At 41.0% G+C, this 57671-nt stretch carries 65 protein-coding genes (2 of these 65 running past the window's edge); 39 read left to right on the top strand and 26 right to left on the bottom strand.

Annotated elements, in window-relative coordinates; all coding sequences use genetic code 11:
- The 4 genes from esaA to MHI16_RS14825 form a co-directional block, all read left to right on the top strand.
- Positions 1 to 1424, top strand: partial view of a type VII secretion protein EsaA gene (esaA, locus tag MHI16_RS14840; protein ID WP_058013781.1) — the end only. The gene continues 1486 nt to the left of window position 1, outside the view; the window shows 1424 of its 2910 coding nt (coding positions 1487-2910); its start codon lies off the left edge, out of view; its stop codon occupies positions 1422 to 1424.
- The gene (essA, locus tag MHI16_RS14835) at positions 1405 to 1899 is read left to right on the top strand and encodes a type VII secretion protein EssA (RefSeq protein WP_058013782.1); all 495 of its coding nucleotides are present in this window, start codon (positions 1405 to 1407) and stop codon (positions 1897 to 1899) included. The genes esaA and essA overlap by 20 nt, the downstream gene beginning before the upstream one ends.
- 99 nt (positions 1900 to 1998) lie before the next feature.
- A complete protein-coding gene (locus tag MHI16_RS14830) occupies positions 1999 to 2742 on the top strand; it encodes a (S)-benzoin forming benzil reductase (protein ID WP_058013783.1) in 744 nt (247 codons plus the stop codon).
- A gap of 145 nt (positions 2743 to 2887) precedes the next feature.
- Positions 2888 to 3421, top strand: a complete 534-nt coding sequence (locus MHI16_RS14825; protein ID WP_003212819.1) for an HD domain-containing protein — start codon at positions 2888 to 2890, stop codon at positions 3419 to 3421.
- Here the strand turns inward: MHI16_RS14825 and MHI16_RS14820 are convergent.
- Positions 3418 to 4902, bottom strand: a complete 1485-nt coding sequence (locus tag MHI16_RS14820; protein ID WP_268466595.1) for an alpha/beta hydrolase — start codon at positions 4900 to 4902, stop codon at positions 3418 to 3420. The two genes, MHI16_RS14825 and MHI16_RS14820, sit on opposite strands and share 4 nt — an antisense overlap.
- Before the next feature lie 182 nt (positions 4903 to 5084).
- Between MHI16_RS14820 and MHI16_RS14815 the strand changes: the two genes are divergently transcribed.
- The 9 genes from MHI16_RS14815 to MHI16_RS14775 all read left to right on the top strand — a co-directional run bounded on the left by MHI16_RS14815 (position 5085) and on the right by MHI16_RS14775 (position 11465).
- Positions 5085 to 5321 carry a YuzF family protein gene (locus MHI16_RS14815; protein ID WP_003213721.1) on the top strand — a complete coding sequence of 79 codons (237 nt, stop codon included), beginning with the start codon at positions 5085 to 5087 and terminating at the stop codon, positions 5319 to 5321.
- A 185-nt stretch (positions 5322 to 5506) separates the two neighbouring features.
- Positions 5507 to 6610, top strand: a complete 1104-nt coding sequence (locus MHI16_RS14810; protein ID WP_058013785.1) for an AI-2E family transporter — start codon at positions 5507 to 5509, stop codon at positions 6608 to 6610.
- A 66-nt stretch (positions 6611 to 6676) separates the two neighbouring features.
- Complete coding sequence (locus MHI16_RS14805; RefSeq protein ID WP_003213446.1) at positions 6677 to 6898, top strand: spore germination protein; 222 nt, start codon at positions 6677 to 6679, stop codon at positions 6896 to 6898.
- A 100-nt stretch (positions 6899 to 6998) separates the two neighbouring features.
- On the top strand, positions 6999 to 7220 hold the full coding sequence (locus MHI16_RS14800) for a spore germination protein (RefSeq protein ID WP_034317131.1): 222 nt from the start codon (positions 6999 to 7001) through the stop codon (positions 7218 to 7220).
- 96 nt (positions 7221 to 7316) lie between these two features.
- Entirely contained in the window at positions 7317 to 7565 is a 249-nt protein-coding gene (locus tag MHI16_RS14795; protein WP_058013786.1) for a YueH family protein, read from the top strand.
- A 27-nt stretch (positions 7566 to 7592) separates the two neighbouring features.
- Complete coding sequence (locus MHI16_RS14790) at positions 7593 to 8000, top strand: YueI family protein (RefSeq protein WP_058013787.1); 408 nt, start codon at positions 7593 to 7595, stop codon at positions 7998 to 8000.
- 60 nt (positions 8001 to 8060) lie between these two features.
- Positions 8061 to 8612: an isochorismatase family cysteine hydrolase gene (locus MHI16_RS14785; RefSeq protein WP_058013788.1), complete on the top strand. Its 552-nt coding sequence runs from the start codon at positions 8061 to 8063 to the stop codon at positions 8610 to 8612.
- A gap of 17 nt (positions 8613 to 8629) precedes the next feature.
- Complete coding sequence (locus MHI16_RS14780) at positions 8630 to 10099, top strand: nicotinate phosphoribosyltransferase (protein ID WP_058013789.1); 1470 nt, start codon at positions 8630 to 8632, stop codon at positions 10097 to 10099.
- 139 nt (positions 10100 to 10238) lie between these two features.
- Entirely contained in the window at positions 10239 to 11465 is a 1227-nt protein-coding gene (locus MHI16_RS14775) for an HDOD domain-containing protein (RefSeq protein ID WP_012011110.1), read from the top strand.
- A gap of 31 nt (positions 11466 to 11496) precedes the next feature.
- On the opposite strand, the gene MHI16_RS14770 is transcribed toward MHI16_RS14775, so the two are convergent.
- Positions 11497 to 11850 carry a hypothetical protein gene (locus MHI16_RS14770; protein WP_058013790.1) on the bottom strand — a complete coding sequence of 118 codons (354 nt, stop codon included), beginning with the start codon at positions 11848 to 11850 and terminating at the stop codon, positions 11497 to 11499.
- 505 nt (positions 11851 to 12355) lie between these two features.
- On the opposite strand from MHI16_RS14770, the gene degQ reads away from it, so the two are divergent.
- From degQ to MHI16_RS14740, 6 genes are all read left to right on the top strand, one after another.
- Positions 12356 to 12496, top strand: coding sequence for a degradation enzyme regulation protein DegQ (degQ, locus tag MHI16_RS14765; protein WP_003213123.1), 141 nt, complete (start codon positions 12356 to 12358; stop codon positions 12494 to 12496).
- A gap of 151 nt (positions 12497 to 12647) precedes the next feature.
- Positions 12648 to 13562, top strand: a complete 915-nt coding sequence (locus MHI16_RS14760; RefSeq protein WP_061409480.1) for a polyprenyl synthetase family protein — start codon at positions 12648 to 12650, stop codon at positions 13560 to 13562.
- Positions 13559 to 13726: a competence pheromone ComX gene (comX, locus tag MHI16_RS14755; protein ID WP_081042274.1), complete on the top strand. Its 168-nt coding sequence runs from the start codon at positions 13559 to 13561 to the stop codon at positions 13724 to 13726. The genes MHI16_RS14760 and comX overlap by 4 nt, the downstream gene beginning before the upstream one ends.
- Before the next feature lie 57 nt (positions 13727 to 13783).
- Positions 13784 to 16099, top strand: a complete 2316-nt coding sequence (locus tag MHI16_RS14750) for an ATP-binding protein (RefSeq protein ID WP_144461870.1) — start codon at positions 13784 to 13786, stop codon at positions 16097 to 16099.
- Positions 16100 to 16179: 80 nt separating this feature from the next.
- Positions 16180 to 16821 carry a response regulator transcription factor gene (locus tag MHI16_RS14745; protein WP_058013793.1) on the top strand — a complete coding sequence of 214 codons (642 nt, stop codon included), beginning with the start codon at positions 16180 to 16182 and terminating at the stop codon, positions 16819 to 16821.
- Between the two features lie 23 nt (positions 16822 to 16844).
- Complete coding sequence (locus tag MHI16_RS14740; RefSeq protein ID WP_003213775.1) at positions 16845 to 17234, top strand: hotdog fold thioesterase; 390 nt, start codon at positions 16845 to 16847, stop codon at positions 17232 to 17234.
- A gap of 87 nt (positions 17235 to 17321) precedes the next feature.
- Here MHI16_RS14740 and mnhG read toward each other — a convergent pair whose 3' ends face one another.
- The 7 genes from mnhG to MHI16_RS14705 are packed head-to-tail and all read right to left on the bottom strand — an operon-like array spanning position 17322 to position 23092.
- Positions 17322 to 17696, bottom strand: coding sequence for a monovalent cation/H(+) antiporter subunit G (gene mnhG, locus MHI16_RS14735; protein ID WP_003213369.1), 375 nt, complete (start codon positions 17694 to 17696; stop codon positions 17322 to 17324).
- A complete protein-coding gene (locus MHI16_RS14730; RefSeq protein ID WP_012011105.1) occupies positions 17680 to 17961 on the bottom strand; it encodes a Na(+)/H(+) antiporter subunit F1 in 282 nt (93 codons plus the stop codon). The genes mnhG and MHI16_RS14730 overlap by 17 nt, the downstream gene beginning before the upstream one ends.
- Entirely contained in the window at positions 17961 to 18440 is a 480-nt protein-coding gene (locus MHI16_RS14725) for a Na+/H+ antiporter subunit E (protein ID WP_058013794.1), read from the bottom strand. Before MHI16_RS14725 ends, MHI16_RS14730 begins: the two co-directional genes overlap by 1 nt.
- 6 nt (positions 18441 to 18446) lie before the next feature.
- Positions 18447 to 19925, bottom strand: a complete 1479-nt coding sequence (locus MHI16_RS14720) for a Na+/H+ antiporter subunit D (protein WP_058013795.1) — start codon at positions 19923 to 19925, stop codon at positions 18447 to 18449.
- Positions 19918 to 20259 (bottom strand): Na(+)/H(+) antiporter subunit C, encoded by a 342-nt coding sequence (locus MHI16_RS14715; RefSeq protein WP_058013796.1) that lies wholly within the window; start codon positions 20257 to 20259, stop codon positions 19918 to 19920. Before MHI16_RS14715 ends, MHI16_RS14720 begins: the two co-directional genes overlap by 8 nt.
- Positions 20259 to 20690 (bottom strand): Na(+)/H(+) antiporter subunit B, encoded by a 432-nt coding sequence (locus tag MHI16_RS14710; RefSeq protein ID WP_034620105.1) that lies wholly within the window; start codon positions 20688 to 20690, stop codon positions 20259 to 20261. Before MHI16_RS14710 ends, MHI16_RS14715 begins: the two co-directional genes overlap by 1 nt.
- Complete coding sequence (locus MHI16_RS14705) at positions 20687 to 23092, bottom strand: Na+/H+ antiporter subunit A (protein ID WP_058013797.1); 2406 nt, start codon at positions 23090 to 23092, stop codon at positions 20687 to 20689. The genes MHI16_RS14710 and MHI16_RS14705 overlap by 4 nt, the downstream gene beginning before the upstream one ends.
- Before the next feature lie 219 nt (positions 23093 to 23311).
- On the opposite strand from MHI16_RS14705, the gene MHI16_RS14700 reads away from it, so the two are divergent.
- Positions 23312 to 23521: a hypothetical protein gene (locus MHI16_RS14700; RefSeq protein ID WP_012011099.1), complete on the top strand. Its 210-nt coding sequence runs from the start codon at positions 23312 to 23314 to the stop codon at positions 23519 to 23521.
- A 71-nt stretch (positions 23522 to 23592) separates the two neighbouring features.
- Here MHI16_RS14700 and MHI16_RS14695 read toward each other — a convergent pair whose 3' ends face one another.
- From MHI16_RS14695 to malK, 7 genes are all read right to left on the bottom strand, one after another.
- The gene (locus MHI16_RS14695) at positions 23593 to 24930 is read right to left on the bottom strand and encodes a 2-hydroxycarboxylate transporter family protein (protein ID WP_003213451.1); all 1338 of its coding nucleotides are present in this window, start codon (positions 24928 to 24930) and stop codon (positions 23593 to 23595) included.
- Between the two features lie 175 nt (positions 24931 to 25105).
- Positions 25106 to 26065, bottom strand: coding sequence for an ABC transporter permease (locus tag MHI16_RS14690; protein WP_058013798.1), 960 nt, complete (start codon positions 26063 to 26065; stop codon positions 25106 to 25108).
- Positions 26066 to 27112, bottom strand: a complete 1047-nt coding sequence (locus tag MHI16_RS14685; RefSeq protein WP_058013799.1) for an ABC transporter permease — start codon at positions 27110 to 27112, stop codon at positions 26066 to 26068. It abuts the gene before it with no gap.
- Positions 27105 to 28640, bottom strand: coding sequence for an ABC transporter ATP-binding protein (locus tag MHI16_RS14680; RefSeq protein WP_058013800.1), 1536 nt, complete (start codon positions 28638 to 28640; stop codon positions 27105 to 27107). The genes MHI16_RS14685 and MHI16_RS14680 overlap by 8 nt, the downstream gene beginning before the upstream one ends.
- Positions 28641 to 28799: 159 nt before the next feature.
- Entirely contained in the window at positions 28800 to 29882 is a 1083-nt protein-coding gene (locus MHI16_RS14675) for a BMP family protein (RefSeq protein ID WP_058013801.1), read from the bottom strand.
- Positions 29883 to 30276: 394 nt separating this feature from the next.
- The gene (locus tag MHI16_RS14670; RefSeq protein WP_058013802.1) at positions 30277 to 30984 is read right to left on the bottom strand and encodes a response regulator; all 708 of its coding nucleotides are present in this window, start codon (positions 30982 to 30984) and stop codon (positions 30277 to 30279) included.
- On the bottom strand, positions 30977 to 32578 hold the full coding sequence (gene malK, locus MHI16_RS14665; RefSeq protein WP_058013803.1) for a malate sensor histidine kinase MalK: 1602 nt from the start codon (positions 32576 to 32578) through the stop codon (positions 30977 to 30979). Before malK ends, MHI16_RS14670 begins: the two co-directional genes overlap by 8 nt.
- 184 nt (positions 32579 to 32762) lie before the next feature.
- On the opposite strand from malK, the gene MHI16_RS14660 reads away from it, so the two are divergent.
- On the top strand, positions 32763 to 33320 hold the full coding sequence (locus MHI16_RS14660) for a YufK family protein (protein ID WP_044140810.1): 558 nt from the start codon (positions 32763 to 32765) through the stop codon (positions 33318 to 33320).
- 42 nt (positions 33321 to 33362) lie between these two features.
- Here the strand turns inward: MHI16_RS14660 and MHI16_RS14655 are convergent, their stop codons facing one another.
- The 3 genes from MHI16_RS14655 to MHI16_RS14645 form a co-directional block, all read right to left on the bottom strand.
- A complete protein-coding gene (locus MHI16_RS14655; protein WP_058013804.1) occupies positions 33363 to 33773 on the bottom strand; it encodes a thiol-disulfide oxidoreductase DCC family protein in 411 nt (136 codons plus the stop codon).
- 18 nt (positions 33774 to 33791) lie between these two features.
- Positions 33792 to 35693 carry a transglycosylase domain-containing protein gene (locus MHI16_RS14650; RefSeq protein WP_058013805.1) on the bottom strand — a complete coding sequence of 634 codons (1902 nt, stop codon included), beginning with the start codon at positions 35691 to 35693 and terminating at the stop codon, positions 33792 to 33794.
- A 108-nt stretch (positions 35694 to 35801) separates the two neighbouring features.
- Positions 35802 to 36980 carry an MFS transporter gene (locus MHI16_RS14645; RefSeq protein ID WP_180310175.1) on the bottom strand — a complete coding sequence of 393 codons (1179 nt, stop codon included), beginning with the start codon at positions 36978 to 36980 and terminating at the stop codon, positions 35802 to 35804.
- Positions 36981 to 37198: 218 nt separating this feature from the next.
- On the opposite strand from MHI16_RS14645, the gene kapD reads away from it, so the two are divergent.
- Positions 37199 to 37816: a 3'-5' exonuclease KapD gene (gene kapD, locus MHI16_RS14640; RefSeq protein WP_058013807.1), complete on the top strand. Its 618-nt coding sequence runs from the start codon at positions 37199 to 37201 to the stop codon at positions 37814 to 37816.
- On the opposite strand, the gene MHI16_RS14635 is transcribed toward kapD, so the two are convergent.
- Positions 37813 to 38205, bottom strand: a complete 393-nt coding sequence (locus MHI16_RS14635) for a kinase-associated lipoprotein B (protein ID WP_058013808.1) — start codon at positions 38203 to 38205, stop codon at positions 37813 to 37815. The genes kapD and MHI16_RS14635 overlap by 4 nt on opposite strands.
- A 90-nt stretch (positions 38206 to 38295) precedes the next feature.
- Between MHI16_RS14635 and MHI16_RS14630 the strand changes: the two genes are divergently transcribed.
- Positions 38296 to 38475: a hypothetical protein gene (locus MHI16_RS14630; RefSeq protein WP_058013809.1), complete on the top strand. Its 180-nt coding sequence runs from the start codon at positions 38296 to 38298 to the stop codon at positions 38473 to 38475.
- Here the strand turns inward: MHI16_RS14630 and MHI16_RS14625 are convergent, their stop codons facing one another.
- Together MHI16_RS14625 and MHI16_RS14620 are read right to left on the bottom strand one after the other, a co-directional pair.
- Positions 38476 to 39768 (bottom strand): sensor histidine kinase, encoded by a 1293-nt coding sequence (locus MHI16_RS14625; protein WP_058013810.1) that lies wholly within the window; start codon positions 39766 to 39768, stop codon positions 38476 to 38478.
- A 133-nt stretch (positions 39769 to 39901) separates the two neighbouring features.
- On the bottom strand, positions 39902 to 41077 hold the full coding sequence (locus MHI16_RS14620; protein ID WP_058013811.1) for a MalY/PatB family protein: 1176 nt from the start codon (positions 41075 to 41077) through the stop codon (positions 39902 to 39904).
- Positions 41078 to 41160: 83 nt separating this feature from the next.
- On the opposite strand from MHI16_RS14620, the gene MHI16_RS14615 reads away from it, so the two are divergent.
- Positions 41161 to 41421: a YugE family protein gene (locus MHI16_RS14615; protein WP_058013812.1), complete on the top strand. Its 261-nt coding sequence runs from the start codon at positions 41161 to 41163 to the stop codon at positions 41419 to 41421.
- Here the strand turns inward: MHI16_RS14615 and MHI16_RS14610 are convergent.
- A complete protein-coding gene (locus tag MHI16_RS14610; protein WP_058013813.1) occupies positions 41418 to 42242 on the bottom strand; it encodes an alpha/beta hydrolase in 825 nt (274 codons plus the stop codon). The genes MHI16_RS14615 and MHI16_RS14610 overlap by 4 nt on opposite strands.
- Before the next feature lie 176 nt (positions 42243 to 42418).
- Here MHI16_RS14610 and MHI16_RS14605 point away from each other — a divergent pair, with 176 nt between their 5' ends.
- The 3 genes from MHI16_RS14605 to yugI all read left to right on the top strand — a co-directional run bounded on the left by MHI16_RS14605 (position 42419) and on the right by yugI (position 44704).
- On the top strand, positions 42419 to 42919 hold the full coding sequence (locus MHI16_RS14605) for an Lrp/AsnC family transcriptional regulator (protein ID WP_003213765.1): 501 nt from the start codon (positions 42419 to 42421) through the stop codon (positions 42917 to 42919).
- Complete coding sequence (locus MHI16_RS14600; protein WP_061409467.1) at positions 42920 to 44113, top strand: aminotransferase; 1194 nt, start codon at positions 42920 to 42922, stop codon at positions 44111 to 44113.
- 198 nt (positions 44114 to 44311) lie between these two features.
- Positions 44312 to 44704, top strand: coding sequence for a S1 domain-containing post-transcriptional regulator GSP13 (gene yugI, locus MHI16_RS14595; protein WP_024719717.1), 393 nt, complete (start codon positions 44312 to 44314; stop codon positions 44702 to 44704).
- 67 nt (positions 44705 to 44771) lie between these two features.
- On the opposite strand, the gene MHI16_RS14590 is transcribed toward yugI, so the two are convergent.
- Entirely contained in the window at positions 44772 to 45008 is a 237-nt protein-coding gene (locus MHI16_RS14590) for a DUF378 domain-containing protein (protein WP_003212952.1), read from the bottom strand.
- Positions 45009 to 45152: 144 nt separating this feature from the next.
- Between MHI16_RS14590 and MHI16_RS14585 the strand changes: the two genes are divergently transcribed.
- From MHI16_RS14585 to MHI16_RS14565, 5 genes are all read left to right on the top strand, one after another.
- The gene (locus MHI16_RS14585; RefSeq protein ID WP_058013815.1) at positions 45153 to 46316 is read left to right on the top strand and encodes an iron-containing alcohol dehydrogenase; all 1164 of its coding nucleotides are present in this window, start codon (positions 45153 to 45155) and stop codon (positions 46314 to 46316) included.
- A 120-nt stretch (positions 46317 to 46436) separates the two neighbouring features.
- A complete protein-coding gene (locus MHI16_RS14580; protein ID WP_058013816.1) occupies positions 46437 to 47609 on the top strand; it encodes an iron-containing alcohol dehydrogenase in 1173 nt (390 codons plus the stop codon).
- 126 nt (positions 47610 to 47735) lie between these two features.
- Positions 47736 to 49091 (top strand): glucose-6-phosphate isomerase, encoded by a 1356-nt coding sequence (locus MHI16_RS14575; RefSeq protein WP_012011080.1) that lies wholly within the window; start codon positions 47736 to 47738, stop codon positions 49089 to 49091.
- Between the two features lie 116 nt (positions 49092 to 49207).
- Positions 49208 to 49426 carry a spore germination protein gene (locus MHI16_RS14570; RefSeq protein WP_058013817.1) on the top strand — a complete coding sequence of 73 codons (219 nt, stop codon included), beginning with the start codon at positions 49208 to 49210 and terminating at the stop codon, positions 49424 to 49426.
- A gap of 29 nt (positions 49427 to 49455) precedes the next feature.
- Positions 49456 to 49857 (top strand): YugN-like family protein, encoded by a 402-nt coding sequence (locus MHI16_RS14565; protein WP_012011078.1) that lies wholly within the window; start codon positions 49456 to 49458, stop codon positions 49855 to 49857.
- On the opposite strand, the gene MHI16_RS14560 is transcribed toward MHI16_RS14565, so the two are convergent.
- Entirely contained in the window at positions 49854 to 50840 is a 987-nt protein-coding gene (locus tag MHI16_RS14560; protein ID WP_058013818.1) for a potassium channel family protein, read from the bottom strand. The two genes, MHI16_RS14565 and MHI16_RS14560, sit on opposite strands and share 4 nt — an antisense overlap.
- 118 nt (positions 50841 to 50958) lie before the next feature.
- Between MHI16_RS14560 and MHI16_RS14555 the strand changes: the two genes are divergently transcribed.
- The 6 genes from MHI16_RS14555 (at position 50959) to MHI16_RS14530 (ending at position 55138) form a co-directional block, all read left to right on the top strand.
- Positions 50959 to 51183, top strand: coding sequence for a hypothetical protein (locus MHI16_RS14555; protein ID WP_058013819.1), 225 nt, complete (start codon positions 50959 to 50961; stop codon positions 51181 to 51183).
- Positions 51184 to 51264: 81 nt separating this feature from the next.
- Positions 51265 to 51939 carry a zinc metallopeptidase gene (locus tag MHI16_RS14550; protein ID WP_041816317.1) on the top strand — a complete coding sequence of 225 codons (675 nt, stop codon included), beginning with the start codon at positions 51265 to 51267 and terminating at the stop codon, positions 51937 to 51939.
- Positions 51940 to 51987: 48 nt separating this feature from the next.
- Positions 51988 to 53280, top strand: coding sequence for a hemolysin family protein (locus MHI16_RS14545; protein ID WP_058013820.1), 1293 nt, complete (start codon positions 51988 to 51990; stop codon positions 53278 to 53280).
- A 135-nt stretch (positions 53281 to 53415) separates the two neighbouring features.
- A complete protein-coding gene (locus tag MHI16_RS14540) occupies positions 53416 to 53817 on the top strand; it encodes a secondary thiamine-phosphate synthase enzyme YjbQ (protein WP_058013821.1) in 402 nt (133 codons plus the stop codon).
- 16 nt (positions 53818 to 53833) lie between these two features.
- The gene (locus tag MHI16_RS14535; RefSeq protein ID WP_058013822.1) at positions 53834 to 54865 is read left to right on the top strand and encodes a nitronate monooxygenase; all 1032 of its coding nucleotides are present in this window, start codon (positions 53834 to 53836) and stop codon (positions 54863 to 54865) included.
- 24 nt (positions 54866 to 54889) lie between these two features.
- Positions 54890 to 55138, top strand: a complete 249-nt coding sequence (locus tag MHI16_RS14530) for a hypothetical protein (RefSeq protein WP_058013823.1) — start codon at positions 54890 to 54892, stop codon at positions 55136 to 55138.
- A gap of 21 nt (positions 55139 to 55159) precedes the next feature.
- On the opposite strand, the gene MHI16_RS14525 is transcribed toward MHI16_RS14530, so the two are convergent.
- A complete protein-coding gene (locus MHI16_RS14525) occupies positions 55160 to 55900 on the bottom strand; it encodes a protein-glutamine gamma-glutamyltransferase (RefSeq protein ID WP_058013824.1) in 741 nt (246 codons plus the stop codon).
- Positions 55901 to 56056: 156 nt separating this feature from the next.
- On the opposite strand from MHI16_RS14525, the gene MHI16_RS14520 reads away from it, so the two are divergent.
- Positions 56057 to 57671, top strand: the 5' portion of a protein-coding gene (locus MHI16_RS14520) for a methyl-accepting chemotaxis protein (RefSeq protein ID WP_058013825.1). It continues 377 nt past the right edge of the window; the window shows 1615 of its 1992 coding nt (coding positions 1-1615); its start codon is at positions 56057 to 56059; its stop codon lies off the right edge, out of view.

Below are 57671 nucleotides of genomic sequence, written 5' to 3'. Positions count from 1 at the left end.
TAACAGAAAAAATAGATAAACTAGAAGAAAAAATAATAAGAATAGAAACTAGCAACAATAAAAACATAAGTGATATAAAGAAATCCATCATCAAACAAGAATCTGCTATTACAAGAAAATTAGAACGAATAGAAACAACTCAATCTCCATTAAATCGATATACATCGAAAATGGATAAACTTAGAGATTTTAATACAAAATCAGAAAATGCATCAGAATTATTAAAGTATTCAAATGAATTAGTACATTATGAAGCATTACTTAACAGCTTCTATCAAGAGAAGGATCCTTCTTCTTTGGTCGACACCAAACCAGATGAAATCCAGTCCATCCTCTCCATCAAAAAAGAAGAAACAGAAAACTGGGATAAGCTCAAAAACCAGATGCTGACGTCAAACGAGGATGTGTCGACTTTTATTGATGAGATGCAGAAGTTTTCAGATGGCTATGCAGAATACATTTCGACTCAGCAGGCAAGCATGGAACAGGAATTAAACACAATTTCTGAAAGTGCGGACAATGTTGCGGAGCAAATGGCTGATCAAGGAGATGCAGTGTATACGGCAGACCTTGCAGGCAGTTCAATTGTTGTCAGTGCGCAGGATTCAATTGGTCAGGAAGTGCTTCGACTTTCTGAAAATATGAGTTCGTTAACCGACCGCCAAAAAGGGGTGGCGGATTATACGAATAACATTGAAGAGAGTGTGACGACGGTCCAAGAAAAAGCGGATACGCTGAATGAAAACTGGAGCAAGAATGTTCATTCCACGAAGCTTGTTCAGCAAGATTTAAAAGGTATTTTAGGAAACACATTAAGTGATCAAGGCAATAGCAACTATGTGTATAATCACTTAGCCAATCCGCTGAAAATCAGTGGTGATGTACCAGAAGAAAAAACGCAGACTGTACCGCCAGTGGTCATTTTGGTCATTGTGATGATCAGTAGTTTGTTAATTGGCTTTTTCAGCTCGTATTATGCGGCAGCTCCGATGCTGGTGAAAGGTGCACTATTTGGCATCTTAAATCTATTAGTCGGACTTATGATCAGCTTGTTCGGACTGAACATTTACAAGCTTGCAGATGATCAAGCGATTCAGTGGTCCATTTTCACGATTTTACTATTAGTGGCTTGTTCCGCCTTTATTCGCACGGCGTTCCTTTTCGGCTCCATTGCCGGCTGGATGGCAGCAACAGCGCTTATTTTCTTCTTTGTCGCACCATTAATTGATTTGGTGATGCCGAATTTCCATTTCACAAATCCAGTGACAGACGTGTACTTGTCCATCCAATATGGAAATGGAGATCACTTTGGAATGGGTGTGATAGGATTAGTGATTTTAACTGTCCTCTTCATGGTCATCCCTCTTGTGACAAAGCTATGGAAAGATAAAACAGAGGAACGTGATGTCACTCATGAGGCTTAATCTGTTCGTGAAAGGGATGGCTCTTGGTGTCATGTCCCTTTTTCTTCTCATTCCTGCTGCTTTCGCTGCTGGTGAAGATACGGATACAAATGTCAAGCCGAATGAATATCAAGAAAAAGAACTCAATATTAACTCAAGTATATTGAGGGATCAAACGAAATACGAACAAAGCAAAAAGACATCAACAGTTAAAACAGACATTCATTTTGCTGAACCGACTAAAACTCCGGGAGGGTCTCTTTCTCCGCAGCTTTTCAGTGATCTAAAAGAGAACCCGCCCAAAACATCAGTTCACATGATGGAAGAGATGAATATCTCTTTTCGAGATGCCGCTGTATCGGCACCTTCTGGCGATGATCACAAGAAGCAGTCATCCGCACTGCTTCCGATCATCTTTGGTTTCTTGATCGTCTTTGGCATCGTTGTGATGTTCATTCTGATTCCGAAGGTGAATGTGAAGGCTGAAAAGAAATAGCCTGTCTCTTTAAAAAGAGGCAGTTTTTTCTTTATGCAGATTGCTTGAAGTCATACCGTTTCACTACGTAAAATAAGGTTATCAAGGGAGGAGATTGTCATTCGAATTTCAATCGTTACAGGCGGATCAAAAGGATTTGGCCTAGCACTTGTGAACCGGCTGCTCTCACGCGGAGATCATGTGTACACAGCAGCAAGAAGCGCATCACCAATTTCTCATTCGAAGCTCACACATACACAGATCGACCTGACAGATGAGAAAGCAGCAGCCCAATGGCTTCAAGATTGTCTCACGCCGCAAACACTGACAGCAGCTGATGACATCTTATTCGTCAATAATGCTGGCATGGTGACACCAATCAAGCGTGTGGGGCAAGGCGGACAGGATACGCTTCATCAGCATTATACGCTGAATCTTGTGATTCCTGTTTTGCTGAGCCATGTGTTTGTTAAACAGACTCAATCATTTAATGGAAAGAAAACGATCGTTCATCTTTCTTCTGGAGCGGCGAAAAATCCTTATAAAGGCTGGAGTGCGTATTGCAGCTCAAAGGCAGGACTTGATATGTTTATGAGGACTTTGCATGAGGAACAGCAGGACGAGGCGTATCCAATCAACACGTTTTCATTTTCCCCAGGCACGATTGATACAGATATGCAGGGAGAGATTCGAAAATCTTCAAAACAGGACTTCGAACAAATTGATCGTTTTCAGCAATTATATGAAACAGGCACCCTGAAGAGTCCAGATGAAGTCGCATGTATTTTGCTCGATCTTATAGCGGATGATCCAGCTGGAGGCTGCGTATATGATGCACGAGAGTATGGAAAAAAGCAGTCATAACGACTGCTTTTTTCCGTCTTGTACAAGCAAAACCGGCTGATTTGACATAAGCTAATCTTGAGACTCATAGAAAATATAACAGAACATTTGAGTTTCTTTTCAGAATATGTTAGGATGCTAAAAATATAGATAAGGAGGGGTTTCCATGAGAAAGGTTACATTAATGGATGTTTACACCCATCCAGTTGCTCAAAAATATTTAAATCGTTCAGGAAAAGCCCATGCGATTGCTTGTGCTTATCACGCATTTAAACTGGCAATGAAGGCTGGAATTAACCCAGATCTCGCTGTGAAAGCAGCACTCTTGCATGACATCGGCCACTATGAATGGTATACAGCCGGCGGAGAATGGGATTACGAGACATATAGACGAAATGATATTCATGCCATTAAAGGTGCAGAGCGGGCACATAAACTGCTCATACGGCTCGGGGAGGAACCAAAAGCAGCTAAAGATATTGCACTTGCGATTCTGCTTCATACAGATTCATATTTGCCAGAGGGCGACCTTCATAAGGACACACTCCAACAAATTGTGAAGAAAGCAGATGAAATGGATGAAGAGCCGGGCGGGCACCACCATTACAGACAAATTGACGAATCACTGGCAATGAAGAAAATTGCCGATTTGGATCAGAAAGTGCAGCAGGCACTTCAGCCCATGAAACGCTCTGTTTAATATGGAATGTCTCCATGAATCGTTCCGTGCTGATCAACATACAATGTGCGAATAACGGTACGGTTAAACGCAGATGTCCCTGACGTAGTGAGTCCAGTGTATTGTACCGTGACGGAATAAGTACCTTCTTTTTTCAATTGAATAGCTGATGAGCTACTTGTTTTCACTGGATGATCCTTTTGTGCGTCTTTAAAGTAATTGGTTTCCACAGATTTGCTTAACCGTTTAATTAGACCGCTTGAATGGGTCGATGCACCTCCTGACTTCGAAGCAGCTTCTTTAATTTCTTCATTTAATGGTGAATCAAAAGATACAAGCAGCAGATAAGGAGCTCTTTTTCCAGAGTTCGATTGAATCGTCCATTTTCCAGGAACAGGTTTATTGATTTTCACATGGTGTGAATATGCGCCTTCATATGGGAAAGAAGCTTCCGATGTCTTAAGATTTGTTAAGACGTCTCCATTTGGGGCAATGATTTCGGGCTGCGACTCCTGCCTTTCATTTAACCACTGGATCGATAAGCCATTCGTTCCTTCCTCTACATAGAACGCTTCTGTTTTATCCTTTTCACTTTCTCCACCTGTCACATAAACATCTGTATTGAGCTCAGTAGAGACGGGCTCTTGTTCCTCTTTATGTTTATTTTCAGCGCTCGAGGCATTTGCCAGCAGCTGATGCTGGAACACAGGAAACATACTTGTTCCGTTTTTGATTGAATAGTGATCCCATTTTCCTGTTAAAATATTGTTTGCATAGGATAGTTTTGTGCTGTTTACTGTGACGGCACCATCATTTGTACCAAAGCTCTTTAAATACATGCCGCCTAAATACAGCGCACCGCCAAATGTTCCCCATTCCGAACCAGAGTAGGTGACATATTTATTGGGGAACGCCTCTAGCTGGTCGGTTTCACTTCGAAAAGCTGCCATCAGACCAGTTTGCAAAGAATAAAGCGCTTCGCTTTTTTGTCCAAGAATTTGCGCGAGCCAGCTCCCACCTTTGCTATATGCTAGATCCGCAAGCGGTGTCCCGTTATGAGGAGAGCCAAGAGTAATGACCTTTTCCACATAGGGATGCGCTTTGAAATACACTAGGGCGGCCTGTGTATCGACCCCTCCTTTACTATGACCAATCACTATTAGTTTTCTACCAAACGCGTCATAGATTTCTTTGAGCTTTTCTGCTAATAGTTTGCCGTTCTTTTTCATGTCCTGATCTGGGTGCAAATCTATGAATGCGCTTTCGTATCCGTTCTGAACAGCCTGCTTTGCCATATCGTTTCGGTTGGACCAAGTGTAGGAGGAGCTGTTAATACCATGAACAAAAACAAGTGGTGGTTTTGACCCGTCTTTTTGAATGGGCTCTTCTCCTTTAAACCACTTTCCTGGCGTCCCTGGGGGATCTCCAATTGTCCCTGCATACGCAAAGCTTGCAGAGGATAGAAAGAGCATGACAGCAACAATACAAATGAGTTTTTTCAAGAAAATTCACCTCTTCAAATGATTTAAATTGTTGGCAGCACCAATCTATTATACTTCTAAAAAATGTAAAAACGAACCAAATGTTAAAATATGGTATTAATGTTGTGGGGTTGCCATGAGTGACATTCACATGGGTTCATGCATACGCTGTGGGTAAATACACAAGTAAAGGGGCGGGTAGTATGGCACAACAAGGAAGTCCACAGCTTGTTTCATTAGTTGATCCATATGTTTATCAAACATTGCAGAAAGTGGTCGGTATGAGATTAATTGTGCAAACAGTGAAAGATACGGTCCGTGGGAAATTGAAGGAAGTCATGCCGGATCATATTGTCATAGAAGCGGGGGCGAAATCAGTTTTTTATGTGCGGATCCAGCAAATCGTGTCGGTGATGCCTGATCACAGTGAAAGAGTGTAACAAGCAGACGCATAGGTGTCTGCTTTTTTTCATGCTTATAGAATGTATATCTGGAAAAAGTGCATGATATACCAATTGTTCTTTTTTTTTCAAAAAATGAGGTTCTAAAAACAAGAAGCAGTTGACAGAAGGGGGGTTGAATAGTAGTTTTTTAATAAGATCAATACGTAACAGGAGGAGCATCTTTGTTAAAATCTAAAGTTCATTTTTGGACATTCCAAATATTACTTGTTTTACTCATTGTGTATGTATCAACAAAGGTTTCGTTTTTATTTCAGCCGATTATTTTATTTGCATCAACACTGTTTGTCCCCATTTTGCTGGCGGGTATTCTCTTTTTCATCTTTAATCCAATTGTTCAATTTTTGTCCAAGAAAATACCTAGAACTCTCGCTATCCTGATCATTTATCTCCTGTTCATTGGACTCATCACGTTTATCGTCAATGCTGCTGGACCGGTGATTATCTCGCAGGTTGGTGGACTTGTCAAAAGCTTCCCTGGTTATGTGACGGACATGCAGAAATTTATCAATGACTTTTCGCATTCTAAAACATTTACTTGGATGATGAGCCAAGATTATGTATCTGTCTCAAAGTTTGAACAGACGGTCGTTTCGACATTAAAGGCATTACCGGAAAACATTGCTTCAAGCATGTCTGCGGTTTTTGGCGTGATTGCGAATATTGCCTTAGCCGTCATCACAGTTCCATTTATTTTATTTTATATGCTGAAAGACGGGCATAAGTTTCCGGACAAGCTCGTACAGTTCTTGCCAATGCCTTACCGCAAGGAAGGGCTGAAGATCTTCAAAGAATTAAATGACACGCTCGCAGCTTACATCCAGGGCCAGATTATTGTCTGTTTGTTTGTCGGAGTCGCTTGTTTTATTGGATACTTATTAATAGGTGTAAAATATGCGCTTATTCTCGGTATTATCATTGCGGTCACAAATGTGATTCCATACCTTGGACCATATCTTGGAGCAGCACCAGCTGTGCTGATTGCTTTTCTTGATTCGCCTGGAAAAGCAGTGGTGACAGTGATTGTGATTCTTGTCGTGCAGCAAATTGACGGAAATGTCATTTCTCCATTGATCATTGGGAAACGCCTGAACACACATCCTTTGACCATTATCCTGTTATTAATTGGGGCAGGAAGCTTTGGCGGCATCCTTGGCATGATCTTTGCGGTTCCTGTCTATGCACTGCTCAAAGCCATCACTCTGAATATTGTCAGATTGGTTCAGCTACGTCAGCGCTCTCGCAAAGAGCAGCACTTAAACGTCTAGGGCAGATGCACAACTTTTCCCTTTTTGCATAAGATGATTGTCATAAGCAGATAGGGGGAGATTCTGATGCCTGCAATCGTTGGACCTATTCATATTGAGTCATTAGGAGGCAATGGTGCAGCTACTTTCGGTGATGTACTGGCCATTGCCCCATTAGCTGTAGACCACTCGACTGGCGGGGCAGGAGCCTTTAATTCAGGTGATTATATGTCGCTTACAAGTGATCCGAATGCGACGATGCTATGGGATTTCACATTGTTTGGCCAGCCTCAATCATTTAATGCATAGAAAGACAGCTGATGCTCACATATCAGCTGTCTTTTTTATATTGGATAGACACATATTTTCCTCATAGGCATATGATGAGGGGAGTAAAGGTGGTGGAAAGATGCCAGCGATTGTTGGGCCTATTCATATTGACCGTGTAATTGGAAATGGTTCTGCACATTTCGGTGATGTTTTTGCCATTTCGCCAAAAAGTGTCGATCACTCTGCCGGTGGATCAGGTACGTATAATGCAGGTGACTTCGTCCAATTTTTTAACAGTCCAAATGTCACATTTGTTTGGGATTCAAATCTTATTAGTCAGCAGAAGAGCTTCAATGCGTAGCCAGCTTTGAAAGGGAATTCCTTTTCTGAAGCTGTCTTTTTTTATGGTACAATGGATATGGAAGTAAGAAGGAAAAAGAGGTGTGAACAGAGCCAAATGAAAATTAGAAAAGCACACATCACAAGCGGACAACCAAAGACCTACAATGTATATTTACATGAAAATAAAAAAGAATATAAAACGCTTGTTGCCGTACCTGATATTGAATGGAGTATTTCCATTGCGTACGAGGACGAAAAAGAACAGCTGATCCATACACTCGAGCAATCCTTAATGGAAAGAGCAGAAACAGACGAAGCCCGTGAACTTGCACTAAAGATTGTGCACTGGGTCACAGAAATGTAAATATGAAAACCAGGAGTGAAAACAGCGATGAAAGAAGAATCCGTAGACTTTTATTTGCAGCAAGGGATATTTGGACATGCTGAAACAAAACCCGATGAACGAAGAATGTTTCTCGGTTCATTAAGAGAACGAGCGCTTCTTGCCCTGACAAAGGGACAGGTCTCACGAAATAAACCGTATCAAGAGGTCGAACAAGTATTAAAGGCCAACCGTCAGGCCACTGTTCTTTTAAATGGTGAGTTGTCCTATGCTTCTTATTCTCAATATGTGAAAATGGCTAATGCCGCGGGATGTTCCTTTAAAGTGGTGAATCATCATGAGGCACATTCTCCTTTTGGTCTTGTGATAGAGCTGCCAAATGCGGTCAATCAAGAGCACATCTATATAGAAGATGAGCTGTTTCAAAAGGCTTTTTCTCACGAATCTGTTGAATAGGTTTCCCTAGTGAAATGAATAAGCTATAATGAGTCAAAAGAGCATATGGGAGAGATGCGGATGGGCAAAGCATTGATTTGTATTGATTATACCGTTGATTTTGTTGCAGACGATGGAAAATTGACATGCGGAAAGCCTGGACAGGCGATTGAGCCTAAGATCACAGAGATCACTTCTTCGTTTATTGATGAAGGGCACTTTGTCGTCTTTGCAGTCGATCATCATGAGGAGCAAGACCTTTATCATCCAGAGACAAAGTTATTTCCGCCCCATAATATTCGCGGGACAAAGGGAATTGAACTTTATGGCAAACTAAGTTCACTATTTCACACGTCAAAGCATTTAAAACATGTCTACTATATGGAAAAAATAAGATACTCTGCTTTTGCAGGCACTCAATTAGAAATGAAACTGCGCGAGCGTGGCATCACTGAACTTCATTTAGCCGGCGTATGTACCGATATTTGTGTACTTCATACAGCTGTTGATGCGTACAATAAAGGCTTTGAAATTGTGATTCACGAGAATGCTGTAGCGAGTTTTAATGAAGCGGGGCACGAGTGGGCACTTTCTCACTTTGAGCAGTCGCTTGGTGCGAAAGTGGTTAAGTAAGGGAAGGAGAATGGAAGTTGGAGCATCGGTTTATTGACGACAGTTTATCACTACATACAGACCTTTATCAAATTAACATGGCAGAAACGTATTGGAGAGACGGCATTCATGAGAAGAAGGCAGTGTTTGAACTCTTCTTCAGAAAGCTTCCATTTGACAATGGCTTCGCTGTATTTGCTGGTTTAGAGAAAGCGATTGAATATTTATCGGACTTTTCCTTCACTGAAAGTGATCTAGCGTATTTAAAAGACGAACTCGGTTATAAAAGCGATTTCATTGATTATTTAAGCGGGTTGTCCTTTACAGGCTCCCTTCATTCAATGCGGGAAGGCGAAATTGTCTTTGCAAATGAGCCAATTATGCGTATCGAGGCAACGCTTGTAGAAGCGCAGCTCATTGAAACCGCCTTACTGAATATTGTGAACTTCCAGACGCTGATTGCAACAAAGGCAGCTCGGATTAAAGGAATCATTGAAGATGAGACAGCATTAGAATTTGGAACAAGACGTGCACATGAAATGGATGCTGCGATGTGGGGAGCAAGAGCGGCACTCATCGGCGGCTTTCAGGCGACAAGTAATGTTCGTGCTGGGAAGCGTTTCAACATCCCAGTGTCAGGAACACATGCTCACGCACTTGTACAAGCATACCGCGATGAATATACGGCATTTAAAAAATACGCTGAAACCCATACAGACTGTGTCTTTTTAGTCGATACGTATGATACCGTAAGATCCGGTATTCCAAATGCCATTAAGGTAGCGAAAGAATTTGGAGACAAGATCAACTTTATTGGTGTCAGACTTGATAGTGGTGACCTTGCCTACTTGTCTAAAAAAGCTAGAACGATGCTGGATGAAGCTGGATTCCATGACGCAAAAATCATTGCATCAAGTGATCTCGATGAACATACCATCATGAATTTAAAAGCACAGGGTGCCAAAATTGATGTGTGGGGTGTTGGGACAAAACTGATCACAGCATTTGACCAGCCAGCTCTCGGTGCAGTGTATAAGCTTGTGTCGATTGAAGAGAATGGTAAGATGAATGATACCATCAAAATTTCATCCAACCCAGAGAAAGTGACAACACCTGGACGTAAACGTGTGTACCGCATTATCAATCAATTGAATCATCACTCTGAGGGTGACTACATTGCGCTCGAAGAGGAAGATGTTCATAGTGAGGATAAGCTGAAAATGTTCCATCCTGTGCATACATTTATCAGCAAATTTGTCACAAACTTTGTGGCGAAGGATCTACATGTCCCGATTTTTGAACAAGGAAAACTTGTATATGACAATCCGGATATTCAAACGATTCAAGCCTATGTGCAGGAGAGCCTCGGACTTTTCTGGGAGGAATATAAACGAATCAGCAAACCAGAAGAATATCCAGTCGATTTGAGTCAAAAATGCTGGGATAACAAGATGCAGTTTATCCATGACGTGAAAAATAAAATTAAACTAGAGCTTTATGAAAGCTAATGTTGGAAGAAAGGAGATCATCAAGTCAGGTGATCTCTTTTTTTATTTTTTGACCGATTCAAAATGAACCATAAGCACAATCATTTGGTATACTGAAAGCACATCTTGTTTGTCATTGCATAAAGGAGGATTGGAGCAGTTGAGGGTGTTTGTTGCGAGACAGCCTATTTTTAACAGAAAAGAACAAGTCGTATCATACGAGCTGCTTTATAGAGATAGTGAAACCAATACATATAGCGCTGAAGATGGTGACCAAGCGACAACGGACCTCATTATTAACAGTTTTTTAAATATCGGCATCGAAACATTGACAGAAGGCAAAAGATGCTACATTAATTTCACCGAAAGCTTACTTTCGTCTGATCTGCTCACCTATTTTGATCCGCATCAGCTTGTGATCGAGATATTAGAAAATGTCCCGATTACCCCGGCACTTATTATGAGATGTAAGGAATTAAAAAAATGGGGATATACGATTGCACTTGATGATTTTTTTCTAAGCGGATCACATTTCAGTGACAAGTTGCTTGAGGAACTCCTCTATTGCATTGATATTTTAAAAATTGACTTTCTAAAGACCACATCGGAAGAACGTAGAAAAATTCTACATACCTATAAAAAATATCGACTTCGTTTCCTTGCAGAAAAGGTGGAAACGCGAAGAGAATATGAAGAAGCGCTAGAAGCCGGCTTCCATTTGTTTCAAGGGTATTTCTTTAGTGAGCCGCATGTTATATCAGGACGAGCATTATCGACCAGCTTCCATGCGTACCACCAGCTATTAAATGAGCTGAGCAAGGAACAGCCGAATATCCAGGTTGTGACCCATTTTATTGAAAGTGACCTTTCGCTATCATACCAATTATTAAAAATGCTCAATTCAGGCGGCATGAGACGTCTTTATCAAATCAAAAGTATCCGGCAGGCGATTATTCTGCTTGGTTTTAATGAAATTAGGCGGTGGATCTTTATTCTTTCATTTAAAGAATTGAATGTTCAAGCCAACTCAAGCCAAAAAGAAATTATTAAAATGTCCTTCATTCGGGCAAAAACGTGTGAACTGATTGCAAGTCGTACTGAACGAGAGCACCCAGCCTCTTATATGCTGACAGGCATGTTTTCTCTCATTGATACACTTGTCAGGGCAGATATCACAGAACTTGTAAAAGAGTTGCCACTTTCTGATGAAGTTGGTGAGGCACTGCTTGGCTATGAAAATGATTATTCATTTGTGCTAGATGTCGCCAAACGGATTGAACGAAATGAATGGGATCATGAGATGTTAGATGGGAATCTCCCGAAGCAAGAAGCCTACGGATGTTATATAGAAGCCATTGAATGGTGTCATAAAATGTTTGAATCATAAAAGCCGCCCACGCTGAGAGCGGCTTTTTTTGTTATGCCCACTGTAAAAGGAGAAAAAGTCTGCTAGAGGCAAGAGACAAGTAGATACGAATGCCTTCTGGACTAAAGCGGATGTCAATACCACTTTTCACACCGATTTGTTTCAGCATTCGGATGACACTTGTCGAATCAGAGCGCTCAGCAGCCTCCATCATCCGCTGTGCAAACGAAAGGGAGCTGGAAATCTGCTGTGTAATAAGTGAAGCATCAGCAACAAGTCGGGCTGATTCCTTTGCGGCTCGTTGAAATGAGTGGGCATCTACTGGAGGAAAAGTCATAGGCGTGCGCGGATATGCACGGCTCATTGCGGGACCCTGCAAAGCAGGATAAGGAACATAGTAAAACACATGGTCACCTCTTCTCTCATTGACGTGAAATTGGACGGATATCTGTTCTAAATGTATGTAGAAAATCAGAATAAAGAATCAAAGTCATCTTTCTATCTTTATAAATCCAACATAAAAATAGGTACTTTTGCGGTCAATTTCGGTGAATGTCGCCAAAAAATTGCGGTGTCCACAAAGGGGCCTGTCGTCTGACCTATAACACGCAAAACCGAGGTTACAAGAGGGATCGTATGTTCTGTTGTGAGAGAAGTGTGACGAATGATGCCTATTCTTGTCGCAAAAATGACGGAGTTCCTTTGAAATTAAGATAAAAGTATGATTTGAAAAGTCAGAAAATGATGAAAAAAGACCTATTGAATTTTGCGGTATCACGCACACATTTTGTGCATACTTTTCGGTGAAAAAATACTCAATTACATTTACACTGTTAGTAACAGATCAAATACTTATGACCCAATCACCATACACAAATACATTGATCTTCCAAAAAAGGAGAGTGGAATCGATGGAAAAGTATGAAATCGAAGAACTTAAACAATTATTATGGAAACTTGAAAACGAAATTAGAGAAACAACGGCTTCTCTTCATAACATTAACAAAAGCATTGATCAGTACGACAAATATGAATATGTGAAAATTTCTTAAAGACTTGATAATCATCAAGTCTTTTTTTTATCCAAATACATACAAAAAAAGGATATATTATTATATAATTGTTAAATAGTGATGTCAGTGGACATTTGCTCAAGTCTTTTTAGTAAAATAAAAGGCGGAAGGGTGAGGGACAAGACCGAGTATGCTAAACTATCTAGAGAATACAAAAATCAAGCAGAATATGTCTGATTTTATTCAACATGCAGTCAGGCAGAATGATTTACAAAAGCTGCTTCTAGAATTTACAGATATAAAGAATGAATTTCCCTTTGGGCAATTAGCTTACAAGCATTATGAGGCATTTGGCGGACAAGACAAGCAAGCGATTACACAATTGGCAGCAGGGATTGAACTTCTCATCTTATCAGCCGATATATTAGATGATATTGAAGATCAGGATAAAGATTCTTATCCTTGGATGAACGTCAACCAAGGAGTGGCCATCAATGCTTCTACGTATTTGTATACACTGAGTATCCAACTCATCACATCAATAGGTGAAAATGATTTTCAACTAATTGAGAAACTGTTCCAACTCATCAAACGGTCAATGGAAGGACAGCATGAGGATTTGCGTCATTTGCATGGAACAGAAGAAGAGTGTGTAGAGGTTTTAAGGAAAAAATCAGGATCTTTAACAGCTCTTGCTAGTGTACTGGGTGCTTATTTAGCGACGGGAAAAATCAACTCAACTGTGGAATCATATTCAATATGTTATGGTGTTGCTGAACAGATCAGTAACGATTTTTTTGCGTTATTTTCGAAAACAAACGGAGACTTTCTTAAAAAACAAACATTGGCATTTAGCTATTTACAAAGAGGCTTTAACGATGCCAGTCAAGAGATTCTTACGTTCTTTTCTAGTCGTTTAGATGAGTCAGAACAAAAGTCATTTCAGCTGAAGCAGAAATTACTTGAAGCAGGTTTGACTCAGTACATGGTATCAATGAGAGAGATTATGCTGTTAAAAATGAGGCAAGGGATTGACAAACTCGAATTGCCTAAAACAAAGAGGGAACAATTGTATGCATTTATGACAAAGGAGGGCAATGATTGAACATTCAAAATATCATTGCATATCTAATAAAAAACCCAGGTGTGGTCGATGAATTGATATCTGGAAATGCCAGCTTAATTCATGCTGACGCACAAACAACTGCTGCCATAATACAGGGGGTAAAAAAAGAATATATGAGTGCAAAATACATCTGGGAGTATTAATTTAAAGTTCAAACCAGTATGATGATTTAATGATCTTTCTTAAGGATGTTTTTAAACATGAAAAAGCTTACCTATACAAAATTGTCCACGTTTCTTGTATTTTTATCTTTTTTATTTGTGATCTATATTTCATATATCTATGTATTTGATATTTTTAATGGTGCACGTGTAGAAAAGAATGCTAATGGTCAAACGGAAGTTGTTGACGTTGAATATCTTTCTTTAGCTTATTCGTCGGGGTTAAAAGAAGGAGATATTATACTAAAGATAAACGGACAATCTAATTTAATTCAAGACCACATGATCAATGGTAAGCTTAGAAATGTACAAAGAATTGATATACAAAGAGGCAACCAAATTATATCACTTAAAAATAAGACATTGATTGGTCGCGAAAGTTTATTTGTCTATTTAATTCCTCTTCTTCTATATTCAATATGCTTATTCTGTATCTTTTTTATTATTAAAATTAACAAAGAACCGCAACGGAAATCTGCATTTTTATTAATTTTATTCTTACTGTCAATTTGTGTTGGATATCTAAGTGCAGGTACGTCAGGAATTGGTGATAGATTTAGCCATTATGTTCTACTATTGTGTTTATCAAGTGTGTCTATCTTATATATCCATTTTATCTATCAATATTTCAAGGAATTTGATGTGCATTTAACGAATCCAAAGCTCATCAGGTACTTATATTTGATCCCTATCTTTAACCTTGCCGTACATAGCTTGGTTTCGGTTTCATCTGAATTGAGAAAATATGTTCCTAGTATTAGTTTACTGTTTTTTTTCGGAACAGTTTTAATAGCTCTTTATTTAATAGTCAGAGGAATGAAGAAATATAAAAAAACAGCACATGGTTCTGTTTTAAAGTTTTTTGCCATTATGAATGTTTTGTCGTTCAGTCCATTCATTCTATTTTTTGTTATACCCTATGTGTTTTTTGATAAGTATTTGATTGATCCTTTTATTTTGACATCAATCGTTTTGTTAATTCCTTTTTCCCTTGTATACCAATTCATGACGAACAAACTTTACAATATGGATTTCTTGATTAGTAGACTGAGGTACTATGGCTTTCTAGCCATCACACCGACCATTTTTGTTGTTGTCACGTTTTACATTCTGCAAAAACCAGAAGATTTAAAGTACACTCTGAAGCTCGCATTAATCACCTATGCGCTTATGCTTGCTGTCTTTTATTTTAAAGAAATTCTAGATTTCCGCTTCCGGCTGAAACGTTTTTCAGAAAAGCATAATTATCAGGACAGTGTGTTTAAATTTACTCAGCTCATTCGTGAGGCGTCATCACTTCACCAAGTGTTATATCATTTGAAATACACCATTTTAGAAGTGCTGGTTGTGAATAAAGCCTTTGTGCTTGAAGTGAAGCCAGATGGACAGATTGAAGAGATTGATGAATCTTCAGGTGATAGCAATCTATGGAAAGAGTATGTGGATCAATTTCAGGATATTTTAGGGGAAGTCGGGAAAATCATTGAGCTTGATAAAGGGTTCATGATGAAAATTGGCGAGCGGGGCGGTCACTCATTTGTGATTTGCTGTTTATCCAATTTACAGACACCAAAATTGACGCGTGATGAGATTTCTTGGCTGAAAACATTGGCATTTTACACAAGTGTCAGTTTAGAAAATGTCGTCAAGATTGAAGAATTGATGGAGCATCTTGAAGATTTGAAGCAGCGTGAAGCGAACCCTGCTTGGCTGAAAAAAGTCATGTTTGCGATGGAGGAAAAACAGCGCTCCGATTTAGCGAGGGATCTTCATGATTCCGTGCTGCAGGATTTGATATCGCTGAAAAGACAGTCAGAGATGTTTTTAACGAATTTCCAAAACGATCAATGCCCAACGTCTATTGAACAATCGCTTATCTCATGGAATGAACAAATGTCTAAGGTGATTCAAACGACGAGAGAAACATGTCATGAACTTCGGCCGCAGCTGCTGTACGATTTAGGTTTAGTGAAGGCGATATCGAAGCTGACTTCTCAAATTCAGGAGGAAGCACCATTTCATATTCGGCTGAATACGACACGCTTTGATAAGGAGCTGGACATTGATATTGACTCCCAGCTCAATATATACCGAATTGTTCAGGAGCTGTTATCCAATGCCTTGAAACATTCTCAAGCCAGCCAAGTGCTTGTAATGCTGATTTGTATTAAAGATCAGGTTGTTCTTCACTACGAGGATGATGGAGTTGGGTTTGACGCAAGACATCTTGATCAGCACACCATGAGCATGGGCCTTTCTGGCATCAGAGAACGAGTCAAGGCGTTAAATGGGAAGCTTCACATTCACACAGCACCTGAAAAAGGGCTGAAGGTGAAAATTGAAATGGAATTGTAACGATTTATTAAGGAATAAGACTTGGCATCTGCCAAGTCTTTTATATAAAATGGAAGTGAGTGATTTAAAGGGAGGAAGACATGAAGAAGATATTGGTCATTGATGATCATCCGGCTGTCATGGAAGGGACAAAAAGCATATTAGAATCAGATCAACAGCTATCAGTCGATTGTTTAAGTCCTGATGCAGAAGCCGCCTTTTTAAAGACGCATGACTTTTCCATCTATGATGTGATTTTGATGGATTTAAATCTCGGGGATATCAATGGAATGGACATTGCGAAACAAATTCTAGAAACCAACCAACAAGTGAAAATCATCATTTATACAGGGTATGAAGTAGATGATTATTTTGAAGAGGCCATTCGGGCTGGATTGCACGGTGCAATTAGTAAAACAGAGACAAAAGACAAAATTATTGAATACATACACCGCACATTGCAAGGAGAAGTTGTCATTCAGCTATCCTATTTAAAGAAATTAATTTCACAGCAGCAAGAAAAGCCAGAACAGGCGCAGCAGACCGATCACGAGCTGTTAACAGAGCGAGAGTGTTTGATACTGAGAGAAGTGGAAAAAGGATACACGAACCAAGAGATTGCCGATGTGCTGCATTTGAGCAAACGCTCAATTGAATACAGCTTGACGTCCATCTTTAATAAGCTGAATGTTGGCTCTCGAACCGAAGCGGTGTTAATTGCAAAATCTGAAAGTGTGTTGTAAACGTGTGAAGGGAGAGAACCCTGATGGAAGTGAGTGGATCAAATACACTGCTTGAGGCACTGGGAATTGAGATTGTAGAGTGTAATGAGTCACGATGTGTAGCAACAATGCCAGTCGATCACAGAACAAAACAGCCATTTGGACTGCTGCACGGAGGAGCATCTGCTGCTCTAGCAGAAACAGTGGCAAGCATGGGGGCTGCGGCTCATTTAGACTTAACTCAGCAAGTTTGCTCAGGGATTGAAATTAATGCCAATCACTTAAAATCTGTACGTGATGGAGTAGTGACAGCGACGGCTGTTCCGGTACATGTAGGGCGCCGTACAATGGTATTTCAAATTGATATTAAAGATGATCGAGACCGGCACATCTGTACGTCAAGATGCACACTTGCTGTCATTGATCGCATATAAAAAAGCTCCCGGTGCAGCGGAAGCTTTTTTTTAGGTTGGATTGATTCATAAAAAGAAGATCCCCGCATGTGAGGATCTTCTTTCGGTTTATAAGTACGAGTCTTCTTTGCGTTTAATCACGAAGTTACGAAAACCACCATAATCATCTTGTACACTTCGTTTGTCCATCTTGACACCAGTATTGTAGGCGGCTCTTCCGATCAAGTGTGCGCCGACCGGAGCTGTTAAAAAGATAAAGACAATCCCAAGTAGAATCTTCGCAGAAATAATACCTGCAAGAAACCATTCGTGAAAGAATACCCCAACTAATATGAGGACAACACCAAGTGTCGATGCTTTTGATGCAGCATGCATACGTGTATAAACATCCGGCAGGCGAAGAACGCCAATGGCTGAAATGAGACAAAGGATGGCGCCGAGCAGGATAAAGAAAATGACAATAGCTTTAGCGATGACGATCATTTTCAATCACTTCCCCTTTCTCAAGGAATTTGGAAAAAGCGACAGTGCCGATAAAGGCAAGGATACCGAGCAGTAAAATAATTTCAAAGAACGTTGTCGTTTTCAGCAAAATAGAAACGATAGCTGTCATCCCAATTAAATTGATTCCTATCGCATCAAGTGCACTTACACGATCAGGAATAGAGGGACCTTTGATCACTCGAATAACAAACAGAAGGGTGGACAGGGCAAGAATACCAAGTGAAATTTGTAAGATGATCTCCATTACTTGCCACTCACCTCCTGAATCGCTTTTTCAAATGAAACCCGGATATCATGAATGGCTTTTTCCGCATCTTCAATATCCATTGCATGAATGTACAAAATCGAACGATCATCAGAAATATCTATGACCAGTGTACCTGGTGTCAATGTAATCATGTTAGAAAGGATGCTAATTTCCCAATCCGTTTTCAAGTCCGTACGAAAGGCAAAAATACCGGGCTTTATTGTGAGCTTTGGAGATAATACGGTCTTTAATACACTTAAATTGGCAAGAAGCAGCTCCCGAATAAAAATCAATAAGAGCTTGAAAATTGCATAAAGGGCATACCCGTAAAAACGCTGTGGGAAAAATCGCCGAAGCATAAAAATGGCGACCATCCCTAGTGCAAAGCCTGATACAAAGTCTGCTGCTCTGTATGTATCATTCATAAACATCCAGGTAAAGGCGAGGAGAGCGTTTAATAATATTTGAAAGGCCATGTTCATCTACTCCTTCAGCACAGCTTGAATATATTTTTCTGGTGTTGAGAGCATTTCCGCTGCTTGATTAATATAAGGGGAAATGAACTCTGTCCCTAACCCAATGGCAAGTGACAAGATCACAAGCATTACACCAGGGTACACCATTCCTTTAACCGACGGTTTCCTTCTTCGCGTATCTTGTTCCTCACCCCAAAATGCGAGTATGAAAATTCTCATGATCGAATAAAGGACAAGAAGGCTGGACAGTAAGACAAGGATAGAAAAGGTCATGTGACCAGCCGAAAAGCCGCCTTCTACAATCTTTAGCTTTCCAACAAACCCACTCAGAGGCGGGATTCCTGCTAGTGATAAAGCCGATATGAAAAACATCCACCCTAATAAGGGCTGAGATTGAATTAGTCCGCCCATCTTTTTCAAGTGATTTGTGCCAGCATACACAAAGAGTGCACCTGCCAGCATAAATAAAGCGCCTTTAATCACCATGTCATGAATGAGATAATAAATGGCCCCTTGAAGTGAGGCAGGTGTATTGGCTGCAATCCCAAACAAAATGACCCCAACGGCTGTAACAATGTTATAGATCACAATCTTTTGCACATCCGAATAAGCAATCGAGCCTATCACACCAAATATCACAGTCAGTGCGGCCAGCCATGCCATAAGTGTATGGGTGAACCCTGTATCGTGTATAAAAATTAACGTAAAGACTCTGGCAATCGCATATAAACCAACTTTTGTGAGCAAAGCGCCAAATAGAGCGGAAATCGCTGCTGGTGGTGCATGATATGAACCTGGAAGCCAGAAATAAAGCGGGAAGATCCCAGCTTTTAAGCCAAATACAATCATGAACAGAATGGAAATAACAGTGATTAATCCTGTTTGCCCTGATTCAGCAATCTTCACACTTAAATCAGCCATATTCAGTGTACCAGTGACTGCGTATAAACAAGCGACACCGACGATAAATAAAGCCGATGAGATGATATTAAACACAATGTATTTGAGTGATTCTCGAAGCTGCGGTTTTGATCCGCCCAGCACAATAAGCATGTATGATGCCATCAGCAGTAATTCAAAGAATACAAACAGGTTGAAAATATCGCCTGTTAAGAAGGCGCCACTTACGCCAGCGAGCAAAAATTGCACGCCAGAGTAATAGAACAGCCGCTCCTTTTCCTTCCCAATCGTTTGAAAGGAGAAAAGAACTGTCACTAGTCCAACGACGGAAGCGGTCAGTACAAGGAGCGCAGCAAATTGATCGGCCACAAGGGCAATCCCAAATGGTGCTTTCCAACCTCCTAAATAGAGGGTTTGAATCCCATTAGTAAAGATGGTTTGGACTAAATACACATTGCAGACAATGGCTGATAGTGAAGCAAACACACTAAAGCCTCTTGACAGCATGATGTTCTTATTCATAAAGATCAAGAGTGTAGCAGCTAATAATGGTATTAAAATTGGCAGGATCACGAGATTATTCATGCTGATCATTTCCTCTCATTTGATCCATGTCATCTGTTCGCAGCTCTTGGAAGGCACGGAAGGCCATGACAAGTAAAAAGGATGTCACACCAAAAGCAATGACAATGGCTGTTAAAATTAATGCTTGTGGTAATGGGTCTACATAGGATGTGATTCCCTCAGTTAAAATGGGAGGGGCTCCTTTTTTTAAGCCACCCATTGTTAAAAGAAGCAAATGGACGCCGTGGCTCAAAACAGCAGTGCCGACGATGACCCGCAGTAGGCTTTTTGAAAGCATTAAATAGGTCGCCGTCATAAAAATAATACCGACGATAATAGACATTAGAAATTCCATTATTCCTTCTCTCCAATCGTTTGAATAATGGTCATGGTGACACCGACAACAACCAAATATACACCGATATCAAACAGTACGGCTGTTGCCAGTTCTGTTTTCCCTAAAAACGGCAGTTGAAAATAATCAAATGCATGGGATAGAAAAGGTGCACCGAATAGAAATGATCCCATACCCGTCAGGATCGCGACGAGCAGCCCAGTCGCTGCAACATAGATAAAGTTGAACGGCAGAATGCGTCTAACTGTTTTCAGATCGTAGGCTAAGAGCAGAAGGACGACAGCACTGGCACTCATTAATCCGCCAATAAATCCTCCGCCTGGGTTATTATGTCCCGCAAGAAACAGGTGAAGGGAGAAGAGCAGGATGATGAATGCAGTGATTTTAGTTGTGACTTGTAAAAGCATATCATTCGTATCAATTTTTCTCATCGGCGCACTCCTCTCTTCCGTTTTCCTTGTGTCTTTAATAATCCATAAATACCAAGTGCCGCAATCGCCAGCACGGTAATTTCAAACAGTGTATCAAAGCCCCTGAAATCAACAAGGATGACATTGACAATGTTGTTTCCGCCTGCAAGCTTGTAGCTGTTTTCAATAAAGTAAGACGCAATCGTATCAAGTGACTGATTGCTTGTGGAAGCGAAAGCAAGGCATGTCACAATGACTCCAACACCTACTGAAATGATGAGATTGGTCATTTTAAATTTCCTCGTTTTTTGCTTCATGCTTAGTTGTGGCAAGTGATAGAAGCAAAGTAAAAACAGTGCAACAGAAATTGTTTCAATAATTAACTGGGTGAGGGCAAGGTCAGGTGCCCTGAAAATAACAAAAAATAGTGACAGCGTATACCCCATGACACCTAACCCGATAATGGCTGTTAAGCGAGAACGAGCAAACACAGTCGTGAGGGTTGCGGCTATCATGACTAATGATAGAATGACCTCGTATGTGCCGACTGGAGCAGCATGCTCCATATTAAATGAAAAGGCATTCTGATAAAACATCACGCCCCCAAGCACGATAATCATGAATCCAAACACATAGACAAGGTAATCACGAAGGAAACCAGTCATATAACTGTTTGTTAGGCGATAGGAGCCCTTTTCTAAGCCGATCAGTGACCGGTCATATAATGAGTTGAATGACCATTTTTCTTTGAAGATATTGTAGATTGGACGCCATTTTGACAACGTCAAATATCCGATGATTCCTAAAGCGACAACACCTATCGTCATATAAAGCTCTGGCTGAAAGCCGTGCCATGCTTCAATTTTGACAACAAACCGTTTTCCTGGATCAATCGCATCCGGAATAATGGCTGCAATTGCAGGTTCAATGACAGAATAAGCTAGAATATTTGGGAAGAAGAAAAAGGTGACCACAAGTGCAGCAAGGATAATTGGCGGAATGAGCATACCAATCGGTGCTTCATGCGGCTTTTTCTCTAATTGATCTAACTGAAGATTGCCTCTAAATGTTTTAAAGAGAAGCATCATACTGTAAATGAACGTAAAGACACTAGCGAGCCAAGCAACGGCTGGGAAAATAGCACTCCAAGTTGAAATGTCAGTAAAACTGACATTAGAAATGCGCAGCATACTTGTGAAAAACAGCTCTTTACTTAAGAAACCGTTAAATGGCGGTAGACCAGCCATTGAAAATGTACCGATTAACGTAATCGTAAAGGTAATCGGCATAATGGTCATTAAACCGCCTAACTTCCGAATGTCCCGAGTGCCGGTTTCGTGATCAATGATACCAGCCGCCATAAAGAGACTGCCTTTAAACGTGGCATGGTTAATTAAATGGAAAATCGCAGCGAGAACGGCCGCGCCGAAAAAGGCGGGGTTGTTTTCATGGATTGCAGCTGCTCCAACACCAAGCATAAGCATAATCATCCCGAGCTGACTAACGGTAGAAAAGGCAAGGATAGCTTTTAAATCGTTTTGACGAACGGCGTGGAATGATCCCCAAAATAACGTCACAAGTCCAACGATGGATATGGTCCAAAACCATACCTCTGATATAGCAAAGATGGGACTAAAGCGGGCTACAAGGTAGATACCGGCTTTGACCATTGTGGCAGAATGCAGATAACTGCTCACAGGGGTAGGTGCTTCCATTGCATCAGGCAGCCAGATATAGAATGGGAACTGCGCTGATTTTGTAAAGGCACCTAGTAAGATCAGGATCATGGCAGGGATAAAGTAAGGTGATGCCATAATGAGCTGAAGCTGATTAACTGCTTCACGAATACTAAATGAATCAGTAATCAGATAGAGGAGGATAAAACCACCGAGCATAGCCAATCCGCCAAAAACGGTAATAAGCAGTGATTTTGTCGCTCCATAACGTGAGCGATCCCGTTTATACCAATATCCAATAAGTAGAAAAGAAGAGATACTTGTCAGCTCCCAAAACAAGTAAAGAACCACCATATTGTCAGATAGAACAACACCGAGCATAGCGGTCATAAACATTAACAAATACGTATAAAAAGAGCCGAGCTGTTCTTTTTCCTTCGATAAGTAGAAAATACTGTACAAGACGACAAGTGCACCAATACCTGTAATCAATAGCGCAAATAACAAACTAAGACCGTCTACATACACAGTGAAATTCATTCCTAGAGAAGGAATCCACTCCATCTGTGAAAATAACGTTCGTCCATTTGATGTCATCGTCATCATTTGGACAAAATAGCTAAATAATAGAATAGGCAAGATAAGAACAAACCACCCTGTATGTATACGCTTTACGTATTTAAAAAGAAAAGGCACAACAAACGCAAGCAAAAAAGGCGATAGGATGGCGAAGTGAATAAGCTGCAAGAAAATAAACCTCCTTCAATCAATATAAATTCACGTTCTAAAGAACTGGTAAATAAAATTATAGCGTAAATACAGACATAGTGCATTGGTTTGAACTGAATTACAGCAAACTGTATTTGTTTTGAGTTCTTTTGACCACAAAAAATATTTTATCAAAAATAAAACTCATTGTATATTGTTTTGTATTTCGTACATGCTTTTCTTAAAGGAGCTGATTACATGAAACTAAAAGCGGGCATCAGCTTAAGCATATTCTGCACGATTTTAGGAGGAGCATTCTTCATAGAACGAAATGATCAAAAAAGGTGGCAGGCGGAAAGTGAATGGCCGTTGTTTTCAGAACATCTTCTCTATATGACCTATCAAGAAGCAAGACAATATCCATTTCAGCCAAGAGAATATATACGTGTAGTCTCTGCTGAAGAATAAATCCTTATAGGAGAAAAGAAATATAAAAAAAGCATGTGCCCATAATAGAGCCCATGCTTTTTATTGTTTGATTAAGTAAACATTCTAAGTAAGATTGTTGCGCAGATCACGGTTGCTGCTCCGCCTAGACGTGTAGAAACTTGTGCGAAAGGCATGAGACCCATTCTTCCGGAAGCTGAAAGGATCGCAACGTCACCAGTACCGCCAAGACCACTGTGACAGCCTGTCACAATCGCAGATTCTACTGGGTACATGTTCATCAATTTCCCAACGAAGTAACCAGAACCAACCATTCCAAGAACGACAGCGATACATACACAAACGAATGGAATAGAAATCACTGTTGCTACATCATCAAGTGGAATGTATAGAATCCCTAGACCGACCATAAGTGGCCATGTGAAGCTTCTTGATACAAACTTGTAGAACTGCTGTGAGCCATCTTGCAAATGCTGAGGCATCACGTTTAAGTATTTGATTAAAGCGGCAAGGACAATCATTAAGATTGGACCTGGAATATGAACAAAGCTTTCTAACAAACCACCAAAAATGAACGTTGTACAAGCAACAAGTACACCAGCACCCATTAACCCAAAATCAACTTTTGGATCCATATCAGGCTGTTCAAAAATTTCATTTGCTTCTTTAGACTTTACAAGACGACCATTCCCGTTTAGTTCAGGACGTTTTTCACCAAGCTTCTTCATTGCGCCAGCACAGATAATGGCAATGACGTTCCCAATGACGGCAGCAGGAATTAATTGAGAAATTAATGACTCTGCTGATACACCAAGAATTTGTGAATAAGCAATAGATAATGGCAAAATCCCTTCTCCAACACCACCAGCAATAATTGGAACAATAATAAAGAAGAACGAATGATGCGGTGTGTAACCAACTAAAAGACCAACAAGAATTCCGGCAGTCACAGCTGCAATTGTTCCTGCAACAAGAGGAACAAACATACGAATAAGGCCTTGTACTAAAACAGTTCGCTGCATCCCAAGAATACTACCTACTACAAGAGCAGAAATATAGAAGTAAAGGAAGTTCGACGTTTTCATAAGAGACGTAACCGCTTCCAACGAGTTCGGATTCAGAACATGAAAAAAGACCAGGAACGATGGTACGAATAAAGAAAGAATCGCCGGTCCACCAATATCTTTTAATATCGGAATACGTTGTCCTATATCTCCAAGGAAAATCCCCAAAATCATAATAACAGCGAAACCACCAAGCATATTTGCTGGAATTTTATTAAAATAAGCGGCAGTTAAAATAATCGCTGCAAGTACTAAATACACAGGTAAGTCAATAACACCAATTTTCCAAGACATGATCTTACGGAAAACGCTTTTATTATTGTCAGAATCGTCTGTAATCGATTTCAATTGTTGTGTATTAGCCACATAAACACCCCCAAATGCTATTTGTCTCAATTGTAGAAGATTCTGTGACACTCATCTATTTATTAAACTAAATTAAGTGTAATAAAAGTAAAATAAACAGGAGTTTTTATGTTTTTATCATACAAAAATCCCCTGAAGGTAGTTTATCCTTCAGGGGACTGATCATACATCGTAATTATCGTTTTCCTTTTAAATAAGGTGTCCCAAGTGCTTTCGGTGCATCTGCCCGGCCGATGAAGCCAGTGAGTGCTAAGATGGTCAGCACATATGGTGCAATGAGCATATACACGTTCGGTATATCTTGGAATAGCGGCAGGAGAGAGCCAATAATGCTTAAACTTTGAGCAAATCCAAAGAATAAAGCAGCGCCCATTGCGCCGAATGGGTGCCATTTACCGAAGACTAGAGCAGCTAGTGCGATGAAGCCTTGTCCAGTAATGGTCGCATGTGAGAAATCAAGCGCGATGGTCGACGCATAAACAGCTCCGCCAAGACCTCCAAACAGTCCACTAATAAAGACGCCGATATAGCGCATCCGGTACACTTTGATTCCCATTGTATCAGCAGCCATTGGATGTTCTCCGACTGCACGAAGACGAAGACCAAACGGCATTTTAAATAAAACAAACCAAGCAACAACCGCAAGCGCTAATGCGAGTATGGACGTATAATAAACATCTTTAAAGAAGATATCGCCAATAATCGGAATGTCACTTAAAAGGGGAATATCACCTTTATAGAAAGGCTCTGTAATTTTATCTGTTTGAGCTTTCCCGTAAATGAGTTTCACAACAAACAGTGTAGCACCAAGTGCCAGCATGTTAATCGCAACACCACTGACCGTTTGATCAGCACGGAATGTAATGGTCGCAACTGCATGAATCAAAGAGAACAATCCGCCAATCGCCATTCCGACGAGGAGCCCAAGCCATGGGGTCAAGGCGCCAAACGTATCAGCAAACAACAAGTTAAAAATAATACTGGAAAATGCTCCGACGACCATCAAACCTTCAAGACCGATATTCACAACACCTGATCTTTCTGAAAAGACGCCTCCAAGAGCGGTTAAAATAAGTGGTGCAGCATAGACAAGTGTTGCTGGGACGATGATTTCAAGAATTTGCAGAAATCCCACTTATTTTCCCCCCTTTTTCTTCATTTGGTTCATCACAAGGCGGATAATATAGCTTGAGGCGACGAAAAGAATAATGATCGCAATGACAATATCAACGACCTCAGTCGGCACACCAGATTCAAGCGGCATGTTTAAAGCACCGACCTTCAATCCACCAAGCAGCAGTGCAGCAAGAACAACACCAACAGCAGTATTTCCACCTAATAAAGCGACGGCGATTCCGTCAAAACCTACACCGGTAAACGAGCCTTTAATTGAAGCATATTCAAATGTACCAAGACCTTCCATGGCGCCTGCAAGACCTGCAAAAGCACCTGAAATGAGCATCGCATAAATGATATTGCGGCGAACGTTCATACCGGCATAATGGGATGCCTGCTGGTTCATTCCAACAGCACGCAATTCAAAGCCTTTAGAGGTTTTTTGAATAATGACCCACATCACGACCGCAGCGATAATAGCAACAAAAATACCATTATGCATCCGAGAGAAATCGGTGATTTGTTCAAAGAAACCAGAGCGAAGCGAGGCAGTGGCATCGATTTTTTCTGTTTTATCTTTATTATTCGTTAAGACATTTGAGATCAAATAGTTTGTCACATGAAGGGCAATGTAGTTCATCATGATCGTGACAATCACTTCGTGAACATAAAAACGAGCCTTTAAAAACCCAGGGATTAAGCCCCATAATGCACCAGCAGCAGCTGCGGTGATGAGTGCAAGCGGCAGGTGGATGTACATAGGTGCATGGACAGTTGTACCGATCCATACAGCAGCTACCCAGCCAATCAGCATTTGACCTTCTACACCGATATTAAAGAGACCTGTCCGAAAGGCAAAAGCAACAGCAAGTCCTGATAAAATGTAAGGTGTCACTTGTCTGATGGTTTCTCCCATATAATAGGTTTCACCGAAGACGCCATTCCAAAGGGCGCCATAGCCTTCGATGACACTATAACCGCTTGCCAGCATAATAATGGCCCCAACAAAAAGACCAAGTACAATGGCTATAAGCGGAATGAGCAGATTTGTTAAACGATTAGACATTTGCTTCTTTCCCCACTTCCTGTTGCGTACTTCCAGCCATTAATAGACCAAGTTCTTGCTCTGTTGTTTCTTTTGGATCAACGATGGCAATAATGCTGCCTTCAAAAATAACAGCAATTTTATCACTGACATTCATAATTTCATCAAGCTCAAATGAGATGAGCAGGACGGCTTTGCCTGTGTCCCTTTGCTCAATGAGGCGCTTATGAACAAATTCAATCGCACCAACATCAAGTCCACGTGTCGGCTGAGCGGCAATTAATAAATCAGGATTGCGGTCAACTTCACGGCCAATAATGGCTTTTTGCTGATTCCCACCTGACAGGGCGCGCGCCTCTGTATATTCACTCGGTGTTCTGACGTCATACTCGGCAATAATTCGCTTTGCCTTTTGGTAAATATTTTTCATATTCATCAAGCCAAATTTTGAGTATGGACGCTGATAATATGTTTGTAAGGAAATATTTTCTCCTATTGAAAAATCAAGCACTAGTCCGTGTTTATGACGGTCTTGAGGAATATGTCCAATTCCAGATTCGGTCACCTTACGAGGCGGAAGATTTTGAATGGCTTTCCCGTTTAGCATGATCGTGCCAGATTCTGATTTTTTTAGACCAGTGATGGCTTCAATTAATTCAGATTGACCATTGCCATCGACTCCAGCAATACCGACAATTTCTCCAGCCTTTACTGAGAGGTTGAGCTGTTTCACCGCTTCAATTCCTCGCGCGTCTTTTACCGTAAGGTCTTGAATTTGAAGTACTTCCTCAGCAGGAGAGGCTTCTTTTTTGTCTGTCTTAAATGAAACTTCACGACCGACCATGAGGCTTGCAAGCTCATCTTTGTTTGTGTTTTCCACATCAAGTGTACGAATGCCTTGGCCTTTTCGAATAATGGTGACGCGGTGACAGGCATCCATAATTTCTTTTAGTTTATGCGTAATTAAAATAATGGATTTGCCTTCATTGATTAAGTTTTTCATAATTTGTATGAGTTCTTTAATCTCTTGAGGTGTTAAGACGGCTGTTGGTTCGTCGAAGATCAAAATATCAGCGCCGCGATAAAGTGTTTTTAAAATTTCTGCACGCTGCTGCATGCCGACAGAGATGTCAGATACTTTTGCGGCAGGGTCTATTTTTAAGCCATAGCGGTCAGAAAGCTCTTGTACTTGCTGTATGGCTTGTTCTTTGTCGATCTTTCCAAATTTCTTGGGCTCTTTTCCTAAGATGATGTTTTCAGCGACGGTGAAGGTATCGACAAGCATAAAGTGTTGATGCACCATACCGATGCCTAAATCACTTGCATCATTCGGGCTAGAGATGGTCACAGGTTTTCCATGAACCTTGATTTCACCTTTTTCAGGCTGGTAAAGACCGAAAAGCACGTTCATGAGCGTTGATTTTCCAGCGCCGTTTTCACCAAGCAGCGCATGAATTTCGCCCTTTTTTAGCTGCAGCGTAATGTTATCGTTTGCTACAATGCCAGGGAATTCTTTGCGTATATTCAACATTTCAATGACATAATCCACAGGTTTAACCGCTCCTTTTTTAGGGTGCTGATGAAGATAAAAACTAGCAAAAGAAAAGCTGCAAAACGAGGCTGCAGCTTTTCTTTTACCACCTTTTACGAATAAAGAGGAGGTAAAGGAGAGGCAAGGGGATAAGACGCGCTTATCCCGATGCTCAAATTAAGCTTTAAAATCTTTTAGTTCATCACGTGTTGCAGGGATTTTCACTTCGCCCTTGATGATTTTTTGTTTCCATTCTTCTACTTGTTTTAATACATCTTTATCTAGATTGTCCTGAGATGGAGAAATGTCAAGAGCGCCTTCTTTCAGACCGTAAGTGATCACTTCGCCGCCAGGGAATTTACCTTCTTTTGCTTTTGTCGTTAAGTCTTGTACCGCTGTGTCTACTTTCTTAACCATAGAAGTAAGAGTGACACTTTGTTTTGTTCCAGGTACTTTTCCTTCGTCATACTGGTCTTTATCTACACCGATGACCCAAACTTTACGGTTAGGATCTGCTTTTTTCAGGTTTTTCGCTTCTGTGAAGACACCAGTTCCAGTTCCGCCAGCTGCGTGATAAATGATGTCGACGCCAGATTTGTACATGCTTTCAGCTGTTGCTTTCCCAATGTCTGCTTTATCGAATGCACCAGCATATTTCACTTCCACTTTTGCTTTCGGATTAGCTGCTTCAACGCCTGCACGGAAGCCAACTTCGAATTTTCTGACTAATTCAGAGTCAACGCCGCCGACAAAACCAACTTTGTTTGATTTTGTAGAAAGAGCAGCCGCAACACCCACAAGGAATGATCCTTCATTTTCGTTGAACACAATGCTGGCTACGTTGTCTTTTTTCACGACTGCATCAACGATAGCAAAATGGTTTTTCTTACGTTGATCCGCAATTTCAGATATAGCATCTTCCATTAAGAAACCAATTCCGTAAATCAGGTCGAATTTCTCACGAGCAAGTGTGTTTAAGTTTGTTGTATAGTCAGCGTCTGATTTAGATTGTAAGTAATCAAAGCCGTTTTTACCTTTTTTTAGATTGTTGTCTTTTCCAAATGCTTGTAAACCTTCCCAAGCTGATTGGTTAAACGATTTGTCATCGACACCACCGACATCAGTTACCATTGCAACAGTGAATTGATCTTTATCTTTTTTGCTTTCACCGCTGTTTGAGCCAGAGTTGCCGCATGCTCCAAGGATGGTTCCTGCTGCTACGACTAAGGACAATGCTAGTCCAATTTTGCGCTTCTTCAAAACATAACCCCCTATAAAATTTAAAAGTTTCAGAAAAGTCTCGCGAAAAAAGACCGATCTACCTCTTCTCACCCTTCTGAATAGGGTATTTTATCCTGTTTTCTCCTGAAACTTATGGAGGACATGAGAGAAGATGTAAGACATCAGACTTATATCTCGGTTAACTAATCAATCATAATTTATCATTTCCAATCGAATAAATAAATAGAAATTTGTTTTATTTTTAAAAAAATGTTAAAAGGCGAAATTCGATGTCTTTTTATGTGCTGAAATATGATATAATGCCGCTTTTGCGATGTGCTCTACTACAGTGGAACCACTGATATCAAGGGGTTTGTCACATCGTGTTCCATAAAAAAACATCTGGCCTTTATATAAGGTCAGATGTGTCAAATTATAGATATTGCTGAATTAAATTCATATTAGTTGTATTGAGTTTATATTGGAAAACAGGACGTCCAATTGTCCCATATGCCATTTCAACATCAACTACTTCGATGTCCTCAAGGAATTTCAAGTATTTTCTAATGGAGACTTGAGAAATTTCTGTATGATTCGCTAGGTCTTCGGTCGTGAAAGCATGATGACCGAATGATTGAATACTTGTCCAGATGAGTTTGAGTGTGCTTTTGGTCAGGCCTTTTGGCAGAAGGACTTTTTCCGTCTCTGCTTTTTTATGAAAGAGCTTCGCATCTAAATCATTTTGCGAGATGCTGTTCATTGTTTGGTACAAGGCGTGTTTCCGTTTATATTCTGAGAGCGCTGATTGGAAACGTTCAAATTCAAACGGCTTGATTAAATAATCAACAGCTCCGTTGCGCATCGTTTGCTGGACTACGTCGACTTCATTGGCGGCTGAAATGACAATGACATCAACCGAATGATTTTGCTTGCGAATTTCTGATAATAATGCCAGTCCATTTTGTCCAGGCATATAAATATCGAGCAGTACGAGGTGAATGGCTTCTGTTTTTAAGATATCCAGTGCCTGCTGAAAAGAAGTGGCAATCCCTTTTAATTCAAAGCCCTCGATTTGGGTCAGATAACGTTTGTTCAGCTCCCCAACCATTGGATCATCTTCTACTATTAACACATTAATCATGTGAATCCTCCTTTTGTTTGTACGGAATGCGGAGACTAAAGGTCGTTCCTTCTCCTTTTTCACTCGTGACAATCAGATGTCCGTTCAATTTTTTGATGCTTTGGTCAACGAAGTAGAGACCGAATCCTCTGTCTTCTCCTTTAGTTGAAAAGCCTTGATCAAACATGATGTCTTGTTCTTCTTTTGTGAGACCAACACCTGTGTCTGTAATCTCAATATGAAGCTGCTCCTGAACGTATCGGAATGAAATCGAGATATTTTTCGTCTCAGTATGAGAAACAGCGTCGAGTGCGTTATTTAATAGGTTGCCAATGACGGTGATGAGATCATGCGTCACTGCCGGGTCCTCTGAATTTGGGACTTGTGTGCTGCATATGACTTCTAAGGTCGCGCCTTGTTCCCTGATATAGCTTTGTTTTCCTAGTAAAAATCCTGCTAAAACAGAGTTTTTCACATGGTTGATGATTTCATTTGTCTCCGTCTGCTGATAGATCGCAATATCTTTGATATAAGTGCCAAGGTCATCGTAGTTTTTGAGCTGAACCAATCCTAAAATGACATGAAGCTTGTTCATAAATTCATGCGACTGAGCACGGAGGGCATTTGCATACATTTTGACTCCGCTCAGCTGCTCAGCCAAGTGTTTGACTTCTGTTTTGTCACGGAAGGTGGCGATTGCCCCGACAATTTCATCTTTTACTGTAATCGGGACTTCGTTAAAGACGAGCTCCAGTCCGTTCATTCTCACGTCGCGGTCAAGCAGCGGCTTGCGTGTTTCAATGACTTGCTTTAAGCCGCTTGAAGGGAGGAGCACCTGAACATCTTGTTCTCTAGGATCAACCATAATGCCCATATTATGAAAGAGTCGTTTGGCTTCAGCATTGGCGAGCTTGATTTTACCGTGCTGATCGACGGCAAGTATCCCTTCTTTAGTTGATTCTAGCATGGCGCTTCGTTCTTTTAATAATGTAGCAATCTCATCTGGCTCTAGTCCAAACATAATTTTCTTCACTTTTCTTGCCACAATGAGTGCTCCGATGATACCAGAAAGAAGACTGAGCGATGTGACGAAGTAGAGTGGAAGTAAGCTTTGATGAATGATCAAGTCAATTTCCTTTAACGTAATCCCTACTGCCACAGCCCCGAGCTGCTTCCCATTTTGATCATAAACCGGAACAAAAGCACGCATGGATCTGCCAAGTGTTCCAGAAGCCGTACTAATATGTTCTTTACCCTGTAATGCTGGCTCTTCATCACCACCAGCAAATCGCTTCCCGATCTTCTGCGGATTTGGATGGGTTTTGCGAATGCCGTTCATATCCATTACGACAACGAATTCGGTTTTGGTGATTCGCTGAACACTTGTTGTATATTGACGCAGTGCTGAATACGATTGATTTTCTTTTAATGATTTCGCTGTGATCGGAGCCTCTGCGACCATTTTGGCAGTGGAGAGGGCGATGTCACGTTCCTGCTGATGAATATTCTTAGCTGTTTCTGACCAGATCGTAAAGAAAGTGATACAAAGGGAGATCAGGACAACGATACAAACAAAAATCGTCAGCCGAGTTTGCAATCTTAATGTTTTTTTCACGAGTATACCCCTAACGCCGATTTTTTCGTAATAGTAATACTTTAACGGGAAAATGTAAGTTTGTGAAGGAATGTACGTGCAAAATCACAAATTTGATTTTGCTGCCAGTTTACTTTGAAAGCATCTTGTCAATCCGTTTTAAGTGAGCCATAATAAATGTGAGCTTATGAGAAAGGATCTATTTATGAAAAATACATATTTGACTGGATATTTTCCGCTGATTTCGATTTTACTATTCAGCTCTGCTTTTTCAATTTTCACAGTAGGGATTACGACTGATTTCTTGACTCAAGCAGGCATTTTAAAAGGGATGCTGGAATTTTTCTCGGAACAGGGCATCAGGCTTGCTCTTTTTGCTGCTTTTGCACTTGTTTATTTTATGATTTTATCTGCCTTGAAACTGATTGCAGATACGGTGTTAGAGCTGGCACTACTCTTTTTCGCGAAAGATCCTGAAGGAGAGAACTTAAAGAAAATTAGGATTGCATCCGTTGTTTATTTATTTGCCAGCTTGCTTGCATTTCTGCTGACGCAGCAGCTGATTCTGCTTGTCGGACTCTTTGTTTTAGCAGGTCTTGTCTATTTTATCTGGGTTGTGGTCCGCATTTATCAATCGCTTTCCATGCTGAATTTAATTGGATTTATGATGTTTATTTTGCTGTTTTGGGCCACGTTTTTAATCGGCATTTTGTACTTATTTATTAAGCTTTATAACAGTGTTATGGCTAGTCTGCCTTCATAAACAGACAAAGAAAGCATCCTCCGATAGTGGAGGATGCTTTTTTTATGATAGAAACCGTTTTTGAATATCAGGTGTAGGCATCATACAAGATGTTTTTTGACCGAACCATTTGTAGCGATTTTTCGCTATCCGCTCATAAAACCAATCACGGATAGGGCGCGGAATGGCAAGGAATAAATAACTCCATCTGTAGATTCCTTTTAAATGCCGCATGGCTTTTAAGATGCCTGTCGACTTCGTATAAAGGGTGCCTTTTTCAATATAAATGAATGAATTGAATTCATCTAGAGGCAAACCGTTTTCTTTTAAAATGCGCTGCCCTGTCTCTGATTGTAATGAAGCAAACATCATTCGCTCATTTGGATCACGCTTAATCACAAACTGAACAGCGCCGCTGCACACGTTGCAGACACCATCAAATAAAATTAAATGGGGTGGATGTGTTGAATGCATGGCAACCAAACCTCCTGTTTATCTGGCGTATTGCATCGTATTTTTCCAAATACGTAAGTGCGGACTTGAGCTGTAAATAGATTCAACCGTTCCTCTATCTCTTCCAACCCATACACCCATTGTATATTGATCTGTCAGTCCAACAAACCAAATGTCTTTGTAGTCATTGGATGTTCCTGTTTTACCACCAATGTAAGGGGAACTGAAATTCGCTTTTTTCCCTGTTCCGCTTTTTACAACAGAGGCAAGCAGTTTACGCATGGTGTCATTTGTCCGCTGAGAATACACTTGCTTCGGTGACTCTTTCCACTTGTAAAGGGTCTTGCCGTTTAAGTCTGTCACCTTTGTAATTGAATGACTTTGCGTGTAAGCTCCTTGATTACCAAAGACGGTATACGCATCTGTTATTTCTAGCGGCGAAAATCCCTTCGTAAATCCACCAAGTGCAGAAGGAAGGCGATAATCATCCGCTACGATATGTTCGAATGAGAATTTCTCTAAATAGCTAAAGCCCTTTTTGACACCAACTGTATCCAGCATTCGGATCGCAGGGGTATTGTAAGAGTTCTTAAAGGCTGTTTCAAGTGTGACGGTTCCATACGTTTTATGACTATAGTTCTGCGGACAGTATCCGCTACTGCAAAACTTGCCGGCACTGATTTTGCTTGAAGCTGTTGCACCCGTTTGGTCGATGTAAGGACCATAGTCTAAAAGCGGCTTAATCGCAGAACCAGGCTGTCTTTGTGCTTGATAGGCGTAGTTGAAATCAAACTTTTTATAATTCTTCCCGCCAGCAAGTGCGACAATTTGATGTGTTTCATGATTTATGACCGCTGATCCGCCTTCTACACCTTGGTAAGGTAATTGCGCATTGAGCTGATAGACGGCTCGTTGCTGTAAGGAAGGATCAAGTGCCGTATAAATTTTGACACCATCTTGAAGTAGGGCACTGACCTTTTCAGATAATTCTTTTTGAATGGCTTTTTTTGCTCCATCTGTTTTGGCCTTCTTCAAGCGTTTTGTAAAGCCTTCCTGATCTGACACAAGATCGGTAAATTCCTCATTGGCATATGTCACATAGTCAGGGTAAAGGTTTTTCTTTTCACTCAAGGACAGGCTGATTTTTTGTTTGACGGCTTTTTTGTATTGCTTTTTGGTGATGACGCCGTCTTTCTCTAAAATACCTAGCAGTCGTTCTTGTCGTTTCTTTGTGTGTTTGAATTGCTTCAATGGGTCATACAGTGTTGGGTTGTTTGGAATCGCAGAGATAAATGCCATCTGTGCAAGCGTTAAAGAACTAAGCGGCTTATCAAAATAGTAATTAGCCGCAGAACCGACACCGTAAACACCATTACTGAAATAAATCGTATTTAAATAGCTTTCGAGAATTTCATCTTTCGAGAATTTCCGCTCTAATTCATAGGAATAGAGCAGCTCTGTAAACTTTCGGGTGAACGAACGTTCATGGCTTAAATATAAATTACGAGATAATTGCTGTGTGATCGTACTTGCGCCTTGGCTGATGCCATGGTTTTTCACATTTGAGGCAATGGCACGAACAACTCCCATAAAGTCAATGCCTTTATGGTCATAAAAGTTCCGGTCCTCTGAGCGGAGGAACAGCTCCTTCACATGATCAGGAATTTTATCATACGTGACAAACACTCGGTTTTCATCGTTTGATACGATTTCGGAGATGAGGGAACCATCCCGGTCATACATATAACTGTTTTGGGAAAAATCTATCTTTTCCAGCTTGATTTTCTGATCAAGCACTTCGTTCACAGGCTTCACACTTGCAGCTTCTTCCTTTGATAGATAAAAAGTCAGAATAAATAATGGAATGAGGGCAGCAAGTAATAACCAACCAATCATTGCACGAAACATGAGGTCACTCACTTTCTTCAATTTTCTAGCCATATCGTACCATTCTTTTGCGAATACGAGAAGGTTATTTTTAGAAAAGAATGGGCTTGAAGTCTAGTGAATAAGGCTTCTACACAAGAAAAAAGAGCATCTGATGTTGGGTCAGACACTCCTTTCTTTTGCCTTCGACTGTGAGCGGACTGCCCATAAAAATAATGCGCCAAATAGAAAAATACCGGCGGTGACATAAAAGACAGCTGGAATCCCGTAATGACTCGCGACAATGCCGCCAATCACCGGACCGACAACATTCCCAAGAAAGCGGAAGCTGACATTATATCCGAGCACTTCCCCTTGCATAGAGGCAGGGGCTTTGATCCGAATATACGCCGTCGTACATGGAATAATCCCGCCAAGTGCCATCCCGTATAGAAAACGGAAAAGTACTAACATCGCATAGGAATCCACCATTGCTTGCGGGATGAATAAAATAGAGGAGAGAATGAGAAGGGCAAGCAGCACCTTGTCGTGACCAATTCGATCTCCGAGATCTCCCCATTTTCGTGTAAAGAGCAAATTGCCAAGTCCAGTTGCAGAGAATGCAAGACCCGCATAAAATGCGAGATTAACAGGACCGTGTAAATCATGAATGTATAAAGCCAAAAGCGGCTGAATGCTAAAGTTCCCTACTTGTGTAATAAACGTTAATAGCATCGTGACGACAAGCAAAGGCTGTTTGAAAATATGAACGAGCACATCCTTCCGTGAGTAAGAAACGCGCCTCGCTTCTTTTGAACGGATGGGCTGTTCTTTCACTCCGAAAATAATCACAATTGCTGACGCATAAATGACAGCCGCTGTGAGGAAAAACGTATAAATAAATCCGACGCTGTCTGCCATGAATCCGCCCATTAATGGGCCAAACAATCCTCCGGCGACATTACTCATCTGCATCGTGCCAAGGGTTTTACCCGCAGTTGCTTTTTCTGTCTGTGCAGAGATGAGTGCCATTGAAGTCGAGATAAAGCCCGTGACAAGCCCCATGAAGAGCCGCAGGGCGAATAGCTGATAAACAGTTTGCACAAGCCCCATTAATAGAATACTTGTTGCTATCCCAATCCCGTTAATGAGCAAAATCTTTTTATAGCCATGCCGGTCTCCAATCCGTCCCCAAATCGGAGAAATCAGAAAGGCTGTTAAAAACGTGACCCCAAAGACATATCCGCTCCATCTCTGGACAAATTCATTTGAATAGCTGCTATCAAGAGATTCTATGTAAAGTGATAAAAAAGGGACGATCATTGTAATGCTGGCAGATACAAAAAAGTTCACAAACCACATGATGTACAAGTTTTTCTTCCTGTTTGTGATAGAGACCACCTTCTTTATTTATTTCGTGTTCCTTAATAATTATAAAGGAAAATAAACGATCTTTCATCTGATGGATAGGTTGGGCATAGTGAATCTGCATTATTTTCAAGAAAATGAAGTGATTTCAAGGTCCGTCTTAATATAATGGTATCAGAATGTAAAACTGACGAAAAAGTGAGGTGAGACTTGTGGAACAGAAGACGGTGCTTGTGGTCGATTTTGAATTTACGATGCCTGATGGAAAGTATCATCCGCAAAATTTTTTTCCTGAAATTATTGAAGCTGGGGTAGTGAAAGCGGCAAGTGAAAAGATCATAGACACGTTCTCTAGCTACGTCAAACCAAAAAAGTTCCCGAAGCTGACGAAGCGCTGTAAATCGTTCCTCGGTATTACGCAGCAGGATGTAGAGAGCGGAATTTCCTTTGAGGCGTTTATCGAGAAGCTTGTGTCGCTTGATGGGGGAGAGGATTGTGAGATTATTACATGGGGCAATATGGACATGAAAGTGCTGAAGCAAAACTGTATGCTCAATCACATTGCCTTTCCTTTTAAGGGGAAGCTGAGGGACCTTGCCTTTGAATATAAAACCTTTTTTGGTGATCGCACACTGACAGGGCTTCGCAAGGCGGCAAAGGAGTACGGCAGTGAAGGAGCTGGTAAGCATCATAAAGCACTTGATGATGCCATGACGACTTATCAGCTGTTAACCCTTTTTGAAAAAGATAGAGCCTATGTGGAAAATCCACAAACCACCAAAATTGGTGAGCTGATCGATTTCTCACACTTTTTTGATTCGGCTGATTAGCGGGCGTCTTCTGGAAAATAATCTTTTTCGAGAGAAGATAGGCATGCTCTTGATTTTTCCGCCCATTTTGAATCATCTGCATGGAGCGCTTGTTTTAATTTTTCTACAGCTTCTTTTAGTGATACTTGATAATCTGGTATAACGCCATCATAAGGCTTCACCATATGATGAGGGATATTCGTCTGTTCACGATAGGACAAAGCCCGTCTTTCTTGGAAAAAAGGCACGTCTGCTTCTTTTGGGTGATGCAGGTCGCCTTGAGTGGGATGTGTCAGAACGGCTTTTACTTGAACGAGATAGGCCGATGGTTTCACTGCTGTCACTTCCCCAACGTAAACACCTGTTTTATAAAATCCTTTCACAACTTGTCCAATTTGAATGTCTGTCATGTGAAATTCCTCCATTTCCTTCTCGCAGGAAGGTATTTCATTTCTTTTAGCCAATATAGTGAAGTAAACGAGCAAAAGGGGGAATGGCGAATGCTGTCGTTCATCGCACTCTTTCTACTGTATTTTCCTGAAGATAAAAGGGAGTACATCCCAGCGGCAATCACCACGGTAATTTTCTTTATGGCTGCATTTATTTGCTTTCGTCTGATCGTTCGTGCGTCTAAGAAGCAGGAGCGGATAGATGAAAAAAGGACAAAAAAAATGGAATGATCATTTTCTTCTTGTATCTTCAGGAAACTTCACGGTGACGGTTGTACCAGACTGCAGTGAGCTTTTGAAACGAATGGTTCCATGGTGATTTTCAATGATAGAAAATGTCACGGTCAGCCCAAGTCCAGTCCCTTTATTTTTTAGGGTGTAATATGGTTCGCCAAGCTTTTTCATTTGGCTTTCTGTCATTCCTACACCGTTATCCACGAAACAAAGGCATATTTTATGATTTTCTTTTGAAGCAAAAAGTTCAATTTCCCCTTCGTGTTCTGGGGCTGCTTCAATCGCATTTTTGATTAAATTAATCATGACTTGCTTAATCTTCGTTTCATCACCTTGAATGTATAAGTCTGGTTCAATGGATTGATGAATTGTGACCGATTTAAAATTCGCATAGGATGTCATCAGTGATGCACATTCCTCGAGTAATTTAGATAGATTGAGAGATTCAATTTGATAATAATTTTGTTTCGCAATGTCAAGATAACTCGTAATAATATCCTGCGCCCTGTCTAACTCGGACAGAACGAGATTTTTATAATCTTTATTGGTTGACGTCTCTTTTGTATTGTCACTAGAAAAGAGTAATTGAATAAAGCCTCTCACCACTGTCAGCGGATTGCGCACTTCATGGGCAACGCTTGCAGCGAGTTCACTTACAATGGTCAGCTTTTCTGATTGGACGAGCTGTGTTCTCATTTGCGCATTTTCTTTGACGAATTCAATGGAATAGATACTTAGCACGAGAAAGAATATGTAGTAAAGAGTTGAGAAAAATAACTCAAGTAACTTCTGCTGCATAATAAAGGCCGGGCTGTATTCCATTAAGCTGACCGCAAATAGTCCAATGTAAATAAAGAATCCTTTGGATAAACCGATAAGCACTCCATACATCAGCTTTTTCAGCTTCGAATATTGACGCCATTTCCGGTAGAACAGAAATGGGATGAAAAAGTAAATCGGTACGACAATGAGTCCAACCCATAAAAAAGAGCCATACATCACGAATTTGACTATGGAACTTATCAAGATGGCGACGATCCCAGCTGTGTACCCTCCGTATAAAATGGCAAGTACAAGAGGGATGGATTGAAGGCCAGTCTGCAAGTCTAAAATCGAACCAACTGGATACATAATACATAGTGCTGAAGAGATGGATGCGAATACTGTGATGAGCAGTTTATTCGTTTTTGGGAAATGAGCAGGGGTCCGGCTTAGCCATAGCGCATGATATAAAAAGATTGGAAATAGAATAAAAGATACATGGAGCAGAAAATCCTTGAACATTTCCATTTAAATGCTCTCCTCGTAAATAATTGTAATTCCTCTCATTATATCATTTCATTTACAAAGTAGATATGATAAAAGGAGGGTTTTTTTCTTTAAAAAGAACACCCGTGAGGATGTTCTTTCAATCATATAGATCTTAATCAGATGATTGCGTAAACGCTTGATGAAGGCGTTTTAATCCTTCTTTGACTGTTGAAGCAGGACAGCCGAGATTCATTCGAATAAAGCCGTCTCCTTCGAGTCCGTACACTTGACCAAGCTCTAAGATCACTTTGCCCTTTTTCAGCAAATTTCGTTTCAACTCCGCTTGACTGAATTGATAATCCCGAATGTCCAGCCACAATAAATAAGAAGCATCTGGTTTCATATAACGCATGTTTGGAAGATGTTCGTCAATATAGTCCATTGCCATTTTCATATTGTTTTCGAGATAAAGAACAAGTGCATCAAGCCACTCGTCTCCATAGCGGTATGCTGCTTCCATCGCAGGGATCGCAAATGCATTCAGTTTGGCCAGTCCGTTTCTTTGCATTTCATTGTTGAAAAGGGTTCTTTTTTCTTCATCGGAAATAATAATGGCAGATGCTTGGAGGCCAGCTAAATTAAATGTTTTACTTGGTGCAATGCACGTCACTGTGATATGTGCTATGTCGTCAGAAAGACTAGCAAAAGGTACATGCGGCTTTCCGTATAGCATCAAATCAGAATGAATCTCATCTGAAACGACTGTGACACCGTGCTTGATACAGAGGTCTCCTACTCGCTTTAATTCCTCTTTTGACCACGCTCTTCCGGACGGATTATGCGGATGACAGAGGAACATGAGCTTCGCTTCTGGTCTGCTTAATTTTTTCTCTAAATCATCAAAATCCATGACATAGCGGTTATTTTCTATTTTTAAAGGATTGGTTGAGACTGTTCGTCCATTTCGTTCAATCATTTGATAAAAAGGTGTGTACACAGGAGACTGTATGACGACTTCGTCACTTGGTTCTGTATAGGCTTGGACTGCAAAACTAAGTGCCGTGACAATCCCAGGTGTGAAGGTGACGTCTTCTGTTTGGATCGACCACCCGTGTCTTCGTTTGAGCCATTCTGCTACTGCCTGCTGCGTATCCTGATCCTGAAAGGCATAGCCAAATACGCCATGATCCAATCGCGTTTTCAATGCATCAAGGACGACCTGTGGCGCTTTAAAATCCATATCTGCTACCCACATTGGCAGCGCATCTTTTGTTAGGAATAAAGACTCTGCTTGATCCCATTTCACTGATTTTGAACCTTTACGTATGATCTGTTCGTCGAAATTCATGAAACCCACCTCTAGCCGTTTTTCAACCATTGTTGGTTGTGCTAAAATAAACATCACAAAATTTATTATAAGCGGTGATACCGATGAAAGATAGTCAAGCTGTAGAAGAGATGATTCAACTCATTAAGGCATGGGACCCTTTTCAATATGGAGAGGACTTCTATGAAACGGAGCCTGCTGACGTCATCAGTGCATTATACGACGCAGAAGACTCTTTATCTTTAGCAAAAGACATTCAAGCCATTTATCAACACTCATTTGAGCAGCTCCTGCCATTCGAGAGCTGTCAACATATAGCGAATCAGCTTTTCGTCATACGAGACAGCAGCTCCTGCACACGTTAAGACAGGCTGAAATGTCCGATTTGATCAGACACAAAGACCGGATTTTCCTCAGGAACGAGGTGCCCGGTTTTTTTTAATGCATGCAAGGTTGAGTTTGGTAGATCCTTGTGCAGTCTTTCTCCTATTTGGATGGGAACGATTCGATCTTCCTCACCCCAAATGAGCAGCACGGGTGTCTCCATTTTCTTTAGCACATTCGAGGTCAAATCCCCTTCCCGGTGCCGAATCAAACGGAAAATTCCTCGGAAAATTTGATCATCAGAAAAAGGCTTTAAGTATCCGTCCACCATCTCTTGATCAATGATGGAATGATCATGCACAACAGCCGTTAAATTTTTCATGATGCCTTGCTTCAAGAGCTTTCTTTTAAGATAGAGATAAAAATAAGGAATATATGTGCTGTAAACAAGCGATCTCTTTGATTTATTTAAATATCCTGAGCTGCACAAAAGGACCGCCTTTTCAAATAGGTCTGGCCGTTCAGATGCGGCATATAAAGCAATTTGGCCGCCCATCGAATGACCCACAAGGATCGCATGCTGAATCTGTAAGTAACCAGCTAGCTCGATAATGATCTTTGCCATGTTGCGATAGCTGTAAATAAACGTATTCGACTTCTCGGACTGTCCAAATGGCGGAAGATCGATCGCGATTAAATGGAAGTCTTGTTTCAGAAGCGGGATGAGCTTTCGATAGCTGAAGGTAGAAGAGAAAAGACCATGAATTAAGATCAATGTTTTCTTCCCCTGATTTGGATAGTGCTCGTAATAGATGTCTAAACCGAATTTACTTTTCATATAAGCTGGCTGAACAATGTCCACACTCATCACTCCGATACTTGATACTCTCTCTGTTAGGTGACAGTATTGTACCCTAAAAAGTGGATTTTAAGCTATGATTAGCATCTTTTCCCTGCTTAGCATAATGGGAAAAACGTGCTATAATGTTCAGAAGATTTTTTAAAACTAGCTTTTTACAATCTGAGGTGTGAAATCAAATGAAACTAACAGAAAAAGAAACTGAAATATTAGAGATTTTAGATGAAAACAGCCGTGCCGATTTAAATACAATTGCAAAAATGGCAGGCGTGACAACAGAAGAAGCAGAAGCGATTATTCAAAAACTTGAAGATCAAAAAGTCATTATTGATTACTCAACCATGATTGACTGGCGTAAAGTAGATGGTCACGAAGGCGTCACAGCAATGATTGATGTCAAAGTGACACCAAAAAGAGGCGTCGGATTTGATGAAATTGCTGAACGTATTTACCGCTTTCAGGAAGTAGAGTCTGTCTATCTCATGTCAGGTGTTTACGATCTATCTGTTGTGATCCGCGGAAGATCTATGTCTGATATTGCCCGCTTCGTGTCTGAAAAATTATCGACACTTGATTCCGTTGTTTCAACAACTACCCACTTTATTTTGAAGAGATATAAACATGATGGGAAAGTGTTTGAAACAGGAGACGATGACAAAAGAATCGTGGTGTCACCTTAAATGAAAAAGTCTTATTTATCTGAAACGGTACAAAGCATTCAGCCGTCAGGTATTCGGAAATTCTTTGATTTGGCAGCCACAATGGAAGGGGTCATTTCCCTTGGCGTTGGCGAGCCAGATTTCGTGACAGCTTGGAATGTCAGAGAAGCAAGTATTATGTCATTAGAACAAGGGCTTACCTCTTATACGGCGAATGCAGGGTTATTATCTTTGCGAAAAGAATTGAGCGGCTATTTATATAAGCGGTTTCACATTGACTACAGTCCTGAAGAAGAACTGATTATCACAGTTGGCGGAAGCCAGGCACTTGATTTGGCGTTTCGTGCGATTTTAAACAGCGGGGATGAAGTGATCATTCCAGAGCCTTGCTTCGTAGCATATGGGGCTCTCACGACACTTGCAGGCGGAGTACCTGTTTATTTAAGTACATCGGCTGAAAAAGATTTCAAAGCAGACTCTGCGGATCTTCGCACGAAGCTGACGCCGAAGACAAAAGCTATTTTGCTTTGCTCGCCATCAAATCCAACTGGGTCTGTTTATTCAAAGGAAGAGCTTGAAGATATTGCTCAATTTGCGAAAGAGCATGACCTGCTCATTATTACGGATGAGATTTATGCAGAGCTGACGTACGATGAAGCTTTTACAAGCGTCGCGGCCATTCAAGATATGAAGGAAAGAACGATCCTCATTTCAGGCTTTTCTAAAGGGTTTGCTATGACAGGATGGCGCTTAGGATATGTGGCAGCACCACCTGTACTGCGCGATGCCATGCTGAAAATACACCAATATTCTATGATGTGTGCGCCCGCTATGGCACAATATGCAGCAGAAGAAGCGTTGAAAAATGGGCTAGAAGATGTAGAGAAAATGAAGAAAAGCTACAGAAGGCGGCGAAATTTGTTTGTCGGCTCTTTGAATGAACTGGGGCTCGCATGTCACCAGCCAAACGGCGCATTTTATGCTTTCCCGTCCATTAAAAGCACCGGCATGACGTCAGAACAATTTGCTGAGGAGCTGCTACTAAGCGAAAAAGTAGCCGTAGTCCCTGGTAATGTCTTCGGACCGAGTGGTGAAGGTCATATTCGTTGTTCATATGCTTCGTCTCTTGACCATCTTCAGGAATCACTTTCAAGAATCCAGCGCTTTTTGCAAGAACGACAAGTGAAAGAAGAAGCACCTGCCATTATTAAATAAAAAAAGGCATCAATCCATTAGGACTGATGCCTCTCAAATTAGGGGGGAATACTAGAAAGCATTCTTGTTTTCAGGTATTCCCCCTTTTGAACTGATCTAAACCCAATTAAAAAATATTTTGCGTAAAAGAGCGTTCTGTGATATAGTTTTTAATTGCGTATAAACGAATATTAAAACATTTATTTAGGAGTTGTTATCATGGCGACAAAGTTTGAAGTAGGCAGTGTTTACACTGGTAAAGTAACAGGATTACAAGCGTATGGTGCGTTTGTTGCATTAGATGAAGAAACTCAAGGACTTGTGCATATTTCTGAAGTAACACATGGCTTTGTAAAAGACATCAACGAGCACCTTTCAATTGGTGACGAAGTACAAGTAAAAGTTCTTTCTGTTGATGAAAATGCAGGTAAAATCAGCCTTTCTATCCGTGCGACACAAGATGCGCCAGAAAGAAAAGAAAGCAAACCAAAGAAACAAAGACCACAGCAAGCGAAAGAAGAAGCTGCTGCACCACAAGGTTTCAATACACTTAAAGATAAACTTGAAGAGTGGATTGAGCAATCTAACCGTAAAGACCTTATCAAGAAATAAAAAAAGCACCGCTTCAAACGGTGCCTTAGGCTGCCTCGTATAGGCGGCCTTTTTTATGTCTTTTTGTTTAGCGAACCTCTGGATTCGGCTCGTCACGGCGAACAGCTTCTTCGCTTGGCTTAAATAGCAGACCAAGGTTAACAAGACCTGCAATTCCAACAAGACCATAAATAATACGTGATAATGCAGAGCCTTGTCCGCCAAAGATCGCTGCTACTAAGTCAAATTGAAAAAAGCCGATTAGTCCCCAGTTAATAGCACCGATAATCGTGAGCACGAGGGCAATACGCTGAATAGCACTCATCGTGATTCCTCCTTTCGCTACAGCATCAATACATTTATATTTTGCAGATTTTTAGCCAAACTATGCGTAAGAAAATGGATTAAAGCAAATTACTTTACTTTTGGAATGATAGAGGCGCATAATGTAGCGCGAGGAGGAGATCACATGGATCGATTTACTTATTGGAACCCAACGAAATTAATCTTTGGAAAGGGAGAAGTTTCAGCCCTTTCAGATGAACTCAAACACTACGGAAAAAACGTATTGCTTGTATATGGTGGAGGCAGCATTAAACGAAATGGTCTTTATGACCAAGTTGTCAGCATTTTAAAAGAATCAGGAGCTACAATGACTGAGCTTGCTGGTGTTGAGCCAAACCCGCGCTTAACAACGGTCAGAAAAGGGGTTGAGCTTTGCAAAGAGAACCAAATTGACTTTATATTGGCAGTCGGCGGCGGCAGTGTCATTGATGCAACCAAAGCGATCGCAGCTGGTGCGAAATACGATGGAGATGCTTGGGATATTGTCACTCGTAAGCATGTCCCAATGGAAGCCATCCCATTTGGTACGGTATTAACACTTGCCGCAACAGGTTCTGAAATGAACTCTGGTTCTGTCATCACAAACTGGGAGACAAATGAGAAATACGGATGGGGCAGTCCAGCCGTCTTCCCTAAATTCTCTATTCTTGACCCAGTGAACACATTTACTGTGCCAAAAAACCACACGATTTATGGCATGGTTGACATGATGTCTCACGTGTTTGAACAATATTTCCATCACACGGAGAATACACCTTACCAAGATCGTATGTGTGAAGGACTTCTTCGTACTGTCATTGAAACAGCACCGAAGCTGATCAATGATTTGGAAAACTACGAGCTTCGTGAAACGATTTTATTCACAGGCACCATTGCACTTAATGGAATGCTTTCAATGGGCGCACGCGGTGACTGGGCATCTCATAATATTGAGCATGCGGTATCCGCTGTGTATGACATCCCGCATGCAGGCGGTCTTGCGATCTTGTTCCCGAACTGGATGAAGCATGTCATTCAAGAAAACCCAGGCCGCTTCAAGCAATTAGCAGTGCGTGTATTCGATGTTGACCCTGCTGGCAAAACAGACGAAGAAGTTGGCTTAGAAGGCATTGAAAAACTATCTGCTTTCTGGACAAGTCTAGGCGCACCAAACCGTTTAGCAGACTATGACATCAACGATGAGAAAATTGACTTGATTGCAGACCGTGCAATGGCACGTGGTGAATTTGGCCAATTTAAAAAGCTGAACAAAGAAGATGTTCTAGCTATTTTAAACGCTTCTTTATAATCGAACATGGAAAAGATAGCTGCTTTTAAGCAGTTATCTTTTTTTGAGTTCTGCATGTACATATGTTACAGTAGTCTTTCATGTTTTTGGATATAAATGTTTTAAGGAGATGTAGAACAGATGGAAAACTTTATTTACTATAATCCAACGAAATTAATGTTTGGTAAAGGACAACTAGACGGACTTAAAAGCGAACTCGCTCGTTATGGAAAGCGAGTGCTTCTTGTATATGGTGGAGGCAGTATTAAGAAAAATGGTCTTTATGATAACGTGATCAGCGCTTTAAATGAAGCAGAGGCCGAAGTATTTGAACTGTCAGGTGTTGAACCAAACCCTCGCCTCACAACAGTGAAAAAGGGAATCGACATCTGCCAAAATGAGAACATTGATTTCTTATTAGCAGTTGGCGGGGGAAGTGTCATCGACTGTACGAAAGCCATTGCAGCTGGAGCAGAATATGACGGGGATGTGTGGGACATTATCTCAAAGAAAACAACCGCTCAAAAAGCATTGCCGTTTGGCACAGTGCTGACACTTGCGGCAACTGGTTCAGAAATGAATCCAGACTCTGTTATCACAAACTGGGAAACAAATGAAAAATATGTGTGGGGTAGTTCAGTTACTCATCCTGCTTTTTCAATTTTAGACCCTGAGCATACGTATTCTGTGCCAGAAAACCAGACGGTGTACGGCATGGTCGATATGATGAGCCACGTCTTCGAGCAATACTTCCATAATGTCAAAAACACGCCGCTACAGGATCGTATGTGTTTTGCTGTTCTTCAAACAGTCATTGAGACAGCACCAAAACTGCTCGAAGACTTACAAAGCTATGAGCACCGTGAAACGATCCTTTACGCAGGAACGATCGCTTTAAATGGTACGCTGCAAATGGGTTACTTTGGCGACTGGGCGTCCCATACGATTGAGCATGCAGTATCGGCTGTCTATGACATTCCGCATGCAGGCGGACTTGCGATCCTCTTCCCAAATTGGATGCGTCATACACTCGATCACAATGTGGATCGCTTTAAAAATCTTATGCTGAACATGTTTGACATCGAGACAGAAGGAAAGTCTGATCGTGATATCGCATTAGAAGGAATCGACAAGCTGTCAGCCTTCTGGACAAGCCTCGGTGCACCAAGCCGTTTAGCCGATTATGATATTGGTGAAGAACAACTGGACAAAATTGCTGACATCGCAGCAAAAGAAATGGAATATGGCGGCTTTGGTAACTTTATGAAACTTGGCCGTGATGACATTTTAGCGATTTTAAAAGCCTCTCTATAATTTGGATGGCCGCTTCTCTTCATGGGGAGTGGCTTTTTGCTGCACCAATGACGATTACTTGATTTCAATAGCTAGTTCCGCTAAAGTGAAAGGGATAGAACTAACGTAATGGAGGGCTTACAAGCGATGACACATATTCAATTTGACTACTCGAAAGCGTTACCTTTCTTTCAAGAACATGAGCTTACATATTTAAAAGATTTTGTGAAGGTGGCCCATCATAATATTCATGAACAAACGGGTACTGGCAGTGATTATTTAGGCTGGGTTGACTTACCGAAGCAATATGATCGCGAAGAATTTGCCCGCATTAAAAAAAGTGCAGATAAAATTAAGTCAGACTCTGATGTCTTGCTTGTTGTCGGAATCGGCGGCTCGTATCTTGGCGCACGTGCGGCGATTGAATTTTTGAACCACTCTTTCTATAACACGCTGCCAAAAGGCAAACGCAAGACGCCGCAAATCATCTTTATTGGAAACAACATCAGTTCTTCTTATTTAACTGATGTGATGGATCTATTGGAAGATGCAGATTTTTCTATTAACGTCATTTCAAAATCTGGTACGACAACAGAGCCAGCGATTGCGTTCCGAATCTTTAAAAAGCTCCTTATTGAAAAATACGGTGCTGAAGAAGCGAAAAAACGTATTTATGCAACAACTGACAAGGCACGCGGTGCATTGAAAACATTAGCAACGGAAGAAGGCTACGAATCATTTATCATTCCTGATGATGTAGGTGGACGTTATTCAGTCTTAACAGCAGTGGGTCTATTGCCAATCGCTGTGAGCGGTGCAGACATTGATCAGATGATGGAAGGTGCGGCAAAAGCAAGCGAAGACTTCGCTTCATCTGAGCTTTCTGAGAATGCGGCATACCAATATGCTGTCGTCCGTAATGTCCTTTACAATAAAGGCAGAACGATTGAAATGCTCATTAACTATGAGCCAGGACTGCAATACTTTGCAGAATGGTGGAAACAATTATTCGGTGAAAGTGAAGGGAAAGATGAAAAAGGAATCTACCCTTCATCTGCGAACTTCTCAACAGATCTTCATTCACTTGGTCAATATGTCCAAGAAGGAAGAAGAGACTTGTTTGAAACCATCGTTAATGTAGACAAGCCTCGTCATGAGCTTGTCATTGAAGCAGAAGAACAAGACCTTGATGGCTTGAACTATCTAGCAGGAAAAACGGTTGATTTCGTTAATAAAAAAGCATTTGAAGGAACGATGCTTGCTCATACTGATGGAAAAGTACCGAACCTGATTGTGACAATTCCTGAAATGGATGCTTATACATTTGGATATCTCGTGTACTTCTTCGAGAAAGCATGTGCGATGTCTGGGTATTTACTAGGCGTCAATCCATTTGACCAGCCTGGAGTAGAAGCGTATAAAGTGAACATGTTTGCTTTATTAGGAAAACCGGGCTTCGAAGAGAAAAAGGCAGAACTTGAGAGCCGTCTAAAACAATCATAAGAATAAAAAGGCACACCTTTTCATAAGATGTGCCTTTTTTTATGTTCTCATGGTGTCAGTGCAAGCCTCCCTAAGCTCTGTACATAGAATAATCAATGGAGGAGGTTGATGAAGCGATGAGAACAAATCATATTTATATCCATGACATTTCAGGACAGGCGATTGTTAACTTTGGGAATGTCGGACGAATTTGTCCAATGAGTGCTGTAAAGGACACATCTGGAGCGGGCAGTGCGAACGAGACAAATGCATCATCCAGCCAGACCTTATTTGATGCCGCATTTACAAACAATGTGCAAATCACGAAAGGCAAATGTATGAATTCCTCTCTTTAACGAACCCTATACAAAAAGGAGGGTTTCATATGATTCATGTACCATCCAGGCTGCCTGGTGAAAGCTTTTCACTTTACCATTTAGAAGAGACGATGAAGCCGCTCGGTTATGTCATTAATGGTAACTGGGATTACGATCACGGATACTTTGATTATAAAATTGATAATCGTGATGGCTATACTTTTCTCAGAGTTCCGTTTACAGCTGAAAAGGGCCAGCTGGATCAGCCAGGCGTTGTGGTGAAACTGGGAGATCCATTTCTCTTAAAGCATGTCTATCAAGATAAGTTAGATGATCATGCGATGGTTGGAAATGTGGGCGCATCCTTTAACCAATTCCAAGAACCAAAAGAGAAAGATGGAGATGTATCAAAAGCTTATACTGAGATTGGCTTTTCGCTCGTCAAGGAATTAGAAGACGCACTGCTTTAAAGGCTGATCAGTTCATCCTCTGGATGAAGCTCATAATCAAAGGGAGGATTCATCATGGGTCCTTCTTTTTTTTGTACACCGACAACGATCACATGATGCTCTAAAAAGTGATGGAGTGCTGTTAAGAATGTTTCTCCAGCTAACGAAGCAGGAACCGGTATGATGGTGACCTGTTTATGCAAGGTCATATGTCGTTTTTTCTTTAATGCTTTGAACTGTTCTTTTAAAAGAAAGTGCTCGACCATTAAATGATTGACTGCATCAGAGGTATGAATGACTTGATTGGCGCCAGCACGCTCGGCATTTTTCACGTAACGATCTGTTAAAATTTCAATTAAACAGTATAGAGAAGGGTTTAATCCTTTTGCTGCAAGTAATGTTAAAACACTCTGCATATCAGCTGTCACTTCATTCTCGTGCTGATCTGCGGTAATCATCAGTGCATCTGCACCTGAAATATTGGCTTTGCGAAGTGTGCCATCATCGGTGCCATGCCCTTTAATAAAATGAACATTCTCTAGAAGCGGCCCTTCCTTCAAAGAATCATCAATCAGCACAATCGGCATAGCGGGATCAATCGTTTGAAACGATTGAAGCAGTTTGTTCGTTTTTTCATTCCAACCGATGATAATGAGATGTCCTTTTCCTTTAAACGCGACCTTCCCTTCTACATAATGGTGCTGCTTGCTGAACACAGCGGCAGCGAGTGTGGCAAAATAAGCCGTGACAAAGCTTGCCCCGATCAGAATCAGCGCCATACCTGCGATTTGTCCGGGCATGGTTTGCGGCACAAAATCACCATAGCCGACCGTCGCGACTGTAATGAGAGCCCACCAGATCCCATCAAAGATCGTATGATACTGCTTCGGTTCAAGCAAGACAATTAATTGTCCGAAAAAAAGAAGCAAGAAACAGATGATGACGGCAATTCGAAGATAGAGAGGCCACCTTAGCCAAGCGATAAAGATACGGTTTGATTTCATCGGACTCTTCCTTTCAGGAAACTGCTAATATCAGTATGCCCGATTGAGGAAACATTTTTTCATCATCGTCATGTAGTTCCCATATCTTAAAATAAGAGAGAAGAAGGAGGGAATGCGAATGTCGTTCGTTCAAAAGACCGTACTTCTTTTTATCGGCGCTCACTTTTTATCATCAGCTATGATCTTACTTGTGTTTGACTTAAATGCGGTGAATCATTTTATGAATGATTTTTCATGGCTGCACTTTTTTCAAAACCTATACGGAACGGTGACCTTTTATACAGCATGCTTAGGTGTGTTCTTCTTTTTCATTGGCGCGGTGATCCCCCTTAAAAAGACCTAGTGCTTTTTTCTGTACACGTTACATAAAAGTCATTAAAATTGTAAATAAATATATAAAATAAAAAGGAAGCTGATGAGCATGCTGTTTTTTTATTTTTTAACTTTTGCCGCATTGGGATTATCATTTTGGGCACAATTTAAAGTAAAGAATAATTTTGAAAAATATTCAAAGGTTGAAGCATCCAGTATGAAAACAGGTGCGGAAACCGCTCGACATATTTTAGATCGCAACGGGTTATACGACGTGCCTGTTGAACCGGTAAGAGGAACTTTGACTGATCATTACGACCCGACGCAGCGTGTGGTTCGCTTATCTGAACCTGTGTACTATGGCCATTCCATTTCGGCCATTTCAGTCGCATCACACGAGGTTGGACATGCCTTGCAGCATCAGGAATCCTATGGTGCGCTTGTCTTGAGACATAAGATCTTTCCTGTCGTGAACTTTGCATCTGGTGTTGCCCCGCTTCTTTTCCTTGGTGGAATCTTACTTGGCAGCCTTAACTTAATCGGGCTTGGGATCATTTTGTTCTCAGCGGCTGTGTTCTTTCAGCTTGTGACATTGCCTGTCGAGTTTAATGCAAGTTCTCGTGCGAAAGACATCATTGTTTCAGAAGGAATCATTAGAAGCAGTGAAGAAAGAGGCGTGAACAAGGTGTTAAATGCTGCCGCTCTTACGTACGTCGCAGCGGCCCTTGTCTCCTTGTTTGAATTGCTCCGTTTTGTAATGATCTTCCTAAATGGCCGTAATGATTAATTGATGCCAGAGGAGGTGAGCCCTTACCGTTGTTAGGTAAGGGTTTTTTTGTATATTTTAAACGTATTTTTAGTCATATTACTCATTGCTGCGACAGCATTTTTTGTTGTCACTGAATTTGCGATTGTGAAAATTAGAGGCTCTAAAATCAATCAGCTGATTGAAAGCGGTGATAAGAGAGCCATTCACGTACAAAAGCTTATATCAAATCTCGACGAATATTTATCCGCCTGTCAGCTCGGCATTACCATCACGGCTTTAGGCTTAGGGTGGTTGGGCGAGCCTACGGTGGAGCATTTTCTGCACCCACTATTTGAGGAGCTGGGGCTTCATTCCGCATTAACCGACATCCTATCGTTTATCATCGCATTTGTGATCATTACGTTTTTACATGTCGTTGTGGGAGAACTTGCGCCTAAAACGATTGCCATTCAAAAGGCAGAGGCGGTCAGCCTTGTGACAGCAAAGCCACTTATCTTTTTCTATAGAGTCATGTACCCGTTTATTAAAGCATTAAATGGGGCGGCACGAGGCATTGTGAAATTATTCGGTTTTCATTCTGTCAAAGAACATGAAGTGGCGATCAGTGAGGAAGAGTTGCGCCTTATTTTATCTGAAAGCTATGAGAAGGGCGAGATTAACCAGTCTGAGTACAAATATGTGAATAAAATTTTTGAATTTGATAATCGAGTGGCGAGAGAGATCATGATCCCTCGTACAGAAATTTCAGCTATAGAGATTGAACAGACGCTTGAAGACGTGACGCATTATATGCTAAACGAAAGATACACACGCTACCCCGTCATTAAAGAAGATAAAGATCATGTGGTTGGTGTTATCAATAGCAAAGATGTGTTTAAAGCGAGTTTCCTGAATCAAGATGTGACGATTGAAGACTTAATGCGTCCGGTCATTCGTGTGATTGAAAGTACACCTGTTCAAGAATTGCTTATTTTGATGCAAAAGGAACGCATTCATATGTCAGTGCTCGTAGACGAATACGGAGGAACAGCCGGGCTTGTCACAGTAGAGGACATATTAGAGGAAATCGTGGGCGAAATTCGAGATGAATATGATCAGGACGAAACACCTCATATCGTTAAAAAAGGTGACTTCCACTATGTAATGGATGGAAAAGCCTTGATTGATGAAGTAAATGATTTATTGGATTTAGCGATAGAGAATGATGATGTTGATACAATTGCTGGCTGGATGATGACACATAAATTTGATATTGAGATTGGAGATACGATTGAAGCAGAAGGCTGTGAATTTACCATCATAGATGCGGAAGACCATCATATTCGGACCATTGAAATCAAAAAGGTCCACTTTTCTTAAAAACCTCGTCACGCTTGACGAGGTTTTTTTACTTGGTAAACTTTAGGTGGGAGAATGTCTTCCACCGATCAACAGTGATTGATTCCACATAAAAAGGGTATGGTTTTATAGAAATGACAAAAAGGAGCCGTTCATATGAAAAAAATCAATGTACAAACAAATAGACGCGATGAGATGATCGACGTGACGAATGAGGTCCATCAATATGTTAAGGAAACAGGTATTCAAAACGGAAGTGTCATCGTCTACTGTCCCCATACGACAGCAGGGATGACCATTAATGAAAATGCAGACCCAGATGTGAAACGAGATATGCTCCGGAGGCTTGACGAAGTCTTTCCGTGGGAACATCCGAAGGACCGCCATATGGAAGGAAATACAGCCGCTCATATGAAAGCGAGCTATATGGGTGCTTCGCAGCATGTTCTCATCCATCATGGTGATCTTGTCCTTGGCACATGGCAGGGAATTTATTTCTGTGAGTTTGACGGGCCGAGACATCGCCATTTTTATATACAGGTGTCATCAAACGAGTAAGAGATGGGGGAAATAAATGGGGGATTTCACGAAATTACTGCAAATCAAATATGGGATTATCCAAGCACCAATGGCAGGAGGTGCCGTGACACCGCAGCTAGCAGCTGCTGTTTCGCAATGCGGGGGACTTGGCAGTTTGGCAAGTGGATATGTGCAGCCTGACCATTTGAGGCAGCAGATCAAACAGGTCAAACAGCTGACAACTCGCCAGTTCCAGGTCAATGTATTTGTACCAGAGCCAATTTCTGAAGTCAAAAAAGAGGATGTGGCATTTTGGGAGAAGAGACTGCCAGTACGACCAGTAGCTGATAGTCTGCCGAGCGAAGAGGAATTGTGGCATGATTTTGAACAGAAAATCAACATTCTTTTGGAACAAGACGTACCGGTCGTTTCCTTTACCTTCTCTTGTCCAAATGAACAAACGATAGATCGTTTAAAACAAAAGGGGATCTTTTTAATCGGAACCGCCACTACAAAAGAGGAAGCACTGCTTTTAGAGGAAAAAGGAATGGATGCCATTGTTCTGCAAGGAAGTGAAGCAGGAGGTCACCGAGGTACCTTTTTACCTGCAAAAGGAGATGCCCTAGTGGGACTCTTTAGCCTGATCTCTGACGTCAAGCTGCTCTGTCATGTGCCATTGATCGCCGCAGGCGGGATTACAGATCGAGCAGGTGTAGAAGCCGCTCTAGCGCTTGGAGCAGATGCCGTTCAAATCGGCACACGATTTTTAGCCAGTCAGGAAAGTGCTGCGGCAGACGTATACAAAAAGGCGATTTTACAGGCAGAAAGCAGTGAAACAAAGATCACGAGGCTTTTCTCAGGGAAAAGAGCAAGAGGTATTGTGAATCAGTGGATGGAGGAAGAAAGACAGAATGAAGATAGGGTTCTTCCTTATCCGGTTCAGCATGTATGGACAACACCGATGCGAAAAGCAGCCGCTGCGGCGGGAAACCCTGATCAAATGGCTCTTTGGGCAGGACAGGGCGTTGGCCGTATTCACTCGATTTTAACCGTTGAGGAGATCATGCATGAACTGACGCACATATAAAATCATGTTGGGTGGTGTGAAAGGGTGGACATTTTAAAACATTCATACCGAAAAAAAGGCCAAATTGAATTTTGGTTTGATGAATTTCCGCACTCTCCTGCCGTCCTTACGCCCATTCGTCATTACTATTTTGTTCGTTATGTAAAATGGAGCTGGCATGATCCGCCGGTCACAAGAAAAGACTTAGAAAAAATGGAGATCCTTGCGAACACGATGCTTGGCACGCTGCAAGATTATCGAAATCGCAAGGCATACAAAAGCCCCTTGTCATAACCACTAGACAAGAGGCTTTTTTTAGCTGCCAAACATTTGCCTGAGATAAATCACATCCATCCGGGTGGTCTGCGGCAATAAATAAGCAGATTGAACAGCACCTGGCCGCCTTCTCTTATTTAATTTATCGATAATTTCGGCCGCTGTTAAAATCCCAAGTCCATGTCCGTAATATTGATCTTCTCCTAAGTAAATCACATTTTCCCCACGCCACTGTGACTGCTGATAGCTAAACTCTGGATTCTCGAAATATAAGCAATCTCCATAGATAAAGTCATTCCCGCGCTCAGTATAAATCGACAATGTATCATAATGCCAGTCATACAGGGTTAAACTGCGAAGCCTTCGGTTAAACTTCTCGTCTCCTACCGTTTGCAAGACGCCCATATAAAACACGATGACAATGGCGGTGGCACATTCAAAGGCATATTGTGAGCCATTTTCAAAAATGTCTTTAATGCCTCTAGATGGTTCGACTTGATAGCGCAGCTCTAGTGCTCCTGCCTCAGATACGCGCCAAAAGGCGTCATTTGCACGAGACCTTTGAAAGATGGCAAATGAGGCACCACTTTTATGCAAATCTCTTGCAGCATTCATAATGTTCGATCTCAAAGTGACCTCAAATAACAAATCAGATGCTTGCCTGAAGCGGAATGTATCATTTGAGGCTTGTAACTGCATCAAAATGATCCGCTTTTGTCCTTCTAGCTGAAATGAAGCCAGCTGCTCATTTGTCACTGGCTGTCCTGAAAGGATAATCATATGAAAAGCGCCCCCTTTTGTATTAGCGTATGCAGGGTGCTTGGGCAAGGAATCAATTTGTGGAAATAAACAAAAATGCATCCTTTTTATTTGAAAAACATGAAAATAATATGAAGATGTCCGATATATAACATATCGTTTAAAAGGAGGAAAAACATGAAAAATGCAATAAAATGGTTGAAAAAACCATCGATTTCTAAGAGGCTGATTATTTCATTCACTCTCGTTCTTGTCTTGCCAATTATTACACTCAGTACGATTTCATATCAGATTGCCAAAGAAGAATTAGATCATGAAATTATGTACGGAGCAAATGCAAGAGTCAATGAACTGAATGACATGATCGAGCAAAAGCTTTTGAATAAGGAAAATGCAGTCAAACTATTTACCGAAACATCCAGTGCTGCAGATTTTAAAAAGAAAAACCAGGACGAACTGTATGAGCATTTTGAAATATACAGCAAAATCAATGAAGATGATGTGGTTGGGTTTTATGCAGCAAGTAAAAAACGTGACTTTATTCAGTTCCCTAAAGTAGACATGCCAAAAGGCTATGATCCAACGACTCGTGACTGGTATAAAGCAGCAATGCAGGACGAAAAAGGTGAACCTGTGGTCACCAATCCATATATCTCTGCCACAACAAATGGAATGGTTGTCACAATCGCTCAGCGTCTGAAGGACGGATCGGGAGCCATTGGGATTGATATTGATGTACAGGATATTGTCGATAAAATCAAAGACATTAAAATTGGACGAGAAGGATATCCAATTATTGCAAATAGAAATAAGCAAATTGTAGCTCATCCAGAAGAAAAATCAGGCTCTGCAGTTACAGGGAACATTTCATCAATCCTTTACAGCAGCAAAGAAGGAACATCAACTTATGAGAATAAAGGAGAACAAAAACGCCTCGTTTTTGTGACAAATGATTTAACAGGTTGGAAAATTGCTGGAACGATGTTTGTATCAGAAACAGAAGAAGCAGCACAGCCAGTTTGGAATTCTGCCATTATTCTTTTAATTTCTTCTTTTATCCTTGGCGGTATTGCGATCTTCTTTATCGTTCGCTCCATCACAATTGGACTTCGAAAGCTTGTTGATTTCTCAGAAAAGGTGAGCGAGGGTGATTTAACCGAAACCCTTGAAACCAAATCGAAGGATGAAATTGGAAATCTCACAAGAAGCTTTAGCAAGATGAGTGAATCTTTACGTGAAGTCATTCGAGCGGTTCAGCAGTCTGTCGACAATGTGGCATCCGCTTCCGAGGAGCTGACGGCAAGTGCCAGCCAAACAAGTCAAGCAACCGAGCATATCACAATGTCGATTGAACAATTCTCAAATGGAAATGAAGCACAAAACGAGAAAGTCGAATCTAGTACGAATCAGCTTGTGGCAATGAATGAAGGATTACAAGGCATGTCACAAACGTCATCAGAAGTGGCTTCTGTCTCACTTCAATCGACAGAGGCAGCTGGTCAAGGCGGCCGAATTGTTGAAAGCGCAGCGAGCCAAATGAAACATATTGATACATCTGTACAAGAGGCAGAACAAGTCATGAAGCAATTAGAATATAAGTCTAAAGATATTACGAACATTTTAAATGTCATTAACGGCATTGCAGATCAAACGAATCTTCTTGCGTTAAATGCAGCCATCGAAGCAGCTAGAGCAGGCGAATCAGGACGCGGCTTCTCTGTCGTGGCAGAAGAAGTGAGAAAACTAGCTGTTCAATCGGCAGACTCAGCGAAAGAAATAGAAAAGCTCATTC

The sequence above is a fragment of the Bacillus sp. FSL K6-0923 genome (assembly GCF_038630825.1).
In the GTDB taxonomy this organism is placed as follows: Bacteria; Bacillota; Bacilli; order Bacillales; family Bacillaceae; genus Bacillus; species Bacillus pumilus.
This window is presented reverse-complemented; position numbering and strand designations above follow the sequence as displayed.

Excerpts from the sequence above, each read along its gene's own strand:
- MHI16_RS14760 (WP_061409480.1), top strand. The coding sequence starts at position 12,648 with ATGCTAAACTATCTAGAGAATACAAAAATCAAGCAGAATATGTCTGAT.
- MHI16_RS14535 (WP_058013822.1), top strand. The coding sequence starts at position 53,834 with ATGGGGGATTTCACGAAATTACTGCAAATCAAATATGGGATTATCCAA.
- MHI16_RS14815 (WP_003213721.1), top strand. The coding sequence starts at position 5,085 with ATGGCACAACAAGGAAGTCCACAGCTTGTTTCATTAGTTGATCCATAT.
- MHI16_RS14740 (WP_003213775.1), top strand. The coding sequence starts at position 16,845 with ATGGAAGTGAGTGGATCAAATACACTGCTTGAGGCACTGGGAATTGAG.
- MHI16_RS14805 (WP_003213446.1), top strand. The coding sequence starts at position 6,677 with ATGCCTGCAATCGTTGGACCTATTCATATTGAGTCATTAGGAGGCAAT.
- MHI16_RS14725 (WP_058013794.1), bottom strand. The coding sequence starts at position 18,440 with ATGGCCTTTCAAATATTATTAAACGCTCTCCTCGCCTTTACCTGGATG.
- MHI16_RS14605 (WP_003213765.1), top strand. The coding sequence starts at position 42,419 with ATGAAACTAACAGAAAAAGAAACTGAAATATTAGAGATTTTAGATGAA.
- MHI16_RS14565 (WP_012011078.1), top strand. The coding sequence starts at position 49,456 with ATGATTCATGTACCATCCAGGCTGCCTGGTGAAAGCTTTTCACTTTAC.
- MHI16_RS14800 (WP_034317131.1), top strand. The coding sequence starts at position 6,999 with ATGCCAGCGATTGTTGGGCCTATTCATATTGACCGTGTAATTGGAAAT.
- degQ (WP_003213123.1), top strand. The coding sequence starts at position 12,356 with ATGGAAAAGTATGAAATCGAAGAACTTAAACAATTATTATGGAAACTT.
- MHI16_RS14670 (WP_058013802.1), bottom strand. The coding sequence starts at position 30,984 with ATGATTAATGTGTTAATAGTAGAAGATGATCCAATGGTTGGGGAGCTG.
- MHI16_RS14825 (WP_003212819.1), top strand. The coding sequence starts at position 2,888 with ATGAGAAAGGTTACATTAATGGATGTTTACACCCATCCAGTTGCTCAA.
- MHI16_RS14745 (WP_058013793.1), top strand. The coding sequence starts at position 16,180 with ATGAAGAAGATATTGGTCATTGATGATCATCCGGCTGTCATGGAAGGG.
- MHI16_RS14720 (WP_058013795.1), bottom strand. The coding sequence starts at position 19,925 with ATGAATAATCTCGTGATCCTGCCAATTTTAATACCATTATTAGCTGCT.
- MHI16_RS14540 (WP_058013821.1), top strand. The coding sequence starts at position 53,416 with ATGAAAAAAATCAATGTACAAACAAATAGACGCGATGAGATGATCGAC.
- MHI16_RS14660 (WP_044140810.1), top strand. The coding sequence starts at position 32,763 with ATGAAAAATACATATTTGACTGGATATTTTCCGCTGATTTCGATTTTA.
- MHI16_RS14700 (WP_012011099.1), top strand. The coding sequence starts at position 23,312 with ATGAAACTAAAAGCGGGCATCAGCTTAAGCATATTCTGCACGATTTTA.
- essA (WP_058013782.1), top strand. The coding sequence starts at position 1,405 with ATGTCACTCATGAGGCTTAATCTGTTCGTGAAAGGGATGGCTCTTGGT.
- MHI16_RS14710 (WP_034620105.1), bottom strand. The coding sequence starts at position 20,690 with ATGAGAAAAATTGATACGAATGATATGCTTTTACAAGTCACAACTAAA.
- MHI16_RS14580 (WP_058013816.1), top strand. The coding sequence starts at position 46,437 with ATGGAAAACTTTATTTACTATAATCCAACGAAATTAATGTTTGGTAAA.
- MHI16_RS14585 (WP_058013815.1), top strand. The coding sequence starts at position 45,153 with ATGGATCGATTTACTTATTGGAACCCAACGAAATTAATCTTTGGAAAG.
- MHI16_RS14790 (WP_058013787.1), top strand. The coding sequence starts at position 7,593 with ATGAAAGAAGAATCCGTAGACTTTTATTTGCAGCAAGGGATATTTGGA.
- MHI16_RS14785 (WP_058013788.1), top strand. The coding sequence starts at position 8,061 with ATGGGCAAAGCATTGATTTGTATTGATTATACCGTTGATTTTGTTGCA.
- yugI (WP_024719717.1), top strand. The coding sequence starts at position 44,312 with ATGGCGACAAAGTTTGAAGTAGGCAGTGTTTACACTGGTAAAGTAACA.
- MHI16_RS14715 (WP_058013796.1), bottom strand. The coding sequence starts at position 20,259 with ATGGAATTTCTAATGTCTATTATCGTCGGTATTATTTTTATGACGGCG.
- MHI16_RS14685 (WP_058013799.1), bottom strand. The coding sequence starts at position 27,112 with ATGTCTAATCGTTTAACAAATCTGCTCATTCCGCTTATAGCCATTGTA.
- MHI16_RS14650 (WP_058013805.1), bottom strand. The coding sequence starts at position 35,693 with ATGGCTAGAAAATTGAAGAAAGTGAGTGACCTCATGTTTCGTGCAATG.
- MHI16_RS14630 (WP_058013809.1), top strand. The coding sequence starts at position 38,296 with ATGCTGTCGTTCATCGCACTCTTTCTACTGTATTTTCCTGAAGATAAA.
- MHI16_RS14750 (WP_144461870.1), top strand. The coding sequence starts at position 13,784 with ATGAAAAAGCTTACCTATACAAAATTGTCCACGTTTCTTGTATTTTTA.
- MHI16_RS14570 (WP_058013817.1), top strand. The coding sequence starts at position 49,208 with ATGAGAACAAATCATATTTATATCCATGACATTTCAGGACAGGCGATT.
- MHI16_RS14560 (WP_058013818.1), bottom strand. The coding sequence starts at position 50,840 with ATGAAATCAAACCGTATCTTTATCGCTTGGCTAAGGTGGCCTCTCTAT.
- MHI16_RS14625 (WP_058013810.1), bottom strand. The coding sequence starts at position 39,768 with ATGGAAATGTTCAAGGATTTTCTGCTCCATGTATCTTTTATTCTATTT.
- MHI16_RS14555 (WP_058013819.1), top strand. The coding sequence starts at position 50,959 with ATGTCGTTCGTTCAAAAGACCGTACTTCTTTTTATCGGCGCTCACTTT.
- MHI16_RS14655 (WP_058013804.1), bottom strand. The coding sequence starts at position 33,773 with ATGCATTCAACACATCCACCCCATTTAATTTTATTTGATGGTGTCTGC.
- MHI16_RS14600 (WP_061409467.1), top strand. The coding sequence starts at position 42,920 with ATGAAAAAGTCTTATTTATCTGAAACGGTACAAAGCATTCAGCCGTCA.
- MHI16_RS14795 (WP_058013786.1), top strand. The coding sequence starts at position 7,317 with ATGAAAATTAGAAAAGCACACATCACAAGCGGACAACCAAAGACCTAC.
- MHI16_RS14525 (WP_058013824.1), bottom strand. The coding sequence starts at position 55,900 with ATGATTATCCTTTCAGGACAGCCAGTGACAAATGAGCAGCTGGCTTCA.
- mnhG (WP_003213369.1), bottom strand. The coding sequence starts at position 17,696 with ATGATCGTCATCGCTAAAGCTATTGTCATTTTCTTTATCCTGCTCGGC.
- MHI16_RS14575 (WP_012011080.1), top strand. The coding sequence starts at position 47,736 with ATGACACATATTCAATTTGACTACTCGAAAGCGTTACCTTTCTTTCAA.
- MHI16_RS14590 (WP_003212952.1), bottom strand. The coding sequence starts at position 45,008 with ATGAGTGCTATTCAGCGTATTGCCCTCGTGCTCACGATTATCGGTGCT.
- MHI16_RS14635 (WP_058013808.1), bottom strand. The coding sequence starts at position 38,205 with ATGACAGACATTCAAATTGGACAAGTTGTGAAAGGATTTTATAAAACA.
- MHI16_RS14645 (WP_180310175.1), bottom strand. The coding sequence starts at position 36,980 with ATGTGGTTTGTGAACTTTTTTGTATCTGCCAGCATTACAATGATCGTC.
- MHI16_RS14620 (WP_058013811.1), bottom strand. The coding sequence starts at position 41,077 with ATGAATTTCGACGAACAGATCATACGTAAAGGTTCAAAATCAGTGAAA.
- MHI16_RS14730 (WP_012011105.1), bottom strand. The coding sequence starts at position 17,961 with ATGGAGATCATCTTACAAATTTCACTTGGTATTCTTGCCCTGTCCACC.
- MHI16_RS14615 (WP_058013812.1), top strand. The coding sequence starts at position 41,161 with ATGAAAGATAGTCAAGCTGTAGAAGAGATGATTCAACTCATTAAGGCA.